42 protein-coding genes (1 of these 42 cut by a window edge) are annotated in these 57,671 nt (G+C 59.1%); 15 read left to right on the top strand and 27 right to left on the bottom strand.

The features are described from left to right. From tssI to AC1D2Q_RS06360, 16 genes are all read right to left on the bottom strand, one after another. Positions 1 to 2,354, bottom strand: partial view of a type VI secretion system tip protein TssI/VgrG gene (gene tssI, locus AC1D2Q_RS06435; RefSeq protein ID WP_477812641.1) — the 5' portion only. 1,129 nt of this gene lie to the left of the window's left edge; only the first 2,354 of its 3,483 coding nucleotides appear in the window; it begins with the start codon at positions 2,352 to 2,354; the stop codon falls past the left edge of the window. Between the two features lie 227 nt (positions 2,355 to 2,581). Then, a complete protein-coding gene (locus tag AC1D2Q_RS06430) occupies positions 2,582 to 3,313 on the bottom strand; it encodes a hypothetical protein (protein ID WP_477812640.1) in 732 nt (243 codons plus the stop codon). 393 nt (positions 3,314 to 3,706) lie between these two features. Then, positions 3,707 to 4,645, bottom strand: a complete 939-nt coding sequence (locus AC1D2Q_RS06425; protein WP_477812639.1) for a carbohydrate kinase family protein — start codon at positions 4,643 to 4,645, stop codon at positions 3,707 to 3,709. Between the two features lie 13 nt (positions 4,646 to 4,658). After that, entirely contained in the window at positions 4,659 to 6,155 is a 1,497-nt protein-coding gene (gene xylB / locus AC1D2Q_RS06420) for a xylulokinase (protein ID WP_477812638.1), read from the bottom strand. 126 nt (positions 6,156 to 6,281) lie between these two features. Continuing rightward, positions 6,282 to 7,757, bottom strand: a complete 1,476-nt coding sequence (locus AC1D2Q_RS06415) for a mannitol dehydrogenase family protein (protein WP_477812637.1) — start codon at positions 7,755 to 7,757, stop codon at positions 6,282 to 6,284. Positions 7,758 to 7,773: 16 nt separating this feature from the next. Continuing rightward, positions 7,774 to 8,877, bottom strand: coding sequence for an ABC transporter ATP-binding protein (locus AC1D2Q_RS06410; protein WP_253423609.1), 1,104 nt, complete (start codon positions 8,875 to 8,877; stop codon positions 7,774 to 7,776). 32 nt (positions 8,878 to 8,909) lie between these two features. Further along, the gene (locus AC1D2Q_RS06405; protein WP_285415522.1) at positions 8,910 to 9,740 is read right to left on the bottom strand and encodes a carbohydrate ABC transporter permease; all 831 of its coding nucleotides are present in this window, start codon (positions 9,738 to 9,740) and stop codon (positions 8,910 to 8,912) included. 10 nt (positions 9,741 to 9,750) lie between these two features. Next, the gene (locus AC1D2Q_RS06400) at positions 9,751 to 10,680 is read right to left on the bottom strand and encodes a carbohydrate ABC transporter permease (protein WP_477812636.1); all 930 of its coding nucleotides are present in this window, start codon (positions 10,678 to 10,680) and stop codon (positions 9,751 to 9,753) included. 184 nt (positions 10,681 to 10,864) lie between these two features. Beyond that, positions 10,865 to 12,175, bottom strand: a complete 1,311-nt coding sequence (locus AC1D2Q_RS06395; RefSeq protein WP_477812635.1) for an ABC transporter substrate-binding protein — start codon at positions 12,173 to 12,175, stop codon at positions 10,865 to 10,867. 326 nt (positions 12,176 to 12,501) lie between these two features. After that, complete coding sequence (locus AC1D2Q_RS06390) at positions 12,502 to 13,407, bottom strand: helix-turn-helix domain-containing protein (protein ID WP_477812634.1); 906 nt, start codon at positions 13,405 to 13,407, stop codon at positions 12,502 to 12,504. A gap of 81 nt (positions 13,408 to 13,488) precedes the next feature. Further along, positions 13,489 to 14,376, bottom strand: a complete 888-nt coding sequence (locus AC1D2Q_RS06385; RefSeq protein WP_477812633.1) for a phosphatidylinositol-specific phospholipase C domain-containing protein — start codon at positions 14,374 to 14,376, stop codon at positions 13,489 to 13,491. 189 nt (positions 14,377 to 14,565) lie between these two features. Beyond that, the gene (locus AC1D2Q_RS06380; RefSeq protein WP_477812632.1) at positions 14,566 to 15,432 is read right to left on the bottom strand and encodes a phosphatidylinositol-specific phospholipase C domain-containing protein; all 867 of its coding nucleotides are present in this window, start codon (positions 15,430 to 15,432) and stop codon (positions 14,566 to 14,568) included. Between the two features lie 149 nt (positions 15,433 to 15,581). Then, positions 15,582 to 16,877, bottom strand: coding sequence for a glycosyltransferase (locus tag AC1D2Q_RS06375; RefSeq protein ID WP_477812631.1), 1,296 nt, complete (start codon positions 16,875 to 16,877; stop codon positions 15,582 to 15,584). Between the two features lie 147 nt (positions 16,878 to 17,024). Further along, positions 17,025 to 17,981: a hypothetical protein gene (locus AC1D2Q_RS06370; protein ID WP_477812630.1), complete on the bottom strand. Its 957-nt coding sequence runs from the start codon at positions 17,979 to 17,981 to the stop codon at positions 17,025 to 17,027. A gap of 19 nt (positions 17,982 to 18,000) precedes the next feature. Then, positions 18,001 to 18,561 (bottom strand): hypothetical protein, encoded by a 561-nt coding sequence (locus tag AC1D2Q_RS06365; RefSeq protein ID WP_477812629.1) that lies wholly within the window; start codon positions 18,559 to 18,561, stop codon positions 18,001 to 18,003. Between the two features lie 395 nt (positions 18,562 to 18,956). Continuing rightward, positions 18,957 to 19,319, bottom strand: coding sequence for a response regulator (locus AC1D2Q_RS06360; RefSeq protein ID WP_477812715.1), 363 nt, complete (start codon positions 19,317 to 19,319; stop codon positions 18,957 to 18,959). Positions 19,320 to 19,577: 258 nt separating this feature from the next. Here AC1D2Q_RS06360 and AC1D2Q_RS06355 point away from each other — a divergent pair, with 258 nt between their 5' ends. The 4 genes from AC1D2Q_RS06355 to AC1D2Q_RS06340 all read left to right on the top strand — a co-directional run bounded on the left by AC1D2Q_RS06355 (position 19,578) and on the right by AC1D2Q_RS06340 (position 25,596). Continuing rightward, positions 19,578 to 23,069, top strand: a complete 3,492-nt coding sequence (locus AC1D2Q_RS06355) for a response regulator (RefSeq protein WP_477812628.1) — start codon at positions 19,578 to 19,580, stop codon at positions 23,067 to 23,069. Beyond that, on the top strand, positions 23,069 to 23,881 hold the full coding sequence (locus AC1D2Q_RS06350; protein WP_477812627.1) for a CheR family methyltransferase: 813 nt from the start codon (positions 23,069 to 23,071) through the stop codon (positions 23,879 to 23,881). The genes AC1D2Q_RS06355 and AC1D2Q_RS06350 overlap by 1 nt, the downstream gene beginning before the upstream one ends. A gap of 78 nt (positions 23,882 to 23,959) precedes the next feature. Next, entirely contained in the window at positions 23,960 to 25,174 is a 1,215-nt protein-coding gene (locus tag AC1D2Q_RS06345) for a hybrid sensor histidine kinase/response regulator (protein WP_477812626.1), read from the top strand. Positions 25,175 to 25,218: 44 nt separating this feature from the next. After that, complete coding sequence (locus AC1D2Q_RS06340; protein WP_018926027.1) at positions 25,219 to 25,596, top strand: response regulator; 378 nt, start codon at positions 25,219 to 25,221, stop codon at positions 25,594 to 25,596. An 85-nt stretch (positions 25,597 to 25,681) separates the two neighbouring features. Here AC1D2Q_RS06340 and AC1D2Q_RS06335 read toward each other — a convergent pair whose 3' ends face one another. Further along, positions 25,682 to 26,737, bottom strand: a complete 1,056-nt coding sequence (locus AC1D2Q_RS06335; protein ID WP_477812625.1) for a tetratricopeptide repeat protein — start codon at positions 26,735 to 26,737, stop codon at positions 25,682 to 25,684. Between the two features lie 76 nt (positions 26,738 to 26,813). Continuing rightward, positions 26,814 to 27,713, bottom strand: a complete 900-nt coding sequence (locus tag AC1D2Q_RS06330; RefSeq protein ID WP_477743050.1) for a bestrophin family protein — start codon at positions 27,711 to 27,713, stop codon at positions 26,814 to 26,816. Between the two features lie 210 nt (positions 27,714 to 27,923). On the opposite strand from AC1D2Q_RS06330, the gene AC1D2Q_RS06325 reads away from it, so the two are divergent. From AC1D2Q_RS06325 to AC1D2Q_RS06300, 6 genes are all read left to right on the top strand, one after another. Continuing rightward, a complete protein-coding gene (locus tag AC1D2Q_RS06325; RefSeq protein WP_477812624.1) occupies positions 27,924 to 30,071 on the top strand; it encodes an FUSC family protein in 2,148 nt (715 codons plus the stop codon). Then, positions 30,061 to 30,261, top strand: coding sequence for a DUF1656 domain-containing protein (locus tag AC1D2Q_RS06320; RefSeq protein ID WP_008026537.1), 201 nt, complete (start codon positions 30,061 to 30,063; stop codon positions 30,259 to 30,261). The genes AC1D2Q_RS06325 and AC1D2Q_RS06320 overlap by 11 nt, the downstream gene beginning before the upstream one ends. Before the next feature lie 163 nt (positions 30,262 to 30,424). Continuing rightward, positions 30,425 to 38,929, top strand: coding sequence for a glycoside hydrolase family 94 protein (locus AC1D2Q_RS06315; protein ID WP_477812623.1), 8,505 nt, complete (start codon positions 30,425 to 30,427; stop codon positions 38,927 to 38,929). 87 nt (positions 38,930 to 39,016) lie between these two features. Next, positions 39,017 to 39,163 (top strand): lmo0937 family membrane protein, encoded by a 147-nt coding sequence (locus AC1D2Q_RS06310; protein WP_105341819.1) that lies wholly within the window; start codon positions 39,017 to 39,019, stop codon positions 39,161 to 39,163. 18 nt (positions 39,164 to 39,181) lie between these two features. Continuing rightward, positions 39,182 to 40,525, top strand: a complete 1,344-nt coding sequence (locus AC1D2Q_RS06305) for a glucoamylase family protein (RefSeq protein WP_477812622.1) — start codon at positions 39,182 to 39,184, stop codon at positions 40,523 to 40,525. Further along, positions 40,525 to 42,048, top strand: a complete 1,524-nt coding sequence (locus AC1D2Q_RS06300) for a mercuric reductase (RefSeq protein WP_477812621.1) — start codon at positions 40,525 to 40,527, stop codon at positions 42,046 to 42,048. Before AC1D2Q_RS06305 ends, AC1D2Q_RS06300 begins: the two co-directional genes overlap by 1 nt. Here AC1D2Q_RS06300 and AC1D2Q_RS06295 read toward each other — a convergent pair. The 3 genes from AC1D2Q_RS06295 to AC1D2Q_RS06285 form a co-directional block, all read right to left on the bottom strand. Then, positions 41,985 to 42,293: a transketolase-like TK C-terminal-containing protein gene (locus AC1D2Q_RS06295; RefSeq protein WP_477812620.1), complete on the bottom strand. Its 309-nt coding sequence runs from the start codon at positions 42,291 to 42,293 to the stop codon at positions 41,985 to 41,987. The genes AC1D2Q_RS06300 and AC1D2Q_RS06295 overlap by 64 nt on opposite strands. Positions 42,294 to 42,334: 41 nt before the next feature. Beyond that, positions 42,335 to 42,589, bottom strand: a complete 255-nt coding sequence (locus AC1D2Q_RS06290) for a DUF1652 domain-containing protein (protein ID WP_477812619.1) — start codon at positions 42,587 to 42,589, stop codon at positions 42,335 to 42,337. Between the two features lie 112 nt (positions 42,590 to 42,701). Continuing rightward, complete coding sequence (locus AC1D2Q_RS06285) at positions 42,702 to 43,430, bottom strand: Crp/Fnr family transcriptional regulator (RefSeq protein WP_477812618.1); 729 nt, start codon at positions 43,428 to 43,430, stop codon at positions 42,702 to 42,704. A gap of 315 nt (positions 43,431 to 43,745) precedes the next feature. On the opposite strand from AC1D2Q_RS06285, the gene AC1D2Q_RS06280 reads away from it, so the two are divergent. Next, a complete protein-coding gene (locus AC1D2Q_RS06280; protein WP_477812617.1) occupies positions 43,746 to 44,717 on the top strand; it encodes an HlyD family secretion protein in 972 nt (323 codons plus the stop codon). 103 nt (positions 44,718 to 44,820) lie between these two features. On the opposite strand, the gene AC1D2Q_RS06275 is transcribed toward AC1D2Q_RS06280, so the two are convergent. The 4 genes from AC1D2Q_RS06275 to AC1D2Q_RS06260 all read right to left on the bottom strand — a co-directional run bounded on the left by AC1D2Q_RS06275 (position 44,821) and on the right by AC1D2Q_RS06260 (position 51,664). Beyond that, entirely contained in the window at positions 44,821 to 46,242 is a 1,422-nt protein-coding gene (locus AC1D2Q_RS06275; protein WP_477812616.1) for an efflux transporter outer membrane subunit, read from the bottom strand. Further along, positions 46,239 to 49,430, bottom strand: a complete 3,192-nt coding sequence (locus AC1D2Q_RS06270; protein WP_477812615.1) for an efflux RND transporter permease subunit — start codon at positions 49,428 to 49,430, stop codon at positions 46,239 to 46,241. The genes AC1D2Q_RS06275 and AC1D2Q_RS06270 overlap by 4 nt, the downstream gene beginning before the upstream one ends. Before the next feature lie 15 nt (positions 49,431 to 49,445). After that, positions 49,446 to 50,699, bottom strand: coding sequence for a multidrug efflux RND transporter periplasmic adaptor subunit MexE (gene mexE, locus AC1D2Q_RS06265; protein WP_477812614.1), 1,254 nt, complete (start codon positions 50,697 to 50,699; stop codon positions 49,446 to 49,448). A gap of 359 nt (positions 50,700 to 51,058) precedes the next feature. Further along, a complete protein-coding gene (locus AC1D2Q_RS06260) occupies positions 51,059 to 51,664 on the bottom strand; it encodes a TetR/AcrR family transcriptional regulator (RefSeq protein ID WP_477812613.1) in 606 nt (201 codons plus the stop codon). A gap of 131 nt (positions 51,665 to 51,795) precedes the next feature. On the opposite strand from AC1D2Q_RS06260, the gene AC1D2Q_RS06255 reads away from it, so the two are divergent. From AC1D2Q_RS06255 to AC1D2Q_RS06240, 4 genes are all read left to right on the top strand, one after another. Next, on the top strand, positions 51,796 to 52,878 hold the full coding sequence (locus AC1D2Q_RS06255) for an alkene reductase (protein WP_477812612.1): 1,083 nt from the start codon (positions 51,796 to 51,798) through the stop codon (positions 52,876 to 52,878). A gap of 51 nt (positions 52,879 to 52,929) precedes the next feature. Beyond that, positions 52,930 to 53,712 carry an SDR family NAD(P)-dependent oxidoreductase gene (locus AC1D2Q_RS06250; RefSeq protein WP_477812611.1) on the top strand — a complete coding sequence of 261 codons (783 nt, stop codon included), beginning with the start codon at positions 52,930 to 52,932 and terminating at the stop codon, positions 53,710 to 53,712. 44 nt (positions 53,713 to 53,756) lie between these two features. Further along, positions 53,757 to 54,617 (top strand): alpha/beta fold hydrolase, encoded by an 861-nt coding sequence (locus AC1D2Q_RS06245; RefSeq protein WP_477812610.1) that lies wholly within the window; start codon positions 53,757 to 53,759, stop codon positions 54,615 to 54,617. A gap of 129 nt (positions 54,618 to 54,746) precedes the next feature. Then, positions 54,747 to 55,748 (top strand): NADP-dependent oxidoreductase, encoded by a 1,002-nt coding sequence (locus AC1D2Q_RS06240; protein WP_477812609.1) that lies wholly within the window; start codon positions 54,747 to 54,749, stop codon positions 55,746 to 55,748. Positions 55,749 to 55,926: 178 nt separating this feature from the next. Here AC1D2Q_RS06240 and AC1D2Q_RS06235 read toward each other — a convergent pair whose 3' ends face one another. Both AC1D2Q_RS06235 and AC1D2Q_RS06230 read right to left on the bottom strand, forming a co-directional pair. Next, positions 55,927 to 56,631 carry a helix-turn-helix transcriptional regulator gene (locus tag AC1D2Q_RS06235; protein ID WP_477812608.1) on the bottom strand — a complete coding sequence of 235 codons (705 nt, stop codon included), beginning with the start codon at positions 56,629 to 56,631 and terminating at the stop codon, positions 55,927 to 55,929. Between the two features lie 2 nt (positions 56,632 to 56,633). Beyond that, positions 56,634 to 57,566, bottom strand: coding sequence for an NAD(P)-dependent alcohol dehydrogenase (locus tag AC1D2Q_RS06230; RefSeq protein WP_477812714.1), 933 nt, complete (start codon positions 57,564 to 57,566; stop codon positions 56,634 to 56,636). Positions 57,567 to 57,671: the final 105 nt, after the last annotated feature.

Below are 57,671 nucleotides of genomic sequence, written 5' to 3'. Positions count from 1 at the left end.
GTACCTATCCCATCCACATAAATGGACAGGTTTGCGGTCTTGGCATCAATCGGCAGTGTTATGCCCCTTTGGTCTAAGTAAAGGTCATACAGCCTGGCCACGTTGCTGACGTCATTCCCGTAACTGTTATCCGGGGAGCTCCCCTTGCCGTCGTAACCGTAAGAAGCACAGTACTTGCGAATCTCTTCAGCCATGTCCTGCAGGTTTACATCAGGTGCAAAACAACCGAAGACACGCTCACTGTTGGTTCGGTTATTACCCGTCCCATCGAAGAACACCCCAACCCGCAAGGTGATGTCTTCCACCTCGACTTCTTCTTCCTCTTCTTCAAGCTCTTCTTCCACCACAGATGGCGCCGAATCAGCGGTGGCGTTGAATTTTCCAACCGGTGGGGCGCTCAACAGTTGCCCCGAAATAGCGGCTGCGGCTGCTCCCGGGATAATCGGGGCGAGAATCTGAATCCCCGTACCCGCGCCAGGAGCGCCACCGGAATTCACCTTCACCTCAGCCCCACTAATCGTCACACCCCCCGCATCAATCTTCACAAAGCTACCGCCAGCCTTGGCCGTGAGCTCCATGCCCCCCTCAACCACCACCTTCTCCCCAGCGTGGTAGTGAATCTCCTGACCCGCCTCGACAAACTGCGCCGTGCCCACCTTCACATGCTGGGTCACGCCCACGGTCAGGTGATCATCCGCCCGTGCTTCGGTTTTGCGGTCCAGATGGGTAATCCGGTGCTCTTCCACCTTGAACTCGCTGAACACATTGGCCTCGACTGTGTCGTGTCGTTCATTGCCGACGCGGATTTTCTGGTCGTGCTCGATGTTTTCATCCCAGTCGCGCTGGGCGTGCAGGTAGATCTGTTCCGCGCCTTTCTTGTCTTCGATGCGAAACTCGTTGTAGCCCTTGCCGCCCGGCGAGCTGAGGGTTTTGAAGGTGCTGCGGGTCTTGTTCGCCGGCAGGTCGTAGGGGACGACGTTTTCCTTGTGGTACAGGCAGCCGGTGATTAGCGGTTGGTCGGGGTCGCCTTCGAGGAAGGTGACGAGCACTTCCATGCCGACTCGCGGGATGGCGATGCCGCCGTAGGCGTTGCCGGCCCAGCCGCTGGCGACGCGCAGCCAGCAGCTGGTCTTGTCGTCGGCCTGGCCGTCGCGGTCCCAGTGGAATTGCACCTTGACCCGGCCGTATTCGTCGCAGTGGATTTCTTCCCCCGGCGGGCCGGTGACGAAGGCGGTCTGACTGCCCAGCACTTGCGGTTTCGGGTGTTCCAGGGCAGGGCGGTAATGAGCGTTCCACGGGGTGGCGAGGAAGCGGTTGCGGTAGCCCTGATGGAAATCGTCCTTGCTGTCGGTGACGTCGCTGGTGATGTTCTCGCCGAGCACTTGCGGCTGTTTGCCTTCATGGACGATTTCCAGCAGCAGCCAGAGGTCGTTCCACTCGGCGCGCGGGTGTTCGCTGAGGGCCAGGAAGTGGCCGCTGACCAGGGTCGGTTCGTCGCCTTTGCCTTCGGCCAGTTGGTAGTCGCTGCGATGGCGCTCGAGGGCACGGGTTGCCAGTTGCTTGCCGCGCGCGCGGTCGGTGAAACGGCCGGGGTAGTCGTAGTCTTCGAGGTCCGGGGCGAACGCGCTTTTGGCTGCGCTTTCCGGCAACAGGCGCGGTTTTTCGAAGTCGTAGTCGCGGCGGCTGACGCGGGTAGTGCGGGTTTCCAGGCGCAGGTTGAAGCGTTTGATCACCGGTTTTTCGGCGGCCATGCCGGAGTCCTGCTGGTAGCTCACCGGCGCCAGTTTGCGGAACACCGTCTGATTATCGCCGAACACCAGCTTGTGGCCGCTGGCCGAGTGCTGGAAGTGGAAGTGAATGCCTTCCTCTTCGCACAGGCGCTGGATGAAATGCAGGTCGGATTCGTCGTACTGCACGCAGTACACGCGCTCGGGGTAGATGGCGCCGAGCTGGAAGCTGTAGGCGTCGGCCAGAATGCCCCGGGCCTCGAGGACCTGGGCGATGATCTTTGGCACGCTGAGTTGCTGGAAAATCTGCTGGTCGTGGTTGTGCCGCAGGTAGGCCAGTTGCGGCACCAGGCTGATGCTGTAGCGGGTCAGGCTCTTGCCTGAATCGCCTTGCTCGATGCGGTACACCAGGCCGTGGATTTTGCCCTGGCCGGTGGCGCCGAAGGTCAGGCAGCCGGGCTTGTGCAGCAGCTCTTCGAGTTTCAGGTCGGGGCGGGCGCTGACCAGTTCGATGTCGAAACAGAACGGCTGGTTGAGGGCTTCGCGGCCGACGAAGCTGAGCACCTGAAGGTCGACGGAAACGCCTTCGAGGGTGAGGGAGATATGGGTTGCGTTTGCGTCCAGCATGCCTTGAATTCCGTCCTTTGAAAAAGCAGGGGCGGATGGTGCAATATTAAAGAGCCACATTCAAGGCGCAAATGCCGTAGGTCAGGGGCCTGACGCTTGTAGGGCTTTCCCCTATAGCTGAGGTTTTGCGCGATGAATACAGGCACTTTTCGAGGCAATTGACCGCTACACCAGATAAAACGAAGGCCCCACAGATGGGGCCTTCGTTTATGGCTCAGCCAATAAATTCAAAGCGATTGCAAGGAAATGGTCGCGCTCTGAGAGTCTTGCTGGCTGTCAGCATCCATCCAGACCCATTGCGTACCGTCGCCTTGCAGATTATTGGTAATGCTCTGAATCTGCGAGTAAACGATCTTGACGTTCCCAGCCGCACTGGCAGTAGGCCCAATGTTGGTAACCTGATTGGCAAGGAGGCCGTTTGAAGTCTCATTGACGACGAACACAGTCGCCTGCGCCTCACGGAACTGGCAGGAGAGGAACTGTGTAATGGTGCTGGTGATCGTCAGGTTCATCCATTTCGATGGGGGGACCGCATAGTAGCGGGTGTACTTGTTGAACGGATGCTGCTCACCATCGGCCGGCAGCGGATAATTGGTCAGCCCCGATGTATTGGTCGGCATGCTGACACTTCCCAGCCAGATTTCGACCTGTGATTTACCGGCGTTGCTGGACAGTGAGACCGAAACGGTTTGAGTATCGGTGCCCGAGACAAAACCCAACGATGCCAAGCCTGCGTTGGCCGTGGTGCCAGGCACCGTGATCGGTACGGGCGGCTGGCTGTTGCTCCAGTTCACGGAGACAGTCGAGTTGTTGTCATTTTGCGCGGAGTTGTAGATAAAGATGCCATAAAGCTGGCCTGGGCTAAGTGCGGTACAGGTGGCTGTATCTCCTGCGGTGAGCGTTATACGTTGTCCGCCGTTCCAGTTAATTTGGGCAGCTGAGATAGCGACACTTTCCATGTTGGAGTTCCTTTTCCTGTTGTGGTGGTATTAAGGATTCGCACAGCAATTGTCCTTACCTGCGCCGTGCGTGGAAAAGATACTAGTTGAAGGCATGTGGCGGTCAAGTAACTACCTGGTTGTAATTGGCTACGTGTCATTATTTTTTTGGAATAGTTACAAGTGTAAAATGCTATAAATTTACTTCAAATATAAAGATGTAAGGTTGTCAATAACCGCTTATCTTTTGCCTGGGTTTGTAGTTTTTAAATTGCAATAAGAATATATCTAAAAAATATAATGAGCGAAAAGATACAGCGCCCAAAAAATATGCAGGTTGTCTTTTATTCATGTCCACCGGCAGGCCCTGAAATCAGGACCTGCCATAGCAGAGGAGGTATGGGGGCGTGTATTTCAGCTCAACTGCCGCCGATACGGCAAATCCGGCCCGGTCTTGCTGCAGGTCAACGCTGCAGCGCTCACCGCAAACCTGAGCATCCCGTCAATCTGCTCACGGCTGAGCCGCTGCACACCCTCGACCGAATCCAGCTGCTGCTCGGTCAGCCAGGTAATCAGCGCCGCCTGGAAGGTATCGCCAGCCCCAACGGTGTCGGCAATCTTCACCGAACAGGCCGGCACCGACCATGTGCCATGAGCCCGGCTGAACACCGTCGCCCCCTGACCGCCACGGGTCAGGAACACCAGCTGACAGCGATGCTCCAGCCAGCCTTCGATCACGCGCTGCGGATCCTGCTCGGGATACAACAGGCTCAAATCTTCGTCGCTGACCTTGATCAGGTCGGCAAGCTCCACCAGGGTGGCGATCCGTGAACGCCATAACTCGATGTTCGGCTCGGGATTCAGGCGCACGTTCGGGTCGAGGCTGATCAGGCGTTTGCCGCTTTCACGCTGTACCAGCGCCAGCAAGGTATCGGCAATCGGTTGCACCACCAGCGAGAACGAGCCAATGTGCAAGCCGCGCACTTCAGGCCCCAGTGCTGGCAGGTGCTCCAGTTTCAATTGCCGGTCAGCGCAGCCTTCGCCACGAAAGCTGTAGTGGGGCGAGCCATTGGCTCCGACCGCCACCATCGCCAGCGTGGTCGGCGCGGCGAAGTCCACGAGATAGTCCGGGCGCACGCCTTCATTCTGCAGCACTTGCTGCAAGCGGCGGCCGAGGTAATCGGTCGACAGGCCAGCAAACAGCGCGGCATCCACGCCCAAGCGGCGCAAACCCACCGCCACATTGAACGGCGAGCCGCCAGCAATTGCCTTGAAATTCACTTTGGACGCCAGGCCGCTGGCATCGTCTTCGCTGAAGAAATCGAATAGCGCTTCACCACACACCAGATACATAGTTGCTCGCTCTTTAAAGGGTTGCGACATGCTGTTGATAGCGTTCGTAGGCCTGCTGACAGGCCTGTACATTTTCTGCAATCGGCAGGGTTTCACTGGCCAGGTCTAGCTTCACGCAGCGCTCGCACAAGTCCGCCAGGCTGTCTTCGTGGCCGTTTGCCCAAGACTTGCACCACGCCGCTTGAATCGCTGCGCCAAGCGCCGCGGCCTCGCTGTGTTCGGTACAAATCACCGGCGTGTGCATGATGTCGGCGACGATCTGCCGCCACACCGGGCTCTTTGAGCCGCCGCCGGTCAGGCAGATGCTGCGGCTTTGTAAGCCATTGTGGCGCAGCAGGTCCAGCCCGTAACGCAAACCGAAGGTGGTGCCTTCCACCACGGCGCGGCACAGGTTGGCCCGGGTCAGGTTGGTCATGGTCAACCCCAGCAGGCTGCCGCTGGCATGGGGCAGGGCGGGAACGCGTTCGCCATTGAGGAACGGCAGCATGCACACGCCTTCAGCACCAATCGGCGCGTGTTCGACCAAGGCGTTGAACTGCTCGATATCCAGTTCGAACAACTCGCGAATCGCGCCGGTGGCATTGGTCAGGTTCATGGTGCAGATCAGCGGCAACCAGCCGCCGCTGGAGGAACAGAACGTTGCCACCGAGGCGTCCGGACTGACGTGCGCCTGCTCGGCATAGGCGTAGACCGTCCCCGAAGAGCCGAGGCTCATGGTGATCGCGCCGGGCTTGATGTTGCCGGTGCCGATCGCGCCCATCATGTTGTCGCCACCGCCGCTGGAGACCAGGGCCTTGGGGTTGATGCCCAGGTGCTCGGCGATGCCTGGCAGGATCGTACCGACCGGCTGGTGGGCATCGATCAGCTCCGGGAGCGCGGCTTGCAGGCGCCCGCTGGTGTCGATGTCGCGCAGCAGTTGCAAGTCCCACTGACGCGTGCGCACGTTGAAATAACCGGTGCCCGAGGCGTCGCCGTACTCGCTGCAACTGAGGCCGGTGAGCCAATAGTTGAGGTAGTCATGGGGCAGCAGGATGCGGGCGATCCGGGCGAAAATTTCCGGGTGCTGTTCTTTGGTCCAGAGCAGCTTGGACACGGTGTAGCCCGGCGCGATAACGATGCCGAGGCGTTCCAGGGAGCCTTTTTCACCGTCTAGATGAGCCAGTAGACGATCATTCTCCGGGGTGGATTCGGTATCGCACCAGAGCTTGGCCGGGCGCAGTACCTGGCCGTGATCGTCGAGCAGCACCAGGCCATGTTGCTGGCCGGAAACGCCGATGCCGAGAATGGCCTGACCATCGACATCCGCGGCGAGCAACGCGCGACGGGTGGCTTGGGTAAAGGCTTCCAGCCACTGGGCGGTGTCCTGCTCGCGACGGCCATTGGGGCCGCTGATGAGGCTGTGGACAGCAGCGCCCTGACCGAGGACCTGACCGCTGTGTGCGTCGAGGATCACGGCCTTGGTGCCTTGGGTGCCGCAGTCGATGCCCAGGAATAGTTGTTGGTTTGCCATGGAAACACCCTACCGAAGATTGTTCCCACGCTCTGCGTGGGAATGCATCAATGGACGCTCCGCGTCCGCTTCTGGATGGGACGCGGAGCGTCCCGGGCTGCATTCCCACGCAGAGCGTGGGAATGATCAGACGGCCAGCACTCGTTCGAGCGTCTGCGTCACGCCAACCTCGCGCAAGCTGTTACAGCACCACTCGAACGCCGCGACGAACTCTGGCGAACGCGCAATCGCCGTGCCGAAAATGTCCTCGACCTCCAGCAGCCGCTGGGTGATCAATGCATCATCGGCCACCAGCGCCTGACAGAACGCCGCCCGCGGATCCGGAATTGCATAGGTCTGACCGTTCTCATCCACGCCTTTGAGGTACAGCGCCCAGGCCGCCACCACCAGCGCCGCACGTTTGGTCTCGCGGCCATCGGCGATCAAGCGGTTGAGGGTCGGCACGGTGAATTTCGGAAACTTCGACGAACCGTCCGAACACACCCGCTCCAGCTGATCGGCAATCGCCTGATTGGAGAAGCGCGCCACCAGGGTGTTTTTGTACTCGGTCAAATCGATGCCCGGCACCGGCGCCAGTTGCGGCGTCACGTCCAGGTCCATGTAGGCGCGCATGTAGCGCACGAACAGCGGGTCGTTCATGGTTTCGTGAACGAAACGGTAACCCTTCAAGAACCCCAGGTAGGTCAGGGCCAGGTGACTGCCGTTGAGCAGTTTGATCTTCATCTCTTCGTAAGGCGTGACGTCGTCGGTGAACTGCACGCCGACCTTTTCCCAGGCCGGGCGACCGTTGACGAATTTGTCTTCCAGCACCCACTGCACAAACGGTTCGCAGACCACTGGCCAGGCGTCGTCGATGCTGTGTTTGTCGTGCAGTTGCAGACGATGTTCGGTGCTGGTCATCGGTGTGATGCGGTCGACCATGGCGTTGGGGAAGCTGACGTTGCGCTCGATCCAGTCGCGCAGGTCGGCATCGCACAGGCTGGCGAATGCGAGCAAGGCTTTGCGGGTCACCGCGCCGTTGTGTGGCAGGTTATCGCAGGACATCAGCGTGAACGCGGGCGTGCCGGCTGCACGCCGTTTGGCCAGCGCGGCGCAGAGGAAGCCGAACACGGTTGTCGGTGCGTTCGGATTGGCCAGGTCGTGCTGGATCTGTGGCAGATGCGCCATGAACTCGCCGTTGCTGTCGTCGATGCAGTAGCCGCCCTCGGTGATGGTCAGCGAGACGATGCGGATCTCGGGGCTGGCCAGTTTGTCGATCAGCGCTTCGGCGCTGTCTTCGGCCAGCAGCATGTCGCGGATGGCGCCGATGACCCGCACTTCGGTGTCGTCGGTATCGCCGAGTTCAAACAAGGTGAACAGGTAATCCTGTTCTTTGAGATCGTCCCGGGCACGACCGTCTTCGGCGCGCAGGCCAACCCCGCAGATGGCCCAGTCCAGTGCTTCGCCGGTGTTCATCAAGGCGTCGGTGTAGTACGCCTGATGTGCTCGGTGGAAACCGCCGACGCCAATGTGCGCGATGCCCTGGCGGGTGTCGCTCAGGGTGTAGGCGGGCAGGGCCACTTCGGGGGCGAGGCGGTTGAGGTTGGACTTATTCAGTTTCATCGCATCTTCTCTGATATCAGGCTGCGGCGCGCAGTGGACGGGTTAGCGCCACGCCGTCGGCATCGAATAAATGGCAGTGTTCGGCGTCCAGGTGCAGGCTCAGGGTTTCGCCATAACGGCTGGCCAGATCACCGCGAACGCGCATGGTCAGCGCTTCGCCGGACGACGTCAGCACATGGCAGAAGGTGTCGCTGCCCAAGCGTTCGCTGACATCGGCGGTGACTTGCAACGTGCAGTCGCCAGGTTGCGCCAACTCCAGGTGTTCCGGGCGAATGCCCAGCGTTACCGCACCGCCGACGCTCAGGTTGGCAGCGCTCAGTGGCAGGGTGATGCGGGTGCCGGCGTCCAGCAGCACTTCGCAGCCCCGGCTTTCAACACGGGTGACTTTGCCTTTGAGGAAGCCCATTTTCGGTGTGCCGAGAAAGCCTGCGACAAACAGGTTGGCCGGCTGGTGATACAGGTCCAGTGGCGAACCGACCTGCTCGATCTTACCGCCATTGAGCACGACGACTTTGTCGGCCATGGTCATGGCTTCGACCTGATCGTGGGTCACGTAGATCATGGTGGCTTGCAGTTCTTTGTGCAGGCGCAACAGTTCCAGGCGCATCTGCACCCGCAGGGCGGCGTCGAGGTTGGACAGCGGTTCGTCGAACAGGAAGATTTTCGGGTTACGCACGATGGCCCGGCCGATCGCCACGCGCTGACGCTGACCGCCGGACAGCTGTTTCGGTTTTCGTTCGAGCATCGGCCCGAGCTCCAGGATGCGCGCTGCTTCGCCGACCTTCTTCTCGACTTCGGCTTTCGCGACACCGGCCAGGTCGAGGGCGAAGGACATGTTTTTACGCACGCTCATGTGCGGGTACAGGGCGTAGGTCTGGAACACCATCGCCAGGTCGCGCTTGGCCGGGCTGACTTCGGTGATGTCGCGGCCATCGAGTTCGATGGTGCCGCCGCTGACTTCTTCAAGGCCGGCGATCAGCCGCAGCAGGGTGGACTTGCCGCAACCCGACGGGCCGACGAACACCACGAATTCCTTGTCGTTCACTTCCAGGTCGATGCCTTTGATGATGGAAAAACCTTCGAAGCCTTTTTGCAGATTTTTGATTTTCAGGTTGGCCATGATGGCGCTCCTTTATGTTTATTCTTTGAGGGCTATTTCACGGCGCCAAACGACAGGCCGCGGACCAGCTGTTTCTGGCTGATCCAGCCGAAGATCAGGATCGGCGCGCAAGCCAGGGTCGACACCGCCGACAACTTGGCCCAGAACAAACCTTCGGGGCTTGAGTAAGAGGCGATCAGTGCGGTCAGTGGCGCGGCTTTGGACGAGGTCAGGTTCAGCGACCAGAATGCCTCGTTCCAGCACAGGATCAGCGACAGCAACACCGTGGAAGCCAGGCCGCCCTTGGCGATCGGCAGCAGCACCCGGACCATTTCCTGCCATAACGTGGCGCCATCCAGGCGTGCCGCTTCGAGGATGTCCTTGGGAATGTCTTTGAAGTAGGTGTAAATCATCCAGACCACGATCGGCAGGTTGATCAGTGTGTAGATCACGATCAGCGCGATTCGCGTATCCAGCAGGCCAAAGCTCTTGGCCAACAGGTAGATCGGCATCAGCACGCCCACCGGCGGCAGCATCTTGGTGGAGAGCATCCACAGCAACGTGCCTTTGGTGCGCTGGGTTTCGTAGAACGCCATGGAGTAGGCGGCCGGCACCGCAATCAGCAGGCACAATGCCGTGGCGCTGAAGGAAATCACCACCGAGTTCCAGGCGAAGCTGAAGTAATCGCTACGCTCGTTGATGTGCAGGTAGTTCTCCAGCGTCGGCATGAAGATGAACTGCGGCGGCGTGGCGAACGCGTCGATTTCGGTCTTGAAACTGGTCAGCACCATCCAGAAGATCGGGAAGAAAATCACGATCGCGATGGCCCAGGCCAGGGTGCCGAGCAGCAGGCTTTGCAGACGACGGGATTGTTGAAGAGTCATGGCGCGGGCCTCAGGCTTTGTCTGTCAGGTTTTTGCCGATCATGCGCACCAGCACGATGGCCGCGATGTTGGCAATCACCACCGCGATCAAACCACCGGCGGAGGCCATGCCGACGTCGAACTGCACCAGCGCCTGGTTGTAGATCAGGTAGGCGAGGTTGGTCGAGGCGTATCCGGGGCCGCCGTTGGTGGTGGTGAAGATTTCGGCGAACACCGACAGCAGGAAGATGGTTTCGATCATCACCACCACCGCAATCGGCCGCGCCAGATGCGGCAAGGTCAGGTGCCAGAAAATCGCGATCGGGCCGGCACCGTCCAGGCGCGCAGCTTCTTTCTGCTCCTGGTCGAGGGACTGCATGGCGGTCATCAGGATCAGGATCGCGAAGGGCAGCCATTGCCAGGACACAATGATGATGATCGACAGCAGCGGGTAGTGCGCCAGCCAGTCCACCGGCTGCGCGCCGAACAGCTTCCAGATGTAGGCGAGAATCCCCGAGACCGGGTGAAAGATCAGGTTCTTCCAGATCAGCGCACCGACTGTGGGCATGATGAAGAACGGCGAGATCAACATCACCCGCACGATGCCGCGACCGAGAAACTCACTGGCCTCCAGCAATGCGCTGATCAACACGCCGAACACCACGCTGACCAGCAACACACTGCCCACCAGCAACAGGGTGTTGGTAGCGCCGGGCAGGAAACCCGAATCGCTCAGGAAATAGCTGAAGTTCTCCAGTCCCACGAATTCGTTTTCGCCGGGGTAGAGCAGGTTGTAGCGGATCATCGAAAAATAAACGGTCATGCCCAACGGCACGATCATCCACAGCAGCAGCAACGCCACCGAGGGGCTGACCAGAAACCAGCCGGGGTTGGCCAACCGGCTTTTACGCACCGGTTGCGGGATGTCCATGTGAGCTTTGACAGTGGTTGAAGTATTCATGGCGATCAGAACCGATTGGGAACAGACAAATGAAGATCAACTGTAGGGGCGAGACTTGCGTGGCGAGGGGGCTTGCCCCCGTTGGGTCGCGAAGCGGCCCAAAAACACTTTGCGACTGCTTCGCAGCCGAACGGGGGCAAGCCCCCTCGCCACACAAACCTGTTCCCACATGGAGTGCGCGGGGTTACTTGGGATAGCCGGCGCGCTTCATCTCACGTTCGGTGGTTGACTGGGCGGCGGTCAGGGCCTGGTCGACCGTGGTCTGGCCGATCAGCGCCGCTGAGAACAGCTTGCCGACCTGGGTGCCCACGGCCTGGAATTCAGGAATGGTTACCAGTTGGATACCGATGTAGGGCACGGGCTTTTGCGACGGTTGGCTCGGGTCCGCGGCTTTCAGCGATTCCAGCGTCACCTTGGCGAACGGCGCGGCATTCATGTAAGCCTCGGTGTAGGTCGAAGCGCGAGTGCCTGGTGGCACGTTGGCGATGCCGTCCTTTTCCGCGACCAGAGCACCGTATTCCCTGGACGTGGCCCAGGCGCTGAAGGTTTTCGCCGCGTCCTTGGCCTTGGAGCTGGTTGGGATAGCCAGTGCCCAGGAATAGAGCCAGGCCGAACCTTTGTCGGTGACCTGATGCGGTGCGTAAGTAAAGCCCACGTGGTCGCTGACTTTGCTCTGGGTTTTGTCGGTCACGAACGAGCCGGCCACACTAGCATCGACCCAGATCGCGCACTTGCCGCTGTTGAACAGTGCCAGGTTCTCGTTGAAGCCGTTGCTCGATGCGCCAGGCGGGCCGGACTTTTTCATGGTGTCGACGTAGAAATTCAGCGCATTTTTCCACTCGGGGCCGGTGAATTCCGGCTGCCATTTCTCATCGAACCAGCGAGCGCCATAGGCGTTGGCGACAGTGGTGATCAGCGCCATGTTTTCACCCCAGCCAGCCTTGCCCCGAAGGCAGATGCCGTACTGTTCTTTATCTTTATGGGTGAGTTTGCCGGCGAATTCGCCGATCTGTTCCCAGGTCGGGCGTTCCGGCATGGTCAGCCCGGCGTCCTTGAACAGATCGGTGCGGTAATAGGTAATGGAGCTTTCAGCGTAGAACGGCAGGGCGTAGAGCGAACCCTTGACCGAAAGGCCTTCACGCACCGAAGGGAAAACGTCGTCGAGGGCGTAGCTGGCCGGCAAGTTCTTCATTGGTTCCAGCCAACCCTTGGCGCCCCAGAGTGCGGCTTCGTACATGCCGATGGTCAACACATCAAACTGCCCGCCCTGGGTCGCGATGTCGGTGGTCAGACGTTGGCGCAGGACGTTTTCTTCAAGCACCACCCAATTGAGCTTGATGTCCGGATGCTCGGCCTCGAAGGTTTTCGAGAGCTTTTGCATGCGGATCATGTCGCTGTTGTTGACGGTGGCGATGGTCAGGGTCTGAGCGCCGAGGCTGACGCTGCTGAGGGTCATGCAGGTGAGGGCAAGCAGAGCTTTTACAGAAGGTTGCATCGTGCACTCCTTTTCTGCACCCGGGGGTTACAGAAGGACAGTTATTGTTTTTGTGTCTTCCTGCGGAGGGAAGAATGTGCAGCGATTACAGCCTTCAATTGACGGGCTGACAAATCATCCATCGCACTGTGATCGATACTTTTTTGCACTGGTGGACGGTGTGGGAAGCGCAGAGAACGGTGATTTAGCGATTAGCCCTGATTAAATCCGTATAGGTTTAGGGGCGAAAATCAAAAAATCGCGGCCTTCGGCAGCTCCTACGCAAAGAATGCGTTCCCCCTGTAGGAGCTGCCGAAGGCTGCGATCTTTTGATCTGTTGAGGTCTTCTAGCCCAGGTTTTGCTCAGTCAACCGCTGCACCGCCAGCCGCCGATAGTGCGACGGCGTCATGCCCTTGAGCTGCTGAAAACGGCGGTTGAAGTTGGAAATATTGTTGAAGCCCGACTCGAAACACACATCGGTCACCGGTTTGTCGCCATCGGCCAGCAGCTCGCAGGACTTGCTGATGCGCAGGCGATTGACGAATTCGATAAAACAGCGCCCGGTGGCCTGTTTGAACACTCGGCTGAAGTAGGTCGGTGTCAGACCCAGGTGTTCGGCGACTTCTTCCAGCGGCAAATCCCGGGCGTAATGGGCAAAGATGTAATCCACTGCCCGGTTGGTACGGTCGATATTGTGTTCGTCGGCCAACTGCGGCGTCGTGGCACCGGACAGCAACTGGTAGTCATCGGACGCCGCCAGCAACTCCAGCAGAATGAAAAAATGCCCAAGTCGGGTCATGCCCCGGGTGTCGGCAATGCGCTGCATCAAGGTCATGGCCTGGCGGATCGTGCGCTTGCAACGAAATTCGATGCCGTACTGCGCGCGCTCCAGCAAGGGCGCAATTGTCTTGAGTTCGGCGAACACCTGATGGCCGCTTTCGAACAGCTCGTCAGTGAAGTTGACCAGCATGTCGCGCTCGGGCACCACTTCGTCTTCGGCCACCTGGCTGATCCAGTTGTGGGGCAGGTTGGGGCCGGTCAGGAACAGTGTTTCCGGGTAGAAGTTACCGATGTAGTCACCGATGAACACCTTGCCGGAGCTGGCGATGATCAAGTGCAGTTCGTATTCCTTGTGGAAATGCCAGCGCACCAGGGGGCAGGGGAAACCATGCTGACGGTAGATGATGGACAACCCGTTATGGTCGTCCATCAATTCGTAGGAGGGATCGGTAAATCTGGCTGTTCGGGTCATGTCAGGGCGCTTTTTATTGTCATTGCACCCTGATCATGCCTCTTTCCGAGCAGGTAATGCCAGCGTGCAGCACTCCGGGTGTCAAGCCGGCTCCCGATCATGCAAGGCATGGCCGTAAACGGCTTTCATGCTGGTGGCCGTCCAGCAATAACGAACGATCTCTGACTCATCGAAAAAGTCGGTATTGATGATGCTGCAGCGCGTGACCCAGTCCCGGGTGGGATTGAACCAGTCATTGATGTGGTTTTTGATGTCTTGAGGCCCTCCCAGAAACGCGTAGCTGGTGGCCGATAACGACCATAAAAATGTTTCGTATGGCGCGTCTTTGAGTGTGTTGGAAATATGGGTTTTCAAATCCTCGGTGTCGGTAAACCGCCTGTTGACCCACTTGTGTGTAATGCGCGGCCAGAAATAATTCTCATCCAGTTCCCGCCGAACGGGCGCCGCTAATATCAACCGGCGGCGAGTACTGATCCGCTTGAGCTCGCCGATCGTTTTTGTGGCGTTGTCGGGCGGTATTACTCGCTGTCCGAGTTGGCTGACCAGAAGCTCATTGAGTTTCTGATAATCAAAGCGTTTGTTACCGTCCCCTAGTTGATGAAAGTCCAAAACCACAAATTCATCCGGATTACGGTCCAGGAAAGATGAAACTGCGCTGATGAGTTCATCGAGAACTCGATGTGACTGGTATCCATTGTGATGGAAATAGAAAATCGACTGATCAGCACCCTCGGTGTAGCCCAGGCGGATATCGAATGCCCGTGCGCCATTGGACAATTGYCATGCAAATGAACCGTTTTGACACGTCGTCCAGTTGCCGACGACCACCTCATAATTAGGCGCCTGTTTATCCATGCCGGCGTTATGGGCGCCGGGCCAGATAACATCAGTCAGTTTTATACGATCGATGTCGAGGGCATTACTCATCCACTTTTGTTTATCCAGCGTGATTACTGCGTTATGGGTCATGACAGTTCCTTGTCGTAGGCTCGTCCCTTCCATGGAGGGGACGAGGTCCATGTTTCGGGTGTGGCTGCGTGCCATACCTCTATTGCTCGCCTGCGTAGAAAGGCTTTCATGACCCAGCATAGAAGTGCGCGACAGCATTGCCAGTCACGGAAATACTTGCACAAGAAATAAACCGTTAATGGCACAGCGCTAGTTGGCTCGCTTGGCCGCTTTACTCAGGTTCACGGTCAGGCAATATGAAACGATGTTGCTTTCTTCAATGAAGTCGACGTTGATAATGTTGCACCGTGTTGCCCAGTCGCTTTTATTCGGGTCAAACCACGAATTAAGCTCATCGTGAATATCTACCGGACCACCGAGAGCGCTATAACTGGTCGCGGACAGGGACCATGGTGCCCATGTACCTGGCGGGGATTTCAGCACTTTTATAATGTGCTGCTCCAACTCAGCGGCACTGGTGATGCCGTTGCCAGACCATTTGTGCTCGATTTGCTGAATGAACACGTTCTTGTCAATTGCCCAGTGCCAAGGCGCAGCAACCACAACGCGTTGGCTGTCGCTGAGACGTTTGAGTTGGCCGATGCTCAACGAGTGATTTTGGGTGGGAATCAAGCGGTATCCAAGGAAATGGACCATCATCTTATTGAAGTAAGCGTAATCAAAGGTATCCCCATTCAACTCATGAAAGTCCAGGATGATGAATTCATTAGGGTTTTCTTGCAGAAATATTTCTACGTCTTTGACAAGATGTCCAAACGTGCGACCGTTACGGTAGCCGTTGTGATGAATGCAGAACTTGCCGAGCCCCGGCGCACTGGCGTCATACGTCAAACGGATGTCAAGCGCTCGGGAACCGTGGCGCAGTTGCGAGTAAAACGATTCGTGTTGACACGCCAGCCAATGGGCGCCCGGGATCAGCGGCCAGGACGCCTTCCAGTCGCTGCCGGCATTATGGGTGCCAGGTAGTGTCAATTCGGCGAGCGACAAAGTATCAATCGCCGGCGTGGCGGCCATCCAGTTTCTAAGTGCGTAGTTGTTCAGAACAACGTTTTCCATTTAATGCTTCCTTGCATGGTTTGATAGGTGTTATCGGCTGACCGAAGTGAGTGATTGTCACCAACTTCGGTCAATAATTTATAAGGGGAAAAAGAGGGGTGATCAACCGTTGTGATAATGCAGGATATGTGTGTTTAGTTGTGCGTAACTTAAACGGGGTTTCGGTTTTTTGCCTCAATCCATTGCGCCATGTATTGCGTACTTTTGTGCTGGTGATGACGCAACATGCTACCGGTAAAATTATCGCGTCTAAGTTGCGGCAAGTGCTGTTGGCAGTACAACAGTTTCTCGATCAATGCCGGGCCATGTTCCGACGTTTTATATCGATCGGCCAGCAACCTCTGCCCGTGGGATTGGGCCTGCGTCCAAAGCGCTTCATCCGTGTACAGCCGCACCGCACAGTCAGCCACTTCCCGTGCCGTGCGGGCCACGGCACCAGGCCAGGGATGATTGCCGTGCATTGCTTCGGCGCCGATGGGTGTCGTCACCGTGGGAGTGCCACACAACATGGCGTCGACAATCTTGCCTTTGATGCCTGCACCGAAGCGAAGCGGCGCCAGGCATACACGTGCCGCCGACATCACCTGCAACGCATCTTCCGCCCAGTTCATGACATGAAAACCCTGGGCCGGGTTGTGTAGCGCGGTGGCTTTGGGCGGTGTGTAAGCGCCATAGATATGCAACTGGGCCGTGGGCAGTTGCTCGCGGATCAACGGCCAGATGGCCGTTTTCATCCATAGCACCGCATCCCAGTTCGGTGCATGTCGAAAGTTGCCGATACTCAGAAAGTGCGCCCGGCCCGCAAAGGTTGTCGGAGGCACGCTCGGCGGTTCAACCATCAGCGGACACCAATGCAGCAAGTTGCGGGGCATTTTGAACTGCTCGACCAGCAATTCGATTTCCACTTCAGAGATCATCAGGTTCAAGTCGCAACGATACAGCGCAGCAATCTCCCGTTTGGCCAGATCGGTATCAGCCATCAATTCGAACTCTTCACGCAACGCCGGTGCGAACAGGTCGCTGAAATCATTGTTGTCGTCACTGGCCTTCAAGCGATCCTTGAGGCGATGATGCCGGGCGTGCCGCAAGCTTTGCAGATCCGACGTCTCAAGGACACGCAGGGCATCGGGACAGTGCTTCTCTACACGCCAGCCAAACTGTTCTTCCATCATGAACTGGTCGAACAGCACGATGTCCGGAGCAAGTTCACTGACGAAGTCGTCGAAACTGCTGTTGTTCAATTCAATCGGAATTTCACGAATGCCCAACGCCGCCAGATCAGCCCGATGTTCGCCGGTGCCGGCCGGGCTACTGAAGGTGACGTCCCAGCCTTGCTGCAAGAATGTCTCAAGGATTTGCATGACGTGCCCACCGGCCGCTGAAGAACGGGGCTCGGGCCAGACGTAACCAATGACCAGGACTTTGGTTGCGTTGAGCTGACTCATGACAGTGTTCCTTGGTGTAGGCGAGGGGGGACGAAGAAAAGGCCGCAATTAAACCACAGGAACAGGGTCCAGCGAGATTGCGGCCGTTTGCTCGAATCCTATGGGATCATAGGATTCATTTTCACAGACGTTTCAGTCCCCGAGCATTTAGTCGAATGAAGACAGATTCACAATTACCGCTTCTTTGATGTACTTATCCTTGGCAACAGCGTTGTACTTGTTCTTCATCTGGACGAGATTGTCGAGAGAGCGGGGGTAATTGACTGACCGCTGATTCAATAATGCGACTGCCAGTGCATAAGAATCTATATCAGTTGGCAATTTGTGGATTTTTGCCGCTTTGCTCAAACTGTTGATGTGATCGGTAAAGTCCAGTCTCGCGGGTTGTGCCAGCAGACCTTCTGTTTGCACAAGTGCCGCCAGTTGAGGGTTCTCCCTGCATTCACCGTACAAGGTGAACAGTTCATAACAATACAACCGGCCTTCATAATTCGAGCACATCACGACGCCATAGCGACCCGTGGCTTCATCTTTGGCTTTCTGTTTTTCCTGAAGAAACAAATCGGGACGCTGGATGATGGCAACCGAGGGGCGGATAGTGAAGAAAGTGACTTCACTGCACAACAAGCGAACCCGGTCAGTCGGCGGTAATGCCGATAAAGCCAGATTGACAATACTGGCCATCGCTTTTTCCAATGGCGCATAAGCCTGGTTAAAACGACGTTTGAAAATCCCCTCTGTAGAGACCAGATTAGGCACAAGGTGCGGAAATCTCTGGTAGATACTGGTGCCTTTTTTCAAATCCCAGTTCAGTGTCCCCAGATGGTTGGACATGTTGAGCTCTACCATGGACATGGCTAATGGTTCGAAGTTGTTGAACTCGTGGTAACTCCGTTGATTTTCGTAGAGTATTTTTTCCTCGATGAAATCGCAGTCCGGCACGATCTGCTCAAGTATCTCCCGGGAAATCGCTTTTCGGCTGGGCAGTGGGGTCGATAACGTGGCGACTGCTTGCGAATAGACATCCGCAAACCTCTGATAAGCCTCAATGGCACGATTGCCAGAACCTTTATAGTCACTGATCACCTGCTCAAGAGTAATCACGTTGTTCAGCAGCGCCCAGTCAATAATCGGGCAGATTTCTTACCAGAAATTCAGGTGCCCTGCCTGCCAGCAGCAAGTAGGCGGCGAGAGTATTGGTGTTAGAAGGAATGTCATGCTCACGCTCAAGATGCCGTTCCAGTTCAGTGAAAACCTCTGGAACCGATTTCTCTATGTTTTCAGGCGCATAAAGGTTGTAACCCGCGATGTGATTTCGATGCTCGTCGCCTCCCGCGTCCGGGTAAACGTCGAGAATAATTGCAGTCATGAGCACCTGCTCGAGGTTCAACTCAGAGATGGACTCACCTGATTTGGATCCGTGCCAGTCAAGCGCTTTTAAATAACTTTCGGACCAACTTTTGAAATAGGGGTGTACACCCAATTCGTGCAGCAGCTCGCGGAAATTCAATCGGTTTGCTGTTTTCGAACGGTTTCCCAATGCAATGCTACACAGGTCCACCAGCAGTTTTCCGCGTCCCCCTATGTGCTGAGCGGTCAAGGTACGAATTGTTTGCCTGTCATCCGCCGATAACACCAAAGCCTTGTCTTCACTGCCTGTGATGGCTTCCCAGTAGTTACCCAATGCCGGGGACTGTAATGAATGACTCTTCCCAGTCTATCTGCTGGTTGTTTTCATTTCCGGAAATGGCCTTTTTAAGCTGTGCGATAATTTCGCCTCGCTCGATTTTATCGCCCTCAATACCTTGCTTAAGTCGAGGGGTAATGTCGTGGGGGTTGGATAATTGCTAGTTATAATTCGCAACTGTGCGCTGCTGGTTCATTGGTAGTTCCTTCTACTGGTTGTTGCTTAGAGGTGTGGAGATCCTCTTTTAGTTTAAGTTATTGGGCAACTGGCATTGTATTAGTGTTTCAGAGATGGCTATGAAGTTGTTATGGGCGCGGACTGTTCCGTTGCGGAACAACTAAGAAGCACTGCTTTTTTCAGGAGCAGGTGCTCGGTGCGGCTTAAGCGCTTAGTTACACTTCAAGTATGCCCTTGACCTTATCCCGCAGTTGATCAATCGAGAACGGCTTGCCGATCACATGCATGCCGTCAGGCACCTCGATGCTTTCGGCATAACCGCTGGCGAACAGAATCGGCAACTCGGGGCGCAGCATGCGTGCCTGTTTCGCCAATTCCCGGCCGTCCATCATTGGCAGCCCCACATCGGTCATCAGCAAGTCGATGCACTGGTCCTTATCGTTGATGAAATCCAGCGCCTCTTCGCAGCCATCGGCTTCAAGTACCCGGTATTCCAGTTCCTCCAGCACATCGACGATCAGCATGCGCACGATGGCATCGTCTTCGACGACTAGTATGGTGGATGCGTTGGTGGACATAGTGGGGCTCTCAAGGTTGGATTTGCGATAGCGTCGATCGAAATCGCCGGGCTCTTGCATGAATAAGTGACGGATCACGACAAGTTCCCGAGGCGTCACAAAGAACAATAGCCGCATAAGAGCCACACAGAGTAACCGCTCCTTTTGCGCTGGAGCAGTGTAATGCAGGATTTTGCCGAAAAACGTGTCAGAAAAATGGATCCCCTCGGCCGATTTGGGGCAGACTCGATGGCTTTCAACAGTTCGACAAGGCTTCCCATGACCTCTGCGCCTGCGGTTGATGAGCAACGATTCCGTAAACTCCTGAGCCGCAACGTCAGCCTGCCGTTGGGTGTCGGTATCATCAGCGCGGTGTTCTTTGTCTTGCTGATCACCTATCTGCTGTCGGTGATCCAGTGGGTCCAGCACTCGGACCGGGTGATCAATAATGCCAATGAAGCCGTAAAACTGACCGTCGATCTGGAAACCGGTATGCGCGGTTTCCTGCTCAGTGGCGACGAGCATTTTCTCGAGCCCTATGAGATGGCCAAGCCAAGATTAACGGTCGCCCTCAATACCTTGCTCGAACTGACCGCGGACAATGGGGTGCAAACCGACCGCCTGCACCGACTCCAGGCCTTGCAGACGGAATGGGCCAATTACGCGCAATCGATAATCGATTTGCAGCGCGCAGGTGGTGATTACCGCAGCGTCGTCAAGGCCGGGCGCGGCAAACGGTTGACCGATGAGATCCGCAAGCAATTCGAAGACGTGATCGACATGGAGCAGCAGTTGCGTACCACGCGCAACGAAGAAGTGCGGCGCACTACTATCTGGAGCATCGCCCTTTATCTGTTGTTCGTGGCCGGTATCAGCGGATTGCTGGCCTATGTCGGCCGCCGGGATCTGCTCAACCTGTCCCGCAGCTACAGCGTCAACCTCGCCGCGCAACAGGCCAGCGCCCGGCGTCTGGAACGGCAGGCCTGGTTGCGCAACGGCCAGACCGAACTGGCCGAGCAAGTCCTGGGGCAGTTATCGCTCAATCTGTTGGGGCGCAATATCCTGCAGTTCTGCGCGCAATACCTGGGCAGCGCCGTCGCGGCGATCTATGTCCGTGAGGAGCATGGTGGCCTGAAGCGCATCGCGTCTTACGGTTTTTCCCGGGAACAGGAAGTACTTGAGCAGCAGATTTACAATGGCGAAGGAATTGTCGGCCAGGTGGCGCAACAGGCGCGGCTGATTCGTCTTGATGAGGTGCCAGGGGACTACTTCAAAGTCAGTTCCGGCCTGGGCGAAGGTTTACCACGCAGTGTACTGGCGGTGCCGACCAGCGATGACGATCGCGTCAACGGGGTGATCGAACTCGGTTTCCTGCGACCGCTGACAGATCGTGACATCGAGTTGCTCGAACTGGTTGCCGGCAACATCGGCACCTCGATCGAAGCGGCGCGCTATCGCCAGCGCTTACAGGAAGTGCTGGCCGAAACCCAGCAACTCAACGAAGAGTTGCAGGTTCAGCAAGAAGAACTCAAGAGCGCCAACGAAGAGCTGGAAGAGCAGTCGCGGGTTCTCAAGGAGTCCCAGGCTCACCTGGAAACCCAGCAGATCGAGCTGGAGCAAACCAACGAACAACTCGCCGAACAGGCGCAGATCCTGGCCGAACAACGCGACGCCATGGACCTGAAGAACAGCCAGCTGAATCAGGCCCAACTTGAACTTGAGGCCCGCGCCGAAGAATTGCAGCGTGCCAGCAAGTACAAGTCCGAATTTCTCGCCAACATGTCCCACGAGCTGCGCACGCCGCTGAACAGTTCGTTGATTCTGGCGAAATTGCTCGCGGAAAACCCGCAGGAAAACCTCAGCGCCGAGCAGGTCAAGTTCGCCGAGTCGATCTACTCCGCCGGCAACGACTTGCTCCACCTGATCAACGACATTCTCGATATTTCCAAGGTCGAGGCCGGCAAGCTTGAGGTGCGCCCGGAGAACACCAGCGTCGCGCGCCTGGTGGAAGGCCTGCGAGGAATGTTCGAGCCGTTGGCCGCGGACAAGAAACTGGATTTTGAAGTCGAATTGCGCGCTGACGCACCGCTGATGCTGTTCACCGATTGCCAGCGCCTGGAGCAAGTGATCAAGAACCTGCTGTCAAACGCGGTGAAGTTCACCGAAAAAGGCACCGTCAGCCTGATCGTCGCGGCTCAGCCCGGCGAGGGCATCGCCTTTATCGTCCGTGATTCCGGGATCGGCATTGCGCCGGCTCATCAGGACAGCATTTTCGAAGCCTTCCGTCAGGCCGATGGCAGCACCAACCGTCGTTACGGCGGCACCGGCCTGGGCCTGTCGATCTCTCGTGATCTGGCCACGTTGCTGGGCGGCTCCATCAGCCTGACCAGCACGCCGGGGCAGGGCAGTGTATTCACCCTGGTGTTGCCGCAGCACTACGTCGAACCGGGCGATACGCCTGTCGAAACGATGAAAGCCACGCCGGTGGCCATGCCGCAAGCCATCGTGGTTACCGCGCCTGTGCCGCTGATTGCCGAGGCCGAAATCGCGCGTTTCGATGATGATCGCTACAAGGCGCCGTTCGCCACTCGTTGCATCCTGGTGGTGGAAGATGAGCCGGACTTTGCGCACATCCTCTACGATCTGGCCCATGAACTGGGTTATCAGTGCCTGGTGGCCTACGGCGCCGATGAAGGCTACGACCTGGCCAGGCAATTCATCCCCGACGCGATCCTGCTGGACATGCGCCTGCCGGATCATTCCGGGCTGACGGTGTTGCAGCGCCTGAAAGAGCACGCCGAAACCCGGCACATTCCCGTGCATGTGATCTCGGTCGAAGACCGTGTCGAGGCCGCCATGCACATGGGCGCCATCGGTTACGCGGTCAAACCGACTACGCGCGAGGAACTCAAGGAGGTGTTTGCCCGCCTCGAAGCCAAACTGACCCAGAAGGTCAAACGCATATTGCTGGTCGAAGACGACGATCTGCAGCGTGACAGCATCGCCCGATTGATCGGCGACGAGGATGTCGAAATCACTGCCGTCGGCCTGGCGCAGGATGCACTCGAATTGCTGCGCACCACGATTTTCGACTGCATGATCATCGACCTGAAACTGCCGGACATGCTTGGCAACGACTTGCTCAAGCGCATGTCCTGCGAGGATATCTGCTCGTTTCCACCGGTGATCGTCTATACCGGACGCAACCTGACCCGGGACGAAGAGGCCGAGCTGCGCAAGTATTCGCGCTCGATCATCATCAAGGGCGCGCGTTCGCCCGAGCGGTTGCTGGATGAAGTGACACTCTTCCTGCACAAGGTCGAATCCCGGTTATCCCATGAACGCCAGACCATGCTCAAGACCGCCCGCAGCCGCGACAAGGTGTTCGAGGGGCGCAAAGTGCTGCTGGTGGACGACGATGTACGCAATATCTTCGCCCTGACCAGTGCGCTGGAGCAGAAGGGCGCGGTGGTGGTGATTGGTCGTAACGGTCGTGAAGCAATTGAGCGATTAAATGAAGTCGAGGACATCGACCTGGTGCTGATGGACGTGATGATGCCGGAAATGGATGGTTTCGAAGCCACCCTGGAAATCCGCAAGGATCCGCGCTGGCGCAAGCTGCCGATCATTGCGGTGACGGCCAAGGCGATGAAGGACGATCAGGAGCGCTGCTTGCAGGCCGGCTCCAACGACTACCTGGCCAAGCCCATCGACCTGGATCGCCTGTTCTCGCTGATTCGTGTGTGGTTACCGAAGATGGAACGCCTCTAATGGAGCGCAGCGAAATCGAACTGAGGTTGCTGATCGAAGCGATCTACCTCAAATACAGCTACGATTTTCGCGATTACTCCGGCGCGTCGATCAAGCGTCGGGTCAACCATGCATTGAGCCAATTCGAGTGCAATACCATCTCGGCGCTGCAAGAGAAGGTCCTGCACGATCCGACCGCATTCATGCAGCTGCTGCAATTGCTGACGATTCCGGTCAGCGAAATGTTTCGCGACCCTTCACACTTCCTGGCGCTGCGTCAGGAAGTGGTGCCGCTGCTCAAGACCTGGCCGTCGATCAAGGTCTGGATTGCCGGTTGCAGCACCGGCGAAGAGGTCTATTCGATGGCGATCCTTCTGCGCGAAGAAGGCTTGCTGGAGCGCACCATCATCTATGCCACCGACATCAACCCGCGCTCGCTGGATAAAGCCAGGCAGGGGATTTTCTCTCTGCAGAATGTTCGGGCCTACACTCACAATTATCAGCAGGCCGGTGGTCAGCGTTCGTTCGCCGATTACTACACGGCGGCTTATGACTACGCGATTTTCGACAAGAGCCTGTGCGACAACGTGACCTTCGCCGATCACAGCCTGGCCACCGATAGCGTATTCTCCGAAACTCAATTAATTTCGTGTCGTAATGTGCTGATTTACTTCAACAAAAAGCTTCAGGATCGAACGTTCGGCTTGTTTTACGAATCTTTGTGTCATCGGGGCTTTCTGGCATTGGGCAGTAAGGAAACCCTGGATTTTTCGGCCTATGGCAATCAGTTTGAGCCGTTGGTCAAACAAGAAAGGATCTACCGCAAATCATGAACCGTGCAGGTATTCCTTGTGTAGAAGCTATCGTGATCGGTGCTTCGGCCGTCTGCGTATCGAGCGGGAACGAATCCCATGCCAAGTAACATCCAGGCCAAATTACTGATCGTCGACGACCTGTCGGAGAACCTGCTGGCGCTTGAGGCGTTGATCAAGCGGCAGGACCTCATCGTCTACAAGGCCTTGTCCGCCGATGAAGCCTTGTCACTGCTGTTGCAGCACGAATTCGCGCTGGCCATTCTCGATGTGCAGATGCCCGGCATGAACGGCTTTGAGTTGGCCGAGTTGATGCGCGGCACGGAAAAAACCAAAAGCATCCCGATTGTGTTCGTCAGTGCCGCTGGCCGTGATCTCAACTACGCTTTCAAGGGCTACGAAAGCGGAGCCGTGGACTTTCTGCACAAGCCGCTGGATGTTCACGCGGTCAAGAGCAAGGTCAATGTCTTCGTCGATCTGTATCGCCAGAGCAAGGCGATGAAGCAGCAGGTCGAAGCCCTGGAGCAAAGTCGCCGCGAACAGGAGGCGCTGCTCGAACGGTTGCAGAACACCCAGAATGAACTGGAGCAAGCGGTGCGCATGCGCGATGACTTCATGTCCATCGTCGCGCACGAAGTTCGTACACCGCTCAATGGCCTGATCCTCGAAACCCAGTTGCGCAAAATGCACCTGGCCCGGGATAACGCCGCGGCGTTCACCCTGGACAAAATGCACGCCATGGTCGAGCGCGACGAGCGGCAGATCAAAAGCCTGATCCGCCTGATCGAAGACATGCTCGATGTGTCGCGGATCCGCACCGGCAAACTGTCGATCCGCCCCAGTCGGTTTGACCTGGTGCAACTGGTGCAGAATCTTTTGCGAAACTTCGCACCGCAGGTTGAGGCCGCAGAGTCGTCAGTCAGCTTGATCGCCGACCAACCCGTGATGGGCGACTGGGACGAGTTTCGTATCGAACAAGTGATTTGCAATCTGCTGACTAATGCGTTGCGCTATGGTGCCAAGAGCGCGATCGACATACGCGTGTACAATCACCACGGGCAAGCGCGGGTTGAGGTTCAGGATCGCGGTATCGGGATCGGTGAAGAGAATCAGCAGCGCATTTTTCAGCAGTTCGAGCGGGTTTCCACCAGGGCCGTGGTGGCGGGGCTGGGCCTGGGGTTGTTTATTTCGCAGCAGATTGTCGCCGCCCATGGTGGCTCCATTACCGTCGAGAGCCGGATTGGCGAAGGCGCCTTGTTTCGCGTTTGTCTGCCGCTGCAGGAAAACAGCCCGATGAACGCAACCTCTGAGTGACCAAATGGTCGTATCAGCAGCTATTGACCGAACAAAGGTTTTCCATGAGTGAAGATGCACAAGACGTGGTACTGATCGTTGAGGATGACCCTTCGATTTTGATGGTGCTGTCCGCTTATTTGTCGGGTGAAGGTTACCGGGTGCTGCAAGCCGAAAACGGTGAGCAGGCCTTTGAGATTCTGGCGAGCAAACCGAATCTGGACATGATGATCACCGACTTCCGCCTGCCTGGCGGGATTTCTGGCGTGCAAATCGCCGAACCTGCCGTGAAGCTGCGACCGGAACTCAAGGTGATCTTCATCAGCGGTTACCCGCAGGAAATTCGCGAGACCGACAGCCCGATCACCCGCAAGGCACCGATCCTGGCCAAGCCATTCGATCTGGATGTGTTGCAACAGATCATGCAGGACATGCTGTCCTGATACTGTGTGGATCAATCTTTACTACGCAGCCCCCGTAGGAGCTGCCGAAGGCTCGGGCCGTGTTCGGACGATCTTTTGATCTTGATTAAAGCCCTTGCTGCAACGCCGGATCATCCGGATTGAGCTGCTCGAGCTGCGCCAACAGGATCTGTACGTTCTGCAGCTGCCCGCTTTCCTTCCAATAGTTGATCAACAGCACGCGCGCCTTGCGATCGGCCGGGTGGCGCTGGACGATTTCCTGCAGCTGTTTCTGCGCGGCCTCCAGCTCTTGCTCGCCATGCAACGTGGTGGCCAGGTCGTAGCGGTAATCCTTATTGTCGGGTTCAAGCTCCACGGCTTTGGACAGCCCGAGCAACGCGAACTCACTTTGCCCGTGATGCAGCAACCAGAGCCCCAATGCATGTTGCAAGTAGGCCGAATCGGGCTGGGCCTTTAACTGCTTCGCCAACAATTGCTGGGCGGCATCGCTTTGGCCCAGTCGATCCAGCACGTCAATCTGCATCACCAGTGCCGGCAAGTTGCCGGGCGCCAGTTGCAACGTGCGCTCCAATGCCTGCTGCGCGTCCTTCAGTTCGGCATTATGCAAATGCAGGCGCGCCAGTTGGTACTGGGTGTCGGCGCTTTCCGGCTGCTGCTTGAGGACCTGCTCCCAAGCGTCAATGGCTTGCTCCAGGGGGCCGAAATACAACCCCAACTCATCCGGGGACAAGCCCAACAAGGCGTTGACTGCAACAAACCGGACACTTTGGTCTCTGTCATCGAGCAAGGGCCCGAGCAACAGACTGCGCTGTCCGTTGGGCACTAAACCGCTGATGCTTTTGATCGCCGCGATGCGCACCTCCGCCGATGGATGTTGCAGGTCCGCATCCGCCAGTTTCAAGGCTTGCGGGCTGGGGTAGTTGGGCAGTTCGGCATGCAGCCAGGCGCGGCGCTTGTCGGACAGGTCAGGGCGGCCCAATTGCTGGTAAAGAACCCGCGCCGCCCCCGGTTGACCCGTGCGTGCCTGGGTCAGCGCTTCGCTGTAGCCGCGTCGAATTGTCTCCGGCACCACAGGCGTCGTGCTGCGCAAAAAAAACCAGGCGAGGGCGAGGGCAAACAGTGCACAGAGGCTGATGAGCAGATAGCGGCGGGACTGAGGCATGCAGGAATCCGGGAGCTGACAGGCTTTTACAAAGTCACCAGCTTCGGTCAGGCCGGGCTGTGAGTCAAACCCTGGCTCAGTTCAGCACGTAGTCATCGGGCTCAAGGGCCGGTGGCAAGTCGGTTTGCCCCAACGCTGCCAGCACTTCGCGCTCCAGCGTGCGCAAAATCGCATTGCACGGCAAATCGTTCTCATCGAAGCCGAACGGGTCTTCCAGATCGTCGCCGATTTCGTCGAGGCCGAAAAAGGTGTAGCTGACAATGGCGGTAATCACCGGTGTCAGCCAGCCAAGAGATTCGGCCATGGCGAACGGCAACAGGATGCAGAACAGGTAGATGGTGCGGTGCAGCAACAGGGTGTAGGGGAAGGGCAGCGGCGTACTTTTGATGCGTTCGCAACTGGCCTGGACCTGACTGAGGCTGACCAGTCGCGTTTCCAGTTGGGTATAACGCCATTCGCTGATCTGGCCGCGCTCGGCAAGGGCCGAGCACCGGACGCCGATCCGCTGCAAGAGCGCGTCTGTGATGTTCGGATGTTCTGCGTCCACGGCATCCTGCGTCCACGGTTTGATGGCGCTCATCTCGTTTTCAACGCGCAGGCGGGCGATCAGGCCATGGGCGAACCCGCAGAGTTCACGCAGCATAAGTTCACGTTCGGCCGCCGCCATCAGCCCTTGGGTTTGACGAATCAACGATCGCACTTCGATGATCAACTGCCCCAGATGCTTGCGGCCCTCCCACCAGCGGTCGTAGCAGGCATTGTTGCGAAAACTCATGAAGATCGACAACGACAGACCCAGCAGGGTGAATGGTGTGGCGTTGACCTTGGAGAAATACGCCGGGTGCCAGATCTCCACCAGCACGATTACCGACGCCAGCAGGGTCACCAACAAACTGCGCAAGGCAATGCGCTTGGCAATCGAGCCTTTAAGGGAAAACAGCATGCCGAGCAGATTCGGCTTGGGACGCACAATCATGGGTAGGGGCTTTATAGAGAGAGTGATGCTTTCGCAGCGATTTCAGCCTAGGGGCATGGGGGGATCCTGTCCAATCGCTTTGGCTGACGAAGTGATCGACAGGCTCTATCAGCGCAGGCGTATCCATTGGCGAAATGGCCTACAGGTCTTGTCGACATTGAAACTCGTCGAAGCAAGGAAGCAATGACTACGCTTGCAGGAGATGACTCGATGAGCGCTCCCATGCAACCGCTGCTTCAATACTTCAAGGCCATTCTCAACCCCGAACGCGAGGTGCTGCTGTTTGCCCTGAGAACCATCGTGGCGGGGCTGCTGACGCTGTACCTGGCCTTTGTGTTCGACCTCGACCAGCCCAAGTGGTCGATCATGGCGGTAATCATAGTCAGTCAGCCATTGGGCGGCATGGCCCTGGCCCGAAGTTTCGGCCAGATCATCGGCACCACGTTGGGCGCGGCAGTCGCGGTGTTGATCATGGCCATTTTCCCCCAGGCGCCGCTGCCCTTCATCATCACCCTGGCCTTGTGGTTGGCGCTGTGTACCGCCGGCGGCACCTTGTTGCGCTACACCAGTTCCCAGGCGTTTGTTCTGAGCGGTTACACGGCGGTGGTGGTGGCACTGCTGGCGCAACCCGATCAGGAGGGGACGTTCCTGCTGGCAGTCACTCGCGTGACAGAAACATTGTTGGCGGTAGCTTGCGTGTGCGTTGTCAGCCTTCTGACGGCGCGATCGGAGGCGGTGGCCAAGGGTTACTTCGCCAAGATCGATCAAGTGATCAAACTGCTCGCGACTCACGCGGCAGCGGTGATTCGAACCGAGGAAAGCGAGGCCGATTTCCACAAGCGGCAAATGCAACTGTTGGGTGAGATCAGCGCCCTTGAAGGGCTGCGTCGGCATTTGTATTTCGATGCGCCACGGTTGCGTAGCGCCGATAGTCTGGTGCAGTTGCTCGGCAATCAACTGGTGCTGCTGACTTCGCGGCTAACGGCGTTGCGTCACCAGCGGCAACTGCTCACCGAGCGTTGGGAAGGCGCGTTGCCGGAAGAGATACAGCGTTTGCGCGCCGAAGAGCTGGCATTTCTCGATGAGTTGGCCGTGCAAGGGCGCTCATTGTCGAGCGAGGCGCGGCACCATTTCGCGGCGCTGCAACAGCGCTTCGATGACCAGGCCTACAAGGCCGAACAACTCACCGAGACGATGCCTGCGACCCTGCGCTCACTGGCCTGGGCACTGCGCTGGGAGCAGGCACGGATGTTGGAGCAACTGGGACAGATTCTGGAACTGAGCGACGCGATCCAGGACGGACGTGAAGCCAGTTGCGTGTTCCGTGGTCGGGAAAACCCGTTGCATCTGGATTTCACATTAGCGGCAATGAATGCAATCCGGGCATTTACCGCGTTGCTGGTGGCCGGTCTGATCTGGATCGAGACCGCTTGGGATGGGGCCCGTGGCGGGATGATTGTGGTGGGGATTCTCTGTTCGCTGATGGCGACTTTTCCGCGGCCATTGCTGGCCAGTCAAAGCTTTGCCAGGGGGCTGGGTCTGGCCTTGGTGGTGTCGGCGTTCTATCTGTTCATGCTGATGCCGATGATCAGTGACTTCGAGTTACTCGCCTTGTTGCTTGCGCCATTGCTGTACGCCGTCGCGGTGGGGCTGGCCAGTCCGCCAACCACTGGCACAGGCATTGGTCTTGGACTGACGACCATGCTGTTGCTGGGGCCGCAAAACGCAGGAATCGGCCAAAACAATGCCGTTCAGTGGTTCGAGTTTGCCGGTGCGTATATCTGCGCGGCCGCGATGGCGCTTAGCGTGTATGCCTTGATCTTCCCGTTCAGGCCCGATTTACGAATGCGCCGGCTGTTCAATGAAAGCTGCGAGCAGGTCTACGCTTTGTTGAAGACGCCGGCCACCGATGAACAGCAATTTGCGTTTGAAAGCCGCATGGTCGATCGCCTGACCATGATGTTGGGACTGTTGCCGGCGATCAGCGACAAGCATTCCCGCGAGCTGTTCGAAGTCAGCCTCGGATGCATGGCGCTGGGGGTGGCTTTGAACCAGCTCAGGCAGCAGGGGCAGAGCAATACGTTGTTGAGTACGCAACAACAGAACCGTTTGCTGGCGGCTGTCCGAGAGACAGGGCGATTGATCGCCGGGCGACCCGGGATTGACCTTGAGCAGTTGCTCGGAAGCTTGCATGTCTTGGGCGATGAAATGGACGACTTGCATTTGGACGTTCACGAACAGCTATGGTCGGTGTTCCGGATGCGCGTGGCGTTGTTGATCGTGGTGTCGTTTCTGGAGCGCCATCGCAAATATTTTCAACCCGTAGAAAAGGAAGGAGTGCCAGCCCTTGCCCATTGATCTGGAAGTGGGGGGCGTCTATTTGCCGCCAATCGCCCAGGCCCTGTTGCTGGCCTTGCCGATTTTTCTGCTGTTGGACTGGACCTTGCGCCGTTTGGGGGTATTGCGATTTGTCTGGCATGAAGCCCTGTTCGAAGGCGCGTTATATGCCTGTGTATGCGCAACGTTGATTCTGGTGATGGGAGCCTGAGCTGTAATTTCTACTGGAATCATTAACGTTGAACCGCGCATCAGCTTCTGAGCGGACTCTGTGCGTTGGCGTACAGACTCGTGCCTGTGAATACATTCAATCTGGGCAGAGGTGCGCTACATAGCTTGCTAATGAGACCGATGCGCGTCTCGGAACGTTATTTATGCATTCAATCTTCCGCCGGGCACTTGGGCAGCGCGTTCTATTACCCCCCTGGAGTGACCATGCGCCGGTACGGGAGACGCTTTTCGGCGTCGAGCGACTTGAGCAACATGCCGAGAGTCTGGCCATCGCCCAGCAGGTGACACCCAGGCCGCCCACTGTGCTTTCCTTGCATGTACGCCTCGACGACAACGCCTCGGTCCTGCTCGCCGCCTACCGGGCGAGCGCCGTGGAGCTTGAGAGCGGCCACAGCGTGGTGCCCGCCGCCGAATGGCTGCTGGACAACTACCATATCGTCGAGGAACAGATCCGGGAAATTCGCGATGATCTGCCACCTGGCTACTACCGCCAGTTGCCGAAGCTCGCCGAGGGACCGTTCGCTGGCTACCCGCGGGTCTTTGGCCTGGCTTGGGCCTTCGTTGCGCATACCGACAGTCATCTGGACCTCGACATGCTGCGGTGCTTCATCGACGCGTACCAGCGGGTCCAGCCGCTGACCATCGGTGAGTTGTGGGCTGTGGCGATCACCCTGCGTATTGTCCTGATCGAGAACCTGCGCCGACTCGCCGAGCAGATCGACGACGGTCGTATGGCCCGCGCGGACGCCGACGAACTGGCCGATCGTTTGCTCGTACCTGCCAGCGCCCGTTCGGCGCTGGCAGATATCGCCGCGCGTCCGCTCGGGCGGTTGCCCGAGCTGTTCGCCGCTCAACTCGCCAAACGCCTGCGCGACCAGGATCCGCGTACGACCCCGGCGCTGGGCTGGCTGGACGAACGTCTGCAAGCACAGGGTGTTTGCGTCGAGGAGGTGGTGCAGCATGCCCAGCAACGCCAGGGTGCCTCCAATGTCACGGTGCGCAACATCATCACCAGCATGCGGCTGATTTCCGATATTGACTGGGCCAAGCTGTTTGAAAGCGTCAGCCTGGTCGATGCGCGCTTGCGCGCGGGCAGTGCGTTTTCCCTCATGGACTTCCCGACGCGCAACCTGTACCGCAGCGCCATCGAGCAACTGGCGCGTGGCTCGGCGCTCTCGGAACTGGAGGTCGCCGACCGGGCCTTGGAGGCCGCCCGCCTGGCTGAGAGCGCCGAGCGGGGCGAGGAGTGGGGCGGGCGAGCGAGCGATCCTGGCTACCACCTGATCGCCGAGGGACGCCCGGCGCTGGAGCGGGCCATGGGCTTTCGCGCACCTCTGCGCCTGCGCATCAGCCGCTTCAACATTCGCCTGGGCATCGGCGGCTATGTTGGCAGCATTTTCTTGCTGACCACGCTGCTGCTGGCGCTAATGGCTTGGGCCTTGGCGGTACCGTCCGTGGCTGTTGGCTGGACCCTGTTGTTCCTGCTGTCGATGTGCGTGCCGGTCACCGAGGTGGCCACGGCGCTGGTCAATCGCATAATCACCTGGAGTTTCGGCGCCATTACTCTGCCGGGGTTGGAGTTGTCCGCCGGCGTGCCGCAGGCGCTGCGTACGCTGATCGCTGTGCCGACGCTGTTGACCAGCGAAGCCGATCTGTTGGAGCAGATCGAGCGACTGGAGGTCCACCATTTGGCGGGCATCGGCGGCGATCTGGCCTTTGCCTTGCTGGCCGATGGCGTCGATGCGCAGCAAGAGGAGCTCGACAGCGATGCGCATTTGCTGACGGTGGCAACCGAGGCGATCGAGCAGCTGAATCGCCGCTATGGACCTGGGCCCGGCGGCCAGCGCTTCTTCTTGCTCTGTCGGCGGCGCTTGTTCAATGCCAGCGAGCAGTGCTGGATGGGCTGGGAACGCAAGCGCGGCAAACTGCACGAGCTAAACCGCCTGTTGCGTGGGGTTGGCGAGACGAGTTTCATGTCCATCGCCGGCGAGGCACCGAAAGTGCCGGCCGGGGTGCGCTACGTGATCACCCTTGACGCCGATACCCGCCTGCCGCGAGAGGCGGCGCTGCGGCTGATTGGCAAGATGGCTCACCCATTGAACCACCCACGTTTCGACGCCGCGCTGAAGCGCATTGTCAGCGGCTACGCGATCCTCCAGCCACGGGTCACGCCCTCTCTGCCGCTGGGCGGCGAGGGCTCCTTTTACCAGCAGGTGTTCTCCGGTCCCGGCGGCATAGATCCCTACGCGGCGGCGGTTTCGGATGTTTACCAGGATCTCTTCGGCGAAGGTTCCTACACCGGTAAAGGTATCTATGATGTGGATGCCTTCGAAGCCGCGCTCGGTGGGCGGGTCGGCGACAACCGGCTGCTCAGTCATGATCTGTTCGAGGGCATCTTCGCCCGCGCCGGCCTGGCCTCGGATGTCGAAGTGGTCGAAGAGTCCCCGGCGCGCTTCGATGTCACCGCCAAACGTCTGCACCGCTGGACGCGTGGCGACTGGCAATTGCTTCCTTGGGTATTCGGCCACTGGACAGGGGCCCAGGCGGTACCGCCGATCGGCCGCTGCAAGATGCTCGACAACCTGCGTCGCTCGTTGTTCGCGCCCTTCGCCCTGGCCAGTCTGGTGTTCTGCTGGTGGCTGCCGTTGCCGCTGGCGCTGCTCGCTACACTGTTCGTGCTGGCGACCCTGATGATTCCGGCCTTGCTGCCGACCGTCTGCTCCCTGCTGCCGCAGCGGCGCGGTATCCGTCTACGCAATCACTTCGGCATGTTAGGTGCCGACCTGCGTCGCGCGGCTCTGCAGATTGTGCTCTCGCTGGCCTTTTTGGCGGACAATGCATGGCGCATGGGCGACGCTATCGGGCGCACCTTGGTGCGGATGTTCTCCAGCCGCGATCACCTGCTCGAATGGACCACCGCCGCGCAGGCCTCCGGCTGCCCTTTACCAGACCTGCGCGGCAGTTACCGGCAGATGGCTGGTGGCACCGCGCTTGCGCTGCTGATGAGCGCCGCCGGGCTGGCCTTCGCGCCCAGCTCCTGGCCGTTAGTCGGGCCACTAGCGTTGCTCTGGTTGGCGGCGCCGGCGCTGGCTCTGCTGAGCAGCCGGCCATCGAAGGTCGCCCGCCAGCGCACGGCTTCGCCGCTGGACGCGCATGCCCTGCGCTTGACCGCACGACACACTTGGCGTTTCTTCGAAACCTTCGTTACAGCGGAGGATAACCTGCTGCCGCCGGACAATTTCCAGGAACAGCCCAAACCGGTACTCGCACATCGCACCTCGCCGACTAACATCGGGCTCTATCTGCTCTCGGCAGTCGCTGCCCGCGACTTTGGCTGGGCCGGCAGCATTGAGACGCTCGAGCGCCTGGAAGCGACCATGGCAACCCTGGAGAAGCTGCCGCGCTACCGCGGGCATTTTTTCAACTGGTATGCGACCCAAGACCTGCGAGCCTTGCATCCGGCCTACGTGTCGTCGGTCGATAGTGGTAACTTCGCCGGGCACCTGATCGTGCTCGCCAACGCTTGCGATGAGTGGCGGGAAAGCCCGTTGGCGCAGGAGGCCTGTCGCGGCCTGATGGACGACCTGTGGCTGGTCCAGGAGGCCATCGCCGGGCTGTCGGGCGCGGGTGGCGAGCCGCTGCGGCAACTGCGCGACGATCTGGAGGAAGTCCGCGTCCACTTGGCGGGGCTGCAAGCATTCGACGGACTGTTGCCGAGTCTGAAGCGGCTGACCGAAAAGGCCGCCAAGGTGGCCGTCAGGGTCGTTCCGGTCGGCGAGGGCGATGACCTGCTGTTCTGGGTCGAAGCGCTGCGCAAGGCAGTGGCTGAACACCTGCGCGACCGCATGTTGCCGGACGAGGCGCGGTCTACATTGGCGCCGCGCTTGCAAGCGCTCGCCGATATGGCCCGGGCGATGGCCGGAGCTATGGACTTCAGCTTCCTGCTCGACCCCGAACGAAAGCTGCTGTCGATCGGCTACTCCCAGACCGATAATCGCCTCGATCCGAGCTGCTATGACCTGCTCGCCTCGGAAGCACGACTGGCCAGCCTGTTCGCCATTGCCAAGGGGGATGTCCCGACTCCTCACTGGTTCCGCCTCGGACGCATCGCAACGCCGGTCCCCGGCGGCTCGGCGCTGATCTCCTGGTCCGGCTCGATGTTTGAATATCTGATGCCGTCGCTGGTGATGCGCGCGCCGGCCGGCAGCCTGCTGGAACAGAGCACTCGTCTGGTGGTGGCGTTACAGGAAGCCTACGGCCGTTCGTTGGGCATCCCCTGGGGGATCTCGGAGTCCGCCTACAACGCCCGCGACCTGGAATTCACCTACCAGTACTCCAATTTCGGTGTGCCCGGGCTTGGCCTCAAGCGCGGGCTGTCCGAGAACGTGGTGATCGCGCCTTATGCGACGGGTCTGGCGGCGATGATCGATCCGCAGGCGGCGCGCCGCAMTTACGAGCGGCTGGCCGGGATGGGCGCGCAGGGCCGCTATGGTTTCTACGAGGCGCTGGACTTCACCCGCTCACGGCTGCCGGATGACGAGAATGTGGCGATCGTTCGCTGCTTTATGGCCCACCATCAGGGCATGACCATCGTTGCCATCGCCAATGCCTTGCACGATGGCAGGATGCGCTGCCGTTTCCACCGCGAGCCGATGATTCAGGCCTGCGATCTGCTGCTGCAGGAACGCGTGCCACGGGACGTACTGTTGGCGCATCCACGAGCCGAAGAGGTGACGGTTTCCGCGACCGAGGGCCGCAGCGAAACCCTGCGGCGCATCGATGCGGGAGGCGGCGGCGCGCCGATCACCCATCTGCTCTCCAATGGCCGCTACGCGCTGATGCTCACCTCGGCAGGCGGCGGTTACAGTCGCTGGGGGGATATCGACGTGACGCGCTGGCGTGAGGATGCCACCCGCGATGACTGGGGCAGCTTCATCTTCCTGCGTGACACCCAGAGTGGGGAAGCCTGGTCGGCGACGCTGCAGCCCAGTGGCCGCGACGTGGAAAACGGCGAGGTGCTGTTCCACGAGGATCAGGCCGAGTTCATTCATCGCCAAGGCTCGCTGGTCACCAGCCTGGAAGTGCTGGTGTCCGGCGAGGACAACGGCGAAGTGCGGCGAGTTTCGCTGGTCAACAACGGGCGCAGGCCACGCGACATCGAACTGACCTCCTATGCCGAGGTGGTCCTGGCGACTCGGGCCGCTGACAGCGCGCATCCAGTGTTCTCGCGAATGTTCGTGCAGACTGAATACCTTGCCGAGTTCACGGCACTGATCGCCACTCGCCGCCCGCGTGGACCGGAGGAAACGCCGGTATGGGCGGCGCACTTCGTGGTGGTGGAAGGTGAGCTGATCGCTGATCCGCAGTACGAGTCCGACCGCGCGCGTTTTCTTGGCCGCAACCGTAGCGTGCGCGAGGCACTGGCGATCACCGGGCATCGGGCGCTGTCGAACAGCCAGGGGACGGTCCTCGATCCGATCTTTTCCTTGCGTCAACGTCTGCGGGTTGGGCCCGGTAAAGTTGCTCGGGTAGCCTTCTGGACGGTGGTCGCAAGCTCGCGAGAGGCATTACTGGATCTGATCGACAAGCACCATGAACGCAATGCCTTCGAGCGCGCCAAGACCCTGGCCTGGACCCAGGCCCAGGTGCAGTTGCGCGACCTTGGCATCGACTCCGAGGAGGCGGCGGACTTCCAGCGCCTGGCCGCGCCGATTCTCTATGTTGACCCACGTTTTCGCGCTTCGGCGCCGGCCATCATACGAGGGGCGGGGTGCCAGTCGGGGCTATGGCCGCTGGGGATTTCTGGTGATCTGCCGTTGGTTCTCTTGCGCATCGACGAGGTCGAGGACCTCGCCCAGGTCCGTCAGTTGCTGCGTGCCCGTGAATACTGGCGGATAAAGGGCCTGCACGTCGACCTGGTCATCCTCAACGAACGGGCGTCGTCCTATGTGCAGGACCTGCAGGAGGCGATAGAAACCGCAGTACGCAGCACTCAGTCTCGCCTGCGCTTTGGCGAGGAGCGCAGGCGCGGTGCGGTCTACACATTGCGCACCGACCTCATGACCGTAGAAACATGGGCGTTGTTGCAGGCCGTGGCGCGAGTCGAGTTGATCGCCCATCGTGGTTCCATTGCAGACCAGCTCGCGCGCCTGCCAAAGCCTGCGCCGCGCAACTGGCTTGCCGCCCGCCAGCCTCCGTCAATGCCAGTGTGGCCGTTGCCGCAAGCATCGGGCGGGGATGACGGCCTGGAGTTTTTCAATGGCCTGGGAGGCTTTGATTGCAACGCACGGGAATACCTGATCACGCTTGAGCGCGACCAGACGACGCCCGCGCCGTGGATCAATGTGATCGCTAACCCGGCGTTCGGCTTCCAGGTCTCGGAGCACGGCAGTGGCTACACTTGGGCCGAAAACAGCCGTGAAAACCAACTCACCCCCTGGTCCAATGACCCGGTCGCTGACCCGGGGGGAGAGGCGCTGTATATCCGCGACGAGGAGAGTCACCAGCTTTGGAGCCCTACCGCGCAGCCGATCCGCGACGACGGCGTCTATCGCGCTGCGCACGGCTTCGGCTACAGCCGCTTCAACCATTCGGCACACGGCATTCACACGCAATTGCTGCAGTATGTGCCGCTGGACGACCCATTGAAAATTTCCCGACTGACCCTGCGCAATCTGTCCGGGCGGCCACGCCAACTGTCGGTGACGGCCTATGTGGAATGGGTGCTCGGCACCTCGCGCGGGACCAACGGGCCGTTCATCCAGACGGAGATCGACGCCGCCAGCGGCATGCTGCTGGCGCACAACCCATGGAGTATCGCCTTCCCGGGGCGGGTGGCATTCGCTGATCTCGGCGGCCGGCAAAGCGCCTGGACCGCCGACCGCCGCGAATTCCTCGGTCGCCATGGCGGGCCGGCGGCACCCCAGGCGCTGCTCGGTAGAGCACCGCTGTCCGCGGCCTGCGGTGCCGGTCTGGACCCGTGCGCGGCGCTGCAGTGCGTCGTCGAGCTGGCCCCCGGCGAGTCTGTCGAGGTGCTGGTCTTGCTGGGTCAGGCAGAATCGACCGATGCTGCCCGGGAGATGGTTCTGCGTTACCGCGAGCGTGACCTGGACGAGGTACTTGCAGCGGTCAAGCGGCACTGGGACGAGGTGCTCGGTGCAGTCCAGGTACGCACGCCCGACCGCGCGCTGGATATCCTGCTTAACGGTTGGCTGCTCTACCAGACTCTGGCCTGCCGCATCTGGGCTCGTTCGGCGTTCTACCAGGCCAGCGGTGCCTATGGCTTCCGCGACCAGTTGCAAGACTGCATGGCACTGGCATTCGCACACCCGGCGCAAACCCGGTCTCACCTGCTGCGTGCTGCCGCCCGGCAGTTCGTCGAGGGCGATGTGCAGCACTGGTGGTTACCGCAGTCGGGGCAGGGGGTCCGTACGCGGATTTCCGATGATCGTGTCTGGCTGGCCTTCGCCTGCGCCACCTATGTCACGTCTTCCGGGGATGCCAGGGTACTGGACGAGAGCGTGCCGTTCATCGAAGGGCGGCAGTTGCACCCCAGCGAAAGCGACGCGTTCTTCCAGCCGATGCCCGCGGACGAGTCGGCTTCGCTGTTCGAACATTGCGCCCGCGGTCTCGACCAGTGTCTGACGCTGACCGGTGCCCACGGCTTGCCGCTGATCGGCAGCGGCGACTGGAACGACGGTATGAACCGGGTCGGCGCGGGCGGGCAGGGCGAGAGTGTCTGGCTCGGCTGGTTGCTGTTGAGCACCCTGGAAAGTTTTGCGCCCTTGGCCGATGGCCGCGATGATCAGCGTGCCAGGCGGTGGCGGGCGCATGCGGAGTTGCTGCGCGAAGCGTTGGAGCGTGAGGCCTGGGATGGCGACTGGTATCGCCGGGCGACGTTCGACGATGGTACGTGGCTAGGCTCGGCGGCGTGCGAGGAATGTCGGATCGACTCCATCGCGCAGTCCTGGGCGGTACTCTCAGGCGGCGCCGATCCCGCCCGCGCGAGGCTGGCGATGGCCTCGCTGGAGCGTCTGCTGATCCGCCGCGACGACAACCTGGCGTTACTGTTCGCACCCCCGTTCGCGCACACTTCGCTCGACCCCGGCTATATCAAAGGCTACCCGCCAGGCCTGCGCGAGAATGGCGGGCAGTACAGCCATGCGGCGATGTGGACGATCCTGGCGTTGACCCGACTCGGGGAGGGCGACAAGGCCGTCGAGCTGTTCGCGCTGCTCAATCCGATCAACCATGCGCGCACGCCAGAGCAGGTCGAGGGCTACAAGGTCGAACCTTATGTGATCGCCGCGGATGTCTATTCCGTTGCGCCGCATATCGGCCGGGGTGGCTGGACCTGGTACACCGGCTCGGCCGGCTGGATGTACCGCGCCGGCGTGGAGGGGATTCTGGGGTTGCGCCGCGAGGGGGCGTTTCTCGTTGTCGATCCCTGCATCCCGCGTCATTGGCCAGGTTTTGAAGCCCGTCTGAGGCTGGACGGCAGCGACTACACGATCAGCCTGAAGTCGGCGGGACGACGTTGCCGGGACCTCGAGCAGGCGCTGCTCGACGGTGTACCGCAGACCTGCGAGCAAGGGGCCGTTCGCGTGCCGCTGGACGGATGTGCGCATCGTCTTGAGCTTGTTCTCTAATGGGTACGCTGGCGCACAGAACGACGTTGCCGATGAGTTCAATCTGGAGGTGTTCAGAAAGTCCTGGATCACAATCGGAGAATCGTCATGCTACAAACAATCGTGGTCGTCCTGATCGTCCTGTGGTTACTCGGGCTGGTAACGTCGTACAGCCTGGGCGGCTTCATTCATGTCCTGTTGATCGTGGCGCTGATTTTACTGGCGGTCAGTTTCTTTCAGAGCAGGCGCTCATAAGCCTCTTCGGTCCTGCCGATGAGCAGGGTTGAGCGCCGCTCGCGGACACTACAGTCCACACTCGCCGATGAAGCGCTTTTCGATCGCCTGCAGCGTGCCGCCTTGGGTTATTTCCTGCAGACATTGAATCCGTTTAACGGACTGGTGGCCGATACCTCGCGTCCCGGTTCGCCCGTCAGTATCGCGGTGGTCGGATTCGCCCTGTCAGTGTATCCGCTGGCCGTAGATCGGGGCTGGCTGACACGGGCCGACGCGCTGCGGTTCAGTCTCGCCGCGCTGCGTTTCTTCCAGGCCAGCGATCAAAGTGGCAGCCCTGCGGCGACAGGATATAAAGGGTTTTATTATCACTTCCTTGATATCCATACGGGTGTGCGGGTTTGGCGCTCGGAGCTGTCGATGATCGACACCGCTTTGCTGATCGCCGGCGTGTTGACGGCAAGCCTGTATTTTTGCGCGGATACGGCCGACGAGAACGAGCTGCGGAGCCTGGCCGACTTTCTTTATCGGCGCATCGACTGGCGCTGGGCACAGGACAGCGGTGAGACGATAAGGCAGGGTTGGAAACCCGAATGCGGGTTCCTGCATTACGGCTGGGAGGGCTACAGCGAGGCCATCCTGCTGTATGTGTTGGCGCTCGGCTCGCCAAGCTGTGCAATCGTGGGCGACTGCTACCGGGCATGGACCTCCACCTATCAGTGGGAAAACCTCTACGACCATGACTATCTCTATGCCGGGCCGCTGTTTGTCCACCATTTCTCCCATGCATGGATAGATTTTCGCGGCATCCACGATGGTTTCATGCGTGAGAAGTGCTCGGACTACTTCCAGAACAGCCGACGCGCCGCTTACATCCAACGTGAGTACGCGCGGCGTAACCCGCGAGAGTTCGCCGGCTACGCTGAAAACTGCTGGGGCCTGTCCGCTTGCGATGGGCCGAGCGACGAGCAGCCGCAGCTGTCCAATGAGCAGCGGCGATTGTTCGGTTATGCCGCTCGTGGCGTACCGTACGGGCCGGATGACGGCACACTGTGCGCCCCCTCGGTAATGGCGTCGTTGCCGTTTGCGCCGGAAATTGTCCTCGACGCGGTGCGGCATATGATGGAACGCTACCCGGAAATGTGCGTCGAAGGGCGCTTTTCCAGCAGCTTCAATCCGAGCCTCGCCGATGCCAACGGACGCGCCTGGGTGTCCGCAGGGCACTATGGGCTCGATCAGGGCATCGTACTGATGATGATCGAGAACCATCGTAGCCAACGGATTTGGGAGCTGATGCGCGCCTGCCCCTACATCTGCGACGGTTTGCAGCGCGCCGGGTTCCACGGCGGCTGGTTGCAGCAACCGCCATCTGCGGGAGCAGGCTGATGGCGCAAGACTACGATGGGTCGATCACCACGCCGCAGGATGCTTATGAGCGTCAACGCCTGGCCAGTGTGCATCCGCCGCGCTGGGTCAATCCGCACGCTGCCGAGCGCTACCACTTGGTGATAGTCGGTGCGGGGCCTGCGGGTCTGGGCGCCGCGAAAACCGCTGTAGCGCTCGGCGCCAGGGTGGCGCTGATTGAATGCAGGTTTATCGGCGGCGATTGTCTGAACAATGGTTGTGTACCGTCGAAGGTGATTATCCGGACGGCGCAGTTGTATGCCGAAATGCGCGATGCCCAGCACTATGGCGCGCAAGTGCCGAGCGACATTCAGCTCGACTTCGCTGCCGCGATGGCGCGCGTACGGCGTATCCGCAGTCGCCTCAGCGGCGGCGATTCGGCGGCACGATTGAGCGCAATTGGCGTGGATATGTTCTTCGGCGAAGTGCGCTTCACGGGGGCTGATTCGCTGACCGTCGATGGGCAGACCCTGCGCTTTCGCAAAGCCTTGATTGCGACTGGCGCGGCCCCGAATATCCCGCTGATTCCCGGTCTCGCGCAAGCCGGTTACCTGACCAATGAAAACGTTTTCGATCTGACCGAGTTGCCGCGCCGCCTGCTGGTGATTGGTGGTGGCCCCCTTGGCTGTGAACTGGCCCAGGCCTTCTCCCGGCTTGGCGCACAAACTACCATCGTGCAAGACATGCCGCTGTTCCTCGGCAACGAGGAACGGGACGCCGCGCAACTGCTCTCGGATGCCTTCGCTCGCGACGGCATTGAGGTCCGTCTGAACACCCAGGTCGTTGCCGTGCGCGTAGAGGGTGGGCAGAAACTGGTCGACCTGGTCAGCGACGATTACCGCAGTACGGTTGCCGTCGATGCGATCCTCGCCGGCATCGGCCTCTCGCCGAATGTCCAGGGCCTGAACCTGGAAGCCGCCGGTGTCGACTACGACGCCATTGAGGGAGTCCGTGTCGATGACTTCCTGCGCACCAGCAATCCGCTTATCTACGCTGCCGGGGATGTCTGCCTTGAGCACAAGTACACCCATACCGCCCTGGCTTCAGCCCGCATTGTCGTGCAGAACGCCCTGCTGCGCGGTCGCGAGCGGATGAGCCGGCTGGTGATTCCCTGGTGTACCTACACCGATCCGGAAATTGCTCACGTCGGTTTGTATGTGCGTGAGGCCAACCGTCGGGATATTCCGGTGAAAACCTTCACCATTCCCATGCATCAGGTCGATCGTGCGGTCACCGACAGCGAGGAGGAGGGCTTTGTGAAAATCCACGTCAGGGAGCGCACGGACCAGATTCTCGGTGCCACCATCGTCGCTCGCCATGCCGGCGACATGATCAACGAAATCACCCTGGCCATGGTGGCGGGCGTCGGCTTGCGCACATTGGCCCTGGTGATCCACGCCTATCCCACGCAGGCGGAGGCGATCCGCAAGGCCGCCGATGCCTACAATCGTACCCGCTTGCCTCCTCGCGTCAGGTCACGTTTGGCGCGTTGGATGGAGCGCTGAGTCAGTAGCAGCCGCGCGCCGACTGACGGCGGCAGTACCGCGTCGCGCTCGGCCTGCGGCAGGGCCTCGAACAGCTCCCAACTGGGCATCGAGACACAGCGCACGGCAATGCCTTCGCGTTCCAGGCGCTCGCCCGCCGCCAGGATCAAGGCGACTTCCGAGCCACTGGCGAGCAGGATCAGTTCGGGCTCGCTGTTCGCCGCGTCTCTCAGCACATAGGCGCCGCGACGCAATCCATCTGCCATAATAAAAGCCCGCCAATGCGCCGGGATTTCTCATTCAGCCTCTACCCAATCCTGAGCGTTGGCCTCTGCCCATGAGTCGTTTCGAGGTCCTCCTGAATTTCAGCTATGAGCTTGCCTATCGCTCGATTGCAATTGAGGCTGGCAGTAAGAATTCCTGTAACCAACAGCTCTACTCGACCAGAGACAGGCTCGAATATCAGAGCCTGCAGTGATCCGCTTTGATCGACTCGGCACTCGCAGGACAGGGGACGGAGTGCTGACTCGATGATGTGACGCAACTCAAGTGTGGATAGCATGATGACTCCAGTGAGGACGGTGGACTCGGGAAGGGCGAGTGTTGAACCGTCTCATCTGGAGTGTGAGGGACGCCGTCGGGGTGGTCTGTTCGTTAGAACACGCAGGTGCGGGTCAGCAAGCCGGTTTTAATGGAACATAGGGCAGCAGGCGCTCGGTTTCTTTTCTGACGACGGCGTAGCACTCGCAACTCAGTTGCTCAAGTGCGGCCCTGTCCAGCACCTTGATATGGCCACGGCTGTATTCGATGACGCCCAGGCGTTGCAGCTTGCCAGCGGCATCGGTCACGCCTTCACGGCGTACGCCGAGCATGTTGGCGATCAACTCCTGGGTCATGATCAGTTGATTGTCTTGCAGGCGATCGAGAGACAGCAGCAACCAGCGGCACAATTGTTGATCGATCGAGTGGTGGCGGTTGCACGCGGCGGTCTGCGCCATCTGGGTGATCAACGCCTGGGTGTAGCGCAACATCAGCAGGAGCATCTCCCCGTGGCGATTGAACTCATCCTTGAGTCGCTGGCTGGGTAACCGAAAGGCATGCCCGGCGCTCTGTACGATCGCCCGGCTTGGTGTGCTTTCACCGCCCATGAAGACGGCGATGCCGATCAAGCCTTCATTGCCTACCACTGAAATTTCCGCCGATGCGCCGTTTTCCATCACATACAGTAAGGACACGATGGCGTCGGTGGGGAAGTAGACGTGCCGCAGCACATCCCCGGATTCGTAGAGCACCTTGCCGAGCGGCAGGGTGATCAGTTCGAAGTAGGGCAACAAGCGCTCCCGCGATTGTGCAGGAAGGGCCGCCAGAAGATGGTTCTGTTGTGGTTTGGGTGTATCAAACATATCAGCCAGCATCCGAGGTTGAGACTTCCAATACCTAAAGATTAATCCATGGCGCACGCCGTACGCTGCCATATGGGGCCGTCCGTCGGTTTTGCTGGCACATTCAATTCGGGCCAGGCCCTTGGACTGCCGTCGAGGATTGGCGGCTCCATAGGCTCCTTGTCATCTTTCATGCCTTTGAAGAGCGGCGTAACGGAGGAAGACGATGCGACCGCGTGTTGCCCATTACAACCTAACTGAAAATATTCAAATCTCAGTGAAAATGACCGTCTACGCTTGCGTGTGTGCGGTGGTGATTTTGGTGATGGGTATCTCATGAGTCTGAAGAAAACCGTTGCACAACTGGTGACTTTGGCCGTAGTCGGGTTGGCGGTGCTGCTCGGTTGGTTTGCTTGGGATCATTACACTCGATCACCCTGGACCCGTGATGCGCGAGTGCGTGCCGATGTGGTGACGCTATCAGCCGAGGTCTCGGGACGCATCATTAGCTTGCAGGTGCAGGACAACCAGCATGTGCAGAAGGGCCAGTTGCTGCTGGAAATCGACCCGGCGCGCTACGCACTGGCGGTCGAACACGCGAAGCGCTCAGTTGAAGTGGCGAAAGCCACTGAGGGCCAGTCGAAGGCATCCATCATTTCCAGTGAGGCCTTACTCAAACAACGTCAGAGCGAAGAGCAGAGGCGAAGGACGCTCAAGCAGCGTTTCGCGATCTCCGGCGAAGAGTGGGAAAAGTCCAGTACCGAAGTGGCGGTAGCTCAGGCGGACCTGTTGAGAAACCAGGCCAACCTTGGCTTGGCGCAAGCCAATGTGCAGCTGGCTATTGCCGCCTTGACCCAGGCCGAGCTGGATTTACAACGAACCCGGGTGGTGGCGCCGGTCAGTGGCTATGTGACGAATCTGCTGACCCGCGAGGGTGACTTCGCTAGTGGTGGCGGTGCGCTGTTGGCGTTGGTTGACAGTCAATCGTTTTATGTCAGTGGCTACTTCGAAGAAACCAAGTTGCCGCGAATCGAGGAGGGTGATCGGGTCAGGATCGAATTGATGAGCGGGGAGACCTTCGGCGGCACCGTGCAAAGCATCGCCTTTGCTATCGCCGACCGCGAGAACTCCCCCGGCAGTCGCCTGCTGGCCAACATCAACCCCAGCTATACCTGGGTCAAACTGGCGCAACGAGTGCCGGTGCGGATTCAGATCGACGCCGACTATCTCGCCAAAAACCGCCTGCGTGCCGGGACCACGGCCACCGTCACTGTCATGGAAAACCGGGACTCACAGGCCACTCACTAAGCCTCGCTCCTACAGACCGACAAAAAAAAGCCCCGTGACCGAATGAGGCACGGGGCAAAGAATTTGGTTGGGTTGCGGCCAACCAAAGGGGCACGTTAAAGCATTACTTGCTGGCGACCGTCTCTGGCTGCCAGCCGCCGCCGAGGGCTTTGTAGATCGCGACGATGCCGCGGTACAAATCGACTTCGGCCTGGGCCTGGGTGTCTTCGGCTGCCAGACGCTCACGCTGAGCATCGAGCAGGACGAGGAAGTCCACGGTGCCTTCGCGGTAACGAATTTCGGCGAGATCAGCAGCGGCGCGGCTCGATTCGCTTTGACGAATCAGCGAAATGAGGCGCTGCTGGCGTTTGCCGTAATCGCTGAAAGCATTTTCCGACTCTTCCAATGCCAACAGTACTTTCTGTTCGTAGGTCGCCAAGGCGCCTTCGGCTTCAGCATCGGCGCCGCGCAAACGGGCGCGCACGCTGCCCAGGTCGAACGCCGCCCAAGTAATGCTCGGGCCCAGTGCCCAGGCATTGGCCGCCGACGAGCCGATCTGCGAACCGCGCCCGGCAGTCCAGCCAAGAAAACCGCTGAGGCTCACCCGAGGGAACAAATCAGCCTTGGCCACGCCGATACGCGCGGTGGCAGCCGCCAATTTGCGTTCGGCGCTGCGGATGTCCGGACGACGTTGCAGCAGTTCACCCGGATCACCGATGGGCAGGGCCTTGGCAATGGCGGGCAAGTCTTTTGGACTCAGGTCGACGGTCAGTTTGTCCGGACGTTCTCCCAGCAGGGTGGCGATGCGGTTGCGCTGACGAACCTGTTCGGCTTGCAGTTGTGGCACGCTGGCTTCGACAGACGCCAGGCGCGCATCGGCGCGAACCACGTCCAGCTGATCGCCGACACCGGCATCACGCAGGCTTTCGGTGATCTTGCGTGACTCCTGCTGGTTGTTCAGGTTGGCCAGGGCAATCTTTTCCCGCAGTTGTGCGCCACGCAATTGGCCGTAGGCGTCCACCAGTTCGGCAATCATGGTGACTTGCAGTTGGTAAAGATCGGCTTCGACCGCCTGCTGTTCAGCGTCGCTGGATTCCAGGTTGCGCTGGATGCGACCGAACAAGTCCAGTTCCCAGGCCATGTCCAGACCCAGGTCATAGCGTTCGCTGTTGACYCGTTTAGTGGTCTGGCCGGGAATCTGCCCCTTGGCCAGATCGCTGCTCGCGCGGCTGGTGATGGTCGGCATGGCGTCATTGCTGGCGTCATCGCGAATCGCCCGGGCCGCTTTCCAGCGGGCGAAGGCCACGCGCAAATCACGGTTGCCTTGCAGCGATTTAGTCACCAACTGGTTGAGGGTCGGATCGTCGAATTGCTGCCACCAGATGCCTTCGAAACGGGCGCGGTCGAAGTTCTTCTGACCGGCGCTGCCATCGGTGGCGGCCGTGATGTTGGCCGCCTCGGTGGCTGGGGTTTTGTAGTCCGGGCCGACGGCACAGGCGCTCAGCGCCAGTACCAGCAGGCTCGGCAGGAAGGCTTTCAGGCTCATTGTTGCGCCTCCAGTTGCTTTTCCAATTTCAGCGCCTTGGCCGCTTTGCGTTGCTCACCGCGCTCCACAAAGTTGCGAATCAGTACGTAGAACACCGGCGTCAGCAGCAGACCAAAGAAGGTCACCCCGAGCATCCCGGAGAACACCGCCACACCCATGGCATGACGCATTTCGGCACCGGCACCGCTGGAGAAAACCAGTGGCACAACACCCATGATGAACGCGAAGGAGGTCATCAGGATCGGCCGCAGACGCAGACGGCAGGCTTCCAGAACCGCTGCCAGCGGGCCGAGACCTTCTTCCTGTTTATCCTTGGCAAACTCGACGATCAGAATCGCGTTCTTACACGCAAGTCCCACCAGTACGATCAGGCCGATCTGGGTAAAGATGTTGTTGTCGCCGCCCGAGGCAATCACCCCGGTAATGGCCGACAGCAGGGTCATCGGTACGATCAGGATCACCGCCAGTGGCAGGCTCCAGCTTTCGTATTGAGCCGCGAGCACCAGGAACGCCAGCAGTACGCAGAGCGGGAACACGAACAGCGCAGTGTTGCCGGACAAAATCTGCTGGTAGGTCAGGTCGGTCCACTCGTAGGTCATGCCGTTCGGAAGTTCATCCTTGAGCAGTTTCTCGATGGCTTTCTCGGCCTGGCCGGAGCTGTAGCCTGGGGCTGCAGCACCGTTGATTTCAGCGGTGATGAAGCCGTTGTAGTGCATCACGCGGTCTGGCCCCGAGGTGTCGCTGACCTTGATGAAGGTCGCCAGCGGGATCATCTCGCCGCGGTTGTTACGCACTTTCAGCTGACCGATCTGGTCCGATTCGAGGCGGAACTGCTGCTCAGCCTGAACGTTGACCTGATAGGTACGACCGAAACGGTTGAAGTCGTTGGCATACAACGAACCCAGGTAGATCTGCAGGGTGTCGAAGATGTCGCTGACGGCCACGCCGTGGGTCTTGGCTTTTTCCCGGTCGATGGCGGCATCGACTTGCGGCACGTTCACTGTGTAGCTGGTGAACAGACCGGCCAGTTCCGGCACGCTGCGGCTCTTGGCGATGATGTTCATGGTTTCTTTGTACAGCTCGTCATAGCCCAGGTTGCCCCGGTCTTCGATCTGCAGGCGGAAACCGCCAATGGTCCCCAGGCCTTGTACCGGCGGTGGCGGGAAGATCGCCATGTAGGCTTCCTGAATCCCGGCGTACTGGCCGTTCAACGCACCGGCAATCGCACCGGCAGACATGCTCGGATCCTTACGCTCGTCGAAAGGCTTCAGGGTGACAAACACGATGCCGGCGTTCGGGCTGTTGGTGAAACCGTTGATCGACAGGCCGGGGAAGGCCACCGCGCTTTCCACGCCAGGCTGTTTCAGGGCCAGGTCAGACATGCGCTTGATCACGTCTTCGGTACGGTCCAGGCTCGCGGCATCCGGCAGTTGTGCGAAGGCCACCAGGTATTGCTTGTCCTGGCCGGGTACGAAACCGGTCGGGGTGTTGGAGAAACCGAAGAAGGTCAACACCATCAGGCCTGCGTACAGCAGCAGGGCGATACCGCTGCTGCGGATTACCCGGCCCACGGTGCCGACATAGCCATGGCTGGCCTTGTCAAAGAAACGGTTGAACGGACGGAACAACCAGCCACCGAAGATCTTGTCCAGGACCTTGGAGAAGCGGTCCTTCGGCGCGTCATGGCTCTTGAGCAACACGGCGGCCAGTGCTGGCGACAAGGTCAGCGAGTTGAAAGCCGAGATCACGGTCGAAATCGCAATCGTCAGGGCGAACTGTTTGTAGAATTGACCGGTCAATCCGGAAATGAACGCGGCCGGAATAAACACTGCGCACAGCACCAGCGCCGTCGCGATGATCGGACCGGTCACTTCACGCATCGCACGCTTGGTGGCTTCCACAGGGTTTAGCCCGAGCCCGATGTTTCGTTCGACGTTCTCCACCACCACAATCGCATCGTCGACCACAATACCGATGGCCAATACCAGTCCGAACAGCGACAGGGCGTTCAGCGAGAAACCGAACAGGTGCATTACGGCAAACGTACCGATCAGCGAAACCGGCACCGCCACCAACGGGATGATCGAAGCGCGCCAGGTTTGCAGGAACAGGATCACCACCAGCACAACCAGGATCAGTGCTTCGAAGAGGGTGTGTACCACCGCCTCGATGGAGCCGCGCACGAAGATCGTCGGGTCATAGACGATGCTGAAGTCCATGCCTTCCGGGAAGTTCTTCTTCAGCTCGGTCATTTTCTCCCGAACGTCGTTGGAGATCTGGATCGCGTTGGAGCCAGGACGCTGGAAGATCGGGATCGCCACCGCCGGCTGATTGTCCAGCAAGGAACGCAGGGCGTATTGACTGGAACCGAGTTCGACGCGAGCGATGTCTTTCAGGCGAGTGATTTCACCATTCTCGCCGGAACGAATGATGATGTTCTCGAACTCTTCCTCGGAAACCAGACGACCTTGCGTGTTGATCGACAGCTGGAACGCCGTGGCATTCGGCGCAGGCGGGGCGCCCAGGGCACCGGCCGCCACCTGACGGTTCTGTTCACGAATCGCCGTGACCACATCGGTGGCGGTCAGGTTGCGCGAAGCGGTCTTGTTCGGATCGAGCCACACCCGCAGCGAGTAATCGCCCATGCCGAACAGCTGCACATCACCGACACCGCCCAGACGCGCCAGCTCATCCTTGATGTTGAGCAAGGCGTAGTTGGACAGGTAGAGCATGTCGTAGCGTTTGTCCGGCGAGGTCAAGTGCACAACCATGGTCAGGTCGGGCGAAGCCTTGTCGACGGTGATACCGATGCGCGTCACTTCCTCGGGAAGCTTGGGTTCGGACCGGGTCACGCGGTTCTGCACCTGCACCTGCGCGTTGTCCAGGTCGGTGCCCAGGGCGAAGGTGATGGTCAGGGTGATTTTGCCGTCAGCGGTGGACTGCGAGGACATGTACAGCATGTTCTCGACGCCGGTGATGGCTTGCTCAAGAGGAGCGGCCACGGTTTCACCGATGACTTTAGGGTTGGCGCCGGGGAAGTTGGCACGGACCACTACGGTCGGTGGCACCACTTCCGGGTATTCGCTGATCGGCAACTGGAACAGCGAGATGGCGCCGGCGATCAGGATCAGCAGCGACAGTACCGCTGCGAAGATCGGCCGTGAAATGAAGAATTGGGAGAAATTCATCGGAGTAGTTGCCCCTTAACCGCGTGGAGTCGCAGCAGCCACTTTCACAACCGCACCCGGCGCGACCTTGGCAGGTGCGACTCGGGGCAGGTTGCTGGCTTCCAGCGCTTGTCGTTGTTGAGCGAGAGCCGCGAGGGTTTCCTTGCTGGCCATCGGAATCACCTCAGGGGTGACCGGTGAGCCAGGACGTACCCGTTGCAGGCCCTTGACGATGATGGTGTCGTCCTTGTTCAAACCGCTGCGCACGATGCGCAAACCTTCGATCTTCGGACCCAGCTCGACAGGGCGGTAAGCCGTTTTGTTGTCGGCATCCATCACCAGCACGAACTTTTTACCCAAGTCGGTACCGACCGCTTCGTCATTGATCAACACTGCGGAGTAAGTGCCGCTGCCCACCAGTTTCAGGCGTGCATACAGACCCGGGGTGTAGCTGCCATCGCTGTTGTCGAACACAGCACGACCGCGGATGGTGCCGGTCTTCGGGTTGACCTGGTTGTCGACGAAGTTCATCTGGCCCTGGTGCGGGTTGCCGTCTTCATTGGACAGGCCCATGTAAACCGGGGTGGTAGCGCCGCGTTGACCCTGGCGGGCGAGCTGGTTGTACTTGAGGAACACACGCTCGTCGGCGTCGAAGTAGGCGTAGACCTTGTCGGTGGACACTACGCTGGTCAGCGCGGTGGTGTCGGCGGTCACCAGGTTGCCGGCGGTGATTTCCGCACGGCTGACGCGGCCACTGATGGGCGCAGTTACGCGGGTGAAACTCAGGTTCAGTTTGGCCAGGTCCAGCTGGGCCTGGAGGGCGCCGACGGCGGCGCGAGCTTCCTGGGCGGCGCTGGTGCGCGAGTCGGCGAGTTCGGCGGAAATCGCGTTGCTGGTGCGCAGGCGCTCACCGCGTTGGGCTTCGCTTTCACTGCGGGTGGCCGTGGCGCGAGCTTGCGCAACCAGGGCTTCGAGGCGGCGGACCTCAGCCTGGAAGGGGCGCGGGTCGATCTGGAACAACAGATCGCCTTTCTTGACCAATGCGCCTTCGGTGAAGGTTACGTCATCGATCTGGCCGGAGACCCGTGGACGAATCTCTACCGTTTCCGGTGCTTCCAGGCGCCCGGTGAATTCGTCCCACTCGTTGACCGGTTGCTCCAGCACCTTGGCCACGCTGACTTTGGCCGCGGGCATGGTGGCGGCGGCGTCCGGGGTCTTGCCGCAGGCGCTCATCACCATCACGGCCAACAGGGCCAAGGGGAAGCGCAAATGTTTGAGTGACTGTTCCATGGATTCATCCGCCAATGTATTGAGATGGGCGGATAATGCTTGGCGGGGCGGTATCAAACGAATCGAACGAGGCAAAGGTAACTATCATTCGGAATGATATAAGCCAGAAGCAAGCCCTCTAGCATGCACCTTTCGTTAGCGGGCTATCAAATGAAATGATGACAATTGTGTGTTGCGTGGAGTGCAAGGGTCTGTCCACGATTGAAATGCGCGAGCAAAGGAGTTGAGGCCGTGCTCGAGCGCGGACGCGGCTTCAACTCCCAACCCGCTGCACGCTACCGCTCTTGAAGGCAGTGGTGACCTCCGACGAAGGTGCGTTGCCATTGCTTTGCCAATGGCTCGCAATTCAAACCGTTTTGTTAACGTGCATTGAGTTCGGGCAAGGGCGCGTCCGGCTCAGTGCCAGATGGCATCAACGACGCAAGGATGGCGTCGCGGCACGCCGAGAGAATCTCATCGGCAAGCAGCGAGTCGTCAGGGCAGGCGCGCGACAGAGCGATTGCACCGACTGCGTGAGCCATTAAAGCGAGGCGCTTGGCACGTGCCTGAGCTGAATCCGCACTGTCCGATTCGTCTTGTAACACCGCGAGCTGGGCCTCGATACCGGCAGCAAACGCGGCTCGGACTTCTTCCTCTTTACGGGCGGCATCCCCGCACAACGCGGCCATCGTGCAGCCCGTGGCGCGATTATCGCGATGCTCGCGAGAGAGATAAACCTTAACGAATTCAGACGCAGAAGCACCCGCTGTAAGCGCAGCGGATTGCGTCATGCCGCAGTTTGCCGATTCCGCCATCAGGTCGGCTTTGGAGCGGAAGTGCTTGTAGAAGCCCCCCTGAGTGAAGCCAGCCGCCGCCATCAGATCGGCAATGCCCACCCCGTCATAGCCACGCTCGCGAAAAAGCGCGGACGCGGTTTCAACGATATGCGCCCGATTGGCCTGCGCCTGTTTTTTAGTGACTTTCATCGCTCATCCAACAACGTTTATCCAGCTGTGATTGCGTCACTATACATTGATGTTGATCGACATCAAACCGTTGACATTTTAGAGTTCGGTCGTAATCATTGTCAGCATTCCAATACCTGAAGTTAAACAAAATGACCGAGAAAACGCTGTTCCAACCCTACGTCCTGGGTGACCTGACGCTCGCTAATCGCATCGTGATGGCGCCGTTGACCCGCAACCGTGCAGGCGCTGGATTGGTCCCGAGTGAACTGACCGCGACCTACTATGCCCAACGTGCTTCGGCCGGGTTGATCATCACCGAGGCTACGCAGATCTCAGCCCAGGCTCAGGGCTATCAGGACACGCCCGGTCTTTACACGCCCGAGCAAATGGCAGGCTGGCGTAAGGTCACGGATGCCGTGCATGCCAAGGGTGGACGCATTTTTGTACAGCTCTGGCATGTAGGCCGCGTTTCTCATGTTGACTTGCAACCAGGCGGCGCAGCGCCAGTCGCGCCTTCAGCGATCCGGGCGCAGACCAAGACCTTCGTCAATAACGGATTTGCCGACGTCTCCGAACCACGCGCTATCGAGCTGGGCGAACTGCCAGGCATCGTGAACGACTTTCGCCAAGCGGCGGCCAATGCGATTGCCGCAGGCTTCGACGGTGTGGAGATTCACGGGGCGAACGGCTATCTGCTGGAGCAGTTCATCAAGGATGGCGCCAATCAGCGCACTGATGCTTACGGCGGCTCGATCGAGAACCGCGCACGCCTGCTTATTGACGTTGTCAGCGCCGTGGTGAAAGAAATCGGCGCCAGTCGCACCGGAGTGCGTATCTCACCGGTCTCGCCTGCCAACGGAATTTCCTGCAGCGATCCGCAACCGCAATACGACTACATCGCCGAGCAACTCGATGTTCTGAACATAGCCTTTCTGCATGTAGTGGAAGGTGCGACCGGCGGCTCGCGCGATGTGGCCGAGTTCGACTACGACGCACTACGCCAGCGGTTCAAGCAGACGTACTTGGCCAACAACGGCTACAACCTGGAACTTGCCACGACCCGTCTCAACGCTGGCAAGGCAGACCTCTTCGCCTTCGGCCGCTCGTTCATCAGCAACCCCGATCTGGTTGAACGCTTCAAAACCGGGGCGCCGCTGGCGCAGCCCAACCCGGTCACGCTCTATGGTGGCGGCGCTGTCGGCTATACCGACTACCCGACAATCTCCGGCTGAAGCGCTTATCTGCTTAGTTCACGTCAGAACAATTTGCGAAGGAATTACCTCATGACAAAGCTTGCGACCGTATTCATCACCGGCGCCTCCTCCGGTATAGGCGCCATCTACGCCGAACGCTTCGCCCGCCGTGGCCATGACCTCGTGCTTGTCGCACGAGATATGGCACGCCTTCATGCCTTGGCCGGACGCCTGCGAGAAGACAGCGGTGTTGCTGTCGAAGTGCTCCAGGCCGATTTGACCAAGCCCGATGATCTCGCCGCGCTCGAAACGCGTCTGCGCGACGACGCTCGCATTGGAATCTTGATAAACAATGCCGGGATGGCTCAGTCCGGCGGTTTCGCCCTGCAGAGCGCTGAGTCCATTGAACGGCTTATCACGCTCAACATCACGGCCTTGACCCGCCTCGCAGCAGCGGTCGCTCCACGCTTTGCACAGTCAGGTACGGGCTCAATCGTCAATCTTGGATCAGTGGTGGGTTTCGCTCCCGAGTTCGGCATGACGATCTATGGCGCCACCAAGGCCTTCGTGCTGTTTCTGTCCCAAGGACTGAACCTGGAATTGTCGCCCAAAGGCGTATACGTCCAGGCAGTACTGCCGGCGGCAACCCGAACTGAAATCTGGGAGCGCGCAGGGATCGACCTCAACACAATCTCCGAGGTGATGGAGGTTGAAGAATTGGTAGACGCCGCATTGGTTGGGTTCGACCGCCGCGAGCTTGTCACAATCCCGCCGCTGCACGTGGCTGGCCGTTGGGATGCGCTGGATCAGGCGCGCCAAGGCTTGCTGTCCGACATTCGACAAGCCCATGCCGCCGAGCGTTATCGACCGTAAGCCTGACCCTCACCACGCGCTTGCCCGAATCCGAGGAATCACTGATGAGCAGTTCGACGCCGGTTACCCAATTGACAACCTCTTATGCCCAGGCACCCAATAACCTGGTCATCGCGGGGGAGACTGCCTTCGCGTACCGCGAGTTGGGTTTGAACAGCGGCATCCCTGTTTTTCTACTCAATCATTGGGGCGCCGTGCTGGATAACGTCGATCCGCGCATTGCCGATGGTCTTGCCCGTAAACACCGAGTCATCGCTATTGATTATCGAGGAATCGGTTTGTCCGGCGGCGTTGCACCGGTGACCGTAGATGAGATGGCCCGCGACACTCTCGCGCTGATTCGCACGATGGGTTTTGATCAGGTCGACTTGCTGGGCTTTTCGCTGGGCGGTTTCGTGGCGCAGGACCTGGCTCTGAAGGCGCCAGGTCTGGTGCGCAAACTCATTCTCGCTGGCACGGGCCCTGCGGGGGGACAAGGCATCGACCGCGTCGGTGCGTTGTCCTGGCCACTGATGCTCAAGGGTTTGTTGACGCTGCGCGATCCCAAGACTTATCTGTTCTTTACCTCCACGAAGAGTGGCCGGCAAGCTGCCAGCGCTTTTCTGAAAAGGCTGAAGGAGCGCGAATCAGACCGCGACAAAGGGCCGACTCCTCGCGCGCTATTTCGCCAACTCAACGCTATCAAGGCCTGGGGCAGGCAGGCGGCGCAAGACCTTGGCCACTTACGGATGCCTGTCCTGGTCGTCAACGGAGACAGCGACATCATGGTGCCGACTGAACTGAGTTACGACATAGCCCGCCGCATACCCCATGCGCAACTCGTGATCTATCAGGACGCAGGGCACGGCGGCGTTTTCCAGTACCACGCAGAGTTCGTACCCAAGGCTCTGGAATTTCTTGCGTAAAGATTCGTTTAGGTTCCATTGAGAAAAAACACTTTTTCCTTAGCCCCGGCAGAGCAGGGGCCTGGAGCGGATCTTGTCGAAGCTCAAGCTTCCCCCCCATACCAAACGACCCTTCGGAATCAGAGCACTATGAAAGCGCTTACTTTCAAACGCTATGGCAAATCGCCTGAAATCGGGTTTGCTCAAGTTCCTCGCCCAGAGTTGAAGCCCAACGAAATTCTGGTCGAGGTGCATGCTGCAGGAATAAACCCCATCGACAACATGATCACGACAGGAATATTCAAGCCTATCTTGAGGTTTGAATTGCCAGCCATTATGGGCAGCGATCTGGCTGGCGTCGTTGCCGAGGTCGGGAGCAGCGTAACCCGCTTCAAGATAGGTGATGCCATCTTTGCCAATGTGTTCGACCTCGGCACAGGGTCAATCGCCGAATTTGCGGTCGTACCTGAGAATGTTGCTGCGCCAAAGCCAGCCAACCTGGACTTTGTGCAAGCGGCTTCAATTCCGATGGTAGGGCTCACCTCGTGGCAAGCACTAAAGGAGCGCGCTGATCTTCAACCAGGCCAGAAAGTATTTATTCCTGCGGGATCCGGGGGCATTGGTACCTTTGCGATCCAGTTTGCTAAATACCTGGGGGCCAAGGTGGCAACCAACACCAGTACAGCCAATGTCCAGATGGTGAGCAGCCTGGGCGCAGATGAGGTGATCGATTACAAGAAGCAAGCGTTCGAGAAAGTGCTGCGCGGCTACGATTTAGTGCTCGGCACGATCAGAGGGGACGCGATCGAGAAGTCCGTCGACATCCTCAAGCCTGGCGGCAAGATCGTTTCCCTCGTTGGGCCGTTGGATAAACCGTTCGCTCGCGCTCGCCGGTTGAACGTCTTCCTCGTTTTTGTCTTCGGGTTGATGAGTCGCAAGATCGTGCGGCTGGCGAGAAAAAAAGACGTGGAGTATTCATTTCTCTTCGCTCGCCCCGAGGGTGCTCAACTCAACGAAATTGGCAAACTGCTCGAGTCTGAGCGCATCCGGCCGGTGATCGACAAGGTATTTGCGTTCGAGCAAGCGAAGGAGGCGCTTGAATATTTAGCCCAAGGCCGGGCCAAAGGCAAAGTCGTGATCAAGATCAAATAAAAAACGGTAGTCCAGTATGGCTCGTGGTGGTTCTCGGTCGCTTCATGATCGCCTCTGCTACGATTTCGACAATTTTGCCCCCATCGCTGAGGATGGATGGGGCCCCGCGTCCCGGGACTTTTTGCGAACTGTTCGTTTCCGTCACACGAAGCTCCAACCAACGTATGCTCGACTCCGTTCAGCAAGTCTCGCCGCGGCTGTTACAAGGCAGGATTTCCTGAGCTCGCCATTCCTTAATCAGCCCGCGACGATTACGAGAGTAGCGTTCGACAAGCACCTCAGCGTGTGCGACGTCATCCAGGTCTATCACCCGGAACTTGCTGTCAGCCTCGCACCATGCCGCCACGGAACGCTTGGTTTCGATAAACCCCAGCATGATCGGCCAGATAATTTGCTCATCAACAGGCGCATGAGCAATCGATAGCGTGATACGCAACTTGCATTGGTCGCGCAGTGCACGGCGGATTTCGCTTAAGTCGATCGGTGTGGAAAGAGTGGCGGGCCTACTTACGTAGAATGTCTCATCATCGAAGGCCGGACGCATTTCCAAAGGCAAGACGGCGTTAATCTTGGCCAATGCGTTTTTAACAGCGAAGGCAAACTTGTCGTCCATCTGACGACTGATCCATTGGGCGCCGGCTACAAGCGCTTGTATTTCTTCTTCTGTAAATGAGAGAGGGGGAAGAAGAAATCCAGGCTTGAGAACGTAGCCCAAACCAGGCTCACCCTCGATGTCGGCCCCCATACCCTGCAGTGTCAGTACATCGCGACGTATGGTGCGAAGTGACACCCCCAACTCCTGCGCGAGTGTCCGTCCCGATACCGTTCTGCGATGTCGGCGGAGAACTTGCATCAGTTCAAACAATCGGTCACTTCTGGACATTCCTACTCCATTTCGATGACGCCTTTACCGCCGAGTTTTCGACCTTTTTCGAGTTCCCCGATCAGTTGAATAGCGTCGCTTAGGGAAACAGTTTTTCCTATCGGGATCCTGAAGCTTCCCTCACTGGCAGCTTTGGCAAGCCTATCCAGAATTTCAGCGCGCGGCGATCCGATGATTGGTTTGAGTCTGCGATCAAAAATAGCTCGAATAAACTTGCCAGGGCCTGGGTTCAGATCCAGAAACACGCCTCCCACTCGCAACATCCCAATGCCTGTCGAAACCGGTAGCGTCGCCGCAGTGTCGTAAACCAAATCGAATCGTGTGGCGATACTCGATACCTGCGTGTTCCGATAATCATAGACGGTCTGCACCCCCAGCGACTTTGCTCGCTGGATGTCCTTGGCGCTGCAACTGCCCGAGACGACAGCGCCATGTATCAGCGCTATTTGTACGGCTGCTTCGCCGACGGCACCGGCACAACCGTTTACAAAAACGTGCTGGCCGGCTTGCAGCTTCGCTTTGTCGATTAGTCCGTTCCAAGCGGTTATACCGGGCGTGCCCAGACACGCGGAATCCTCGAATGAAACATCATCGGGCTTATGCGCTAGAAATGCTTCTTTTGTGATGACGGCTTCGCCAAACGCGCCGCTTTCTTTGAATCGGGCCAGACCGAAAACCGCATCGCCCACCTTCAGCCGCTTGACGCCTGGGCCGACCGATAAAACTGTGCCGGAAAAATCCATACCCATTGCGCGAGGTAATGTCCTCCCGGTGACGATCTTCATCTGTCCACTGCGCAGCTTCCAGTCAATCGGATTGATTGCAGCAAACTTGACCCTTACCGCCACCTCACCTTCACTTGGGGGGAGCAGGTCAAAGTCATCGACCCGCATGACCTCCGGCCCGCCGTACCTGTTGTACTGAATGCGTTTCATCATGCGTCTCCAAACTCCAACTAACGATTGAGGTAGTCACGGAGACGACTCTATAGCGCTATGTGGACAGTTTTTGTCACCATTCGGTCGCTGTACACCAGTTGC

The organism is Pseudomonas sp. P1_A1 (assembly GCF_056406935.1).
The sequence above is the reverse complement of the archived record's forward strand: the minus strand, read 5'-3'. Positions and strand labels throughout refer to the sequence as shown.

Bases quoted from the DNA above. Each gene is read 5' to 3' on its own strand.
- AC1D2Q_RS06430 (WP_477812640.1), bottom strand. From the start codon at position 3,313: ATGGAAAGTGTCGCTATCTCAGCTGCCCAAATTAACTGGAACGGCGGA.
- mexE (WP_477812614.1), bottom strand. From the start codon at position 50,699: ATGGAACAGTCACTCAAACATTTGCGCTTCCCCTTGGCCCTGTTGGCC.
- AC1D2Q_RS06295 (WP_477812620.1), bottom strand. From the start codon at position 42,293: ATGGCAGATGGATTGCGTCGCGGCGCCTATGTGCTGAGAGACGCGGCG.
- AC1D2Q_RS06425 (WP_477812639.1), bottom strand. From the start codon at position 4,645: ATGTATCTGGTGTGTGGTGAAGCGCTATTCGATTTCTTCAGCGAAGAC.
- AC1D2Q_RS06415 (WP_477812637.1), bottom strand. From the start codon at position 7,757: ATGAAACTGAATAAGTCCAACCTCAACCGCCTCGCCCCCGAAGTGGCC.
- AC1D2Q_RS06250 (WP_477812611.1), top strand. From the start codon at position 52,930: ATGACAAAGCTTGCGACCGTATTCATCACCGGCGCCTCCTCCGGTATA.
- AC1D2Q_RS06255 (WP_477812612.1), top strand. From the start codon at position 51,796: ATGACCGAGAAAACGCTGTTCCAACCCTACGTCCTGGGTGACCTGACG.
- AC1D2Q_RS06380 (WP_477812632.1), bottom strand. From the start codon at position 15,432: ATGGAAAACGTTGTTCTGAACAACTACGCACTTAGAAACTGGATGGCC.
- AC1D2Q_RS06290 (WP_477812619.1), bottom strand. From the start codon at position 42,589: ATGCTATCCACACTTGAGTTGCGTCACATCATCGAGTCAGCACTCCGT.
- AC1D2Q_RS06355 (WP_477812628.1), top strand. From the start codon at position 19,578: ATGACCTCTGCGCCTGCGGTTGATGAGCAACGATTCCGTAAACTCCTG.
- AC1D2Q_RS06270 (WP_477812615.1), bottom strand. From the start codon at position 49,430: ATGAATTTCTCCCAATTCTTCATTTCACGGCCGATCTTCGCAGCGGTA.
- AC1D2Q_RS06405 (WP_285415522.1), bottom strand. From the start codon at position 9,740: ATGACTCTTCAACAATCCCGTCGTCTGCAAAGCCTGCTGCTCGGCACC.
- AC1D2Q_RS06330 (WP_477743050.1), bottom strand. From the start codon at position 27,713: ATGATTGTGCGTCCCAAGCCGAATCTGCTCGGCATGCTGTTTTCCCTT.
- AC1D2Q_RS06410 (WP_253423609.1), bottom strand. From the start codon at position 8,877: ATGGCCAACCTGAAAATCAAAAATCTGCAAAAAGGCTTCGAAGGTTTT.
- AC1D2Q_RS06285 (WP_477812618.1), bottom strand. From the start codon at position 43,430: ATGTTTGATACACCCAAACCACAACAGAACCATCTTCTGGCGGCCCTT.
- AC1D2Q_RS06280 (WP_477812617.1), top strand. From the start codon at position 43,746: ATGAGTCTGAAGAAAACCGTTGCACAACTGGTGACTTTGGCCGTAGTC.
- AC1D2Q_RS06235 (WP_477812608.1), bottom strand. From the start codon at position 56,631: ATGTCCAGAAGTGACCGATTGTTTGAACTGATGCAAGTTCTCCGCCGA.
- AC1D2Q_RS06375 (WP_477812631.1), bottom strand. From the start codon at position 16,877: ATGAGTCAGCTCAACGCAACCAAAGTCCTGGTCATTGGTTACGTCTGG.
- xylB (WP_477812638.1), bottom strand. From the start codon at position 6,155: ATGGCAAACCAACAACTATTCCTGGGCATCGACTGCGGCACCCAAGGC.
- AC1D2Q_RS06325 (WP_477812624.1), top strand. From the start codon at position 27,924: ATGAGCGCTCCCATGCAACCGCTGCTTCAATACTTCAAGGCCATTCTC.
- AC1D2Q_RS06310 (WP_105341819.1), top strand. From the start codon at position 39,017: ATGCTACAAACAATCGTGGTCGTCCTGATCGTCCTGTGGTTACTCGGG.
- AC1D2Q_RS06300 (WP_477812621.1), top strand. From the start codon at position 40,525: ATGGCGCAAGACTACGATGGGTCGATCACCACGCCGCAGGATGCTTAT.
- AC1D2Q_RS06390 (WP_477812634.1), bottom strand. From the start codon at position 13,407: ATGACCCGAACAGCCAGATTTACCGATCCCTCCTACGAATTGATGGAC.
- AC1D2Q_RS06360 (WP_477812715.1), bottom strand. From the start codon at position 19,319: ATGTCCACCAACGCATCCACCATACTAGTCGTCGAAGACGATGCCATC.
- AC1D2Q_RS06245 (WP_477812610.1), top strand. From the start codon at position 53,757: ATGAGCAGTTCGACGCCGGTTACCCAATTGACAACCTCTTATGCCCAG.
- AC1D2Q_RS06395 (WP_477812635.1), bottom strand. From the start codon at position 12,175: ATGCAACCTTCTGTAAAAGCTCTGCTTGCCCTCACCTGCATGACCCTC.
- AC1D2Q_RS06260 (WP_477812613.1), bottom strand. From the start codon at position 51,664: ATGAAAGTCACTAAAAAACAGGCGCAGGCCAATCGGGCGCATATCGTT.
- AC1D2Q_RS06240 (WP_477812609.1), top strand. From the start codon at position 54,747: ATGAAAGCGCTTACTTTCAAACGCTATGGCAAATCGCCTGAAATCGGG.
- AC1D2Q_RS06340 (WP_018926027.1), top strand. From the start codon at position 25,219: ATGAGTGAAGATGCACAAGACGTGGTACTGATCGTTGAGGATGACCCT.
- AC1D2Q_RS06335 (WP_477812625.1), bottom strand. From the start codon at position 26,737: ATGCCTCAGTCCCGCCGCTATCTGCTCATCAGCCTCTGTGCACTGTTT.
- AC1D2Q_RS06400 (WP_477812636.1), bottom strand. From the start codon at position 10,680: ATGAATACTTCAACCACTGTCAAAGCTCACATGGACATCCCGCAACCG.
- AC1D2Q_RS06350 (WP_477812627.1), top strand. From the start codon at position 23,069: ATGGAGCGCAGCGAAATCGAACTGAGGTTGCTGATCGAAGCGATCTAC.
- AC1D2Q_RS06345 (WP_477812626.1), top strand. From the start codon at position 23,960: ATGCCAAGTAACATCCAGGCCAAATTACTGATCGTCGACGACCTGTCG.
- AC1D2Q_RS06230 (WP_477812714.1), bottom strand. From the start codon at position 57,566: ATGAAACGCATTCAGTACAACAGGTACGGCGGGCCGGAGGTCATGCGG.
- AC1D2Q_RS06305 (WP_477812622.1), top strand. From the start codon at position 39,182: ATGAGCAGGGTTGAGCGCCGCTCGCGGACACTACAGTCCACACTCGCC.